This window comes from Streptomyces sp. NPDC001890, from assembly GCF_042891445.1.
Lineage (GTDB): Bacteria > Actinomycetota > Actinomycetes > Streptomycetales > Streptomycetaceae > Streptomyces.
Genome location: NZ_JBIATE010000009.1, coordinates 1 through 56,980 on the forward strand (window position 1 = coordinate 1; position 56,980 = coordinate 56,980).

The following is a 56,980-nucleotide window of genomic DNA, read 5'->3' on the forward strand; positions in this document are numbered from 1 at the left end:
GGCGGGGGGTTTTGGTCGCCGGGGGGGGGCCGTGTTTTCCTGCGGGCCGGGGGGGGGGGGGGGGGGGGGGGGGGGGGGGGGAAGGGGGGGGGGGGGGGGGGGGGGGGGGGGGGGGGGGGGGGGGGGGGGGGGGCGGCGGGGGGCCGGGGGGGGGGGGGGGGGGCCCCCCCGCCCCGCCCCCCCCACGGCCGCGGTCACGGCCGGGTCGTCACCTTGTAGGTGATCTTCGCGTCGGCGACGATCCCGCCGTTCTTCGCGGTGATGGTGAACTTGCTGGTGCCGGTGGCGGTCGGGATTCCGGTGATGCCACCGGTGTCCTGGTTGAGGGTCAGGCCGCGCGGGAGGCTGCCCTCGGTGACCTCGTAGCGGATGGTCCGCGGGATCGTCGAGGTCACCTTGAAGGCGTACAGCTTGCCGACCCGGGGGTCCGCCGGCTCCGACGTGGCGAAGCCCGGCGCCGGGGCCTTGACCGACTGCGGGTCACCGATCGGCTGACCGGACGTGTCCATCTCCTGCAGCGCCCACTCGGCGGCCGGCGTGACCTCACTCAGGTGCCAGTGCCTGCTCGCGACGCCCAGCTGCTTCTTCTGCTCGGCAGTGAAGGCACCGGCCGCGCGCGCGGACTCCCAGATCCGGACGGCGGCGAGCAGCGCGGTGGAGTTCGTCCCGGACTGAAGGCTGCTCACGGAGGTCTCGAAGTTGATGCCGGCGTCGAGGGAGGCCGCGTGCGCCAGCGTGTCCTCGATCTTCTGCAGGGTGTCGCCGCCCGACAGCCCCTGCTGGCCCATCATCCCGGGCAGGTAGTTCGCCCGGTAGAAGATGTTGCTGCGGATGATCTGGGCGTAGCTCGTGGGGCCGATCTCGCCCCAGCTCGCCCTGGACTGGGCGTCCCAGGTGTTCGACGCGAGGTTGCTGCATTCGGTGATGAAGTTCTTGGTGGTGACCTGCCGGTGGACGCCGTTGACCAGCCGTGCGAAGCCGTAGCCGCCCCAGCCGTTGTAGCCGGTGCCTTCGAGCCCGTCGTAGGACGTGGCGTGGACACCGCTGGTGTTGTAGGCGGTGGCCAGCCGGGTCGCGATCTCGTCGGTGATCGGCAGACTGGCCAGCGCGCCGCCGTAGCCGTTCTGGATGAGCCGGGCGACGGTGGTGCCGGCCGGGTAGTCCTTGGCGGCCGAGGACCACTGCGCCCGGTTCAGGCCGCTGACCTGCCACTCGGTGTTGCTGACCTTGGTGACGGAATCGTAGGTGATGAACTCGTCGCCGATGCGCAGCCGTTGGCCGTCGACACCGGAGGCCAGCAGGCCGTCGGCATCCACGTACAGCGTGGTGTCCGACCCGGCCAGCGGGCGGGTGAGCCGGGCGGAACCGCCCACCGCGAGCCGTGGATCGGCCGGCGCCTTCACGTACGGGTCGTTGGTGTCGATGAAGGTGGACAGGGTGTGCACCCCGACCTCGATGCCCTCCTTCGCCGCGGCGGCCACCAGCTGGGCGGCCGCCGCGTCCGATCCGCCGAAGGAGCCGTTGAACTGGTAGTGCCCGTGCGACGCCCACGGCCCGTTGCCGCTGATCGCGTAGATGTTCCGCACTCCGGCCTGCGCGGCAAGCTTGGCGGCCGCGGTGACGTTGCCCGTGTTGAGGTCGTGGACCCAGAAGTGGGTCTGCGAGGTGCGCTGGGCCACCTTCTGCCACTGACCGTCCAGGGTGGGGTACGCCTGGTCGTGCTCCTTGGCGATCTGGCTGAGCACGGTCAGGGCGAGATCCGGCGCACTGCCGAACAGGGCGATCTTCGACCCGACGATCCGGCCCTCGGGCCCGGGCAGCGGGCCGAGCGGGATCTCGTAACCGTTGGTGCGCTGCCGGATGCGTACCTTGCTGTAGTCGTAAGTGGTGGCGCGCAGGACGCTGCCCCACGTGGTCTTCGCGGCGACGTTGCTCGCCAGCCACTCGTCCTTCGGGCCGGTCTGGAGCCCGTACGGGTTCCAGACGAGATCGGGGCCGAACCCGTACGCCAGGTGCTCGTTCGGCCATCCGCCCACCGTCTTGTCGTTCAGCGGCCGGATCCCCATGACGAAATCGGAGTCGGCGACCACACCGGCCGTCTCGCCGATGGTGTCGTCGAGCGTCGTCGGCAGCGGACCCCACAGCAGCGTCTGCACATCCACACCCGAGGCGGCCGTCAGGCCGACGACCTCAAGTGTGGAATGTGTGGGAAACCCGACGGCCTCCACCTGGATCGTCACGCTCTCGCCGGCGAACTCCAGGACCTGCCGGTGACGCGCCCGGTCACGCGACACGACCCGCACCTTCGCGGGAACCACGCGCTTGCCGTCGGCCACCATGCTGACCAGCGGCACGGGGGTGCCCTTCGCCAGGTGGTCGGTGCCGTCACGCAGATCCACCAGGCTGTCCACGTACCCGGAGCCGCTGATGCCCACCGACAGGAAGCCCGCCCCGATCCGCAGCGACGGGGACGTCCTGGTCCTGGCCGTTCGCGCGGCGTGTGCGGGTCCGGCGGCCATGGCCACGGCCGTGGCCGAACTCAAGCCGCTGGCAACCAGAAAGCGACGCCTGTCCACATGTCCTCCTAGGTGAAGTGACTCTCGATGACGCGCGGGATCGCAGATCAACTGCCCGTGAACAGCGCAGAGGGGCGCAAGGCCGGCAAACGTCGAGCGACGAACGAGGTCACCTGGATAGTTCGTATTCTTCAACGGAGATGGTTCGCGCTGTTCCGGGGAGCGGGATCGGCGGACAGCCGTGAGCCGGAGAGCCCGTAGACCTGCCCGTGCAGGGAATTGCGCTTGCTTCTCCTGTGTAACTACCGCAGCACAAGTGCGGTCTAGCGTGCACGGCACGGAAGAGACCGTCAAGGCTTAGTTCGGATCTATTCCCGATGGTGAGGATGCTCCGTGGGACTGTCCGAGCGCCCTTGAACGGGCGGCCCGGGAGGTATCTTGGGGCCCAGCACTAGGCATTTTGTGACGGCATGCATCGGATACATGGAGCAACATGACTGGATCTTCCCGGCCCGCGTCCGCGTCCGCGGCATCGGAGACGGAGACGGAGGCGGCCCCCTACCGCCCCGGCTACGAGGTCGCGGCGGAGCGCATCCTGGAGTACGTCGCCCGGCAGGGGATGGGGCCCGGCGACCGACTGCCGACGGAGAAGGATCTGGCGGCCGAAGTGGACATGAGCAGGACGGTGGTGCGAGAGGGCGTCAAGATCCTCTCGGCCCTCGGGAGGCTCTCGGTGGAGAAGGGGCGCGGCATCTTCGTGGCGCACCCCAGGAACGACCTGTGGTCCGACACGTTCTCCCGGTTCCTGCCGACCGACCCGAGCCGCGTCGGCGAACTGTTCGAGTTCCGGCGCTTCACCGAGGCCGAGACCAGCGGGCTCGCGGCCGCGCGGGCCACACCGGTTCAGCTCAGGGCGATCCGCGAGGCGGCGCAGCGCTCGGCCGAGGCCGCCGAGCGCGACGACCACGAGTCGTTCGGCCGGGCCGATGCGGAGTTCCATCAGGCGATCGGCGCGGCGGCGGGGAACGCTTTCCTCTCCAGCCTGGTCGACGCGATCCAGCAGTTGCAGCGACAGGTCACCATCGTGGCCCTGGCCGACTCCGCACCGGGATCACTCGCCGGGGCCGCGGAGCAGCACCTGGCGATCCTGGAAGCGATCGGGGCCGGTGAGCAGGAACAGGCCGCCGCCCTCATGGCCCGCCACATCGACACGACGGAGCTCCAGGTCCAGCGAGAGATCCGCAACCGCATCTTTGCCGCTCCCACCGCTCCCGCCGGCCCGGACAGGGCGTGACCCCGGACGACGGCCCCGGTCAGTAGCGCCCCGCCCCGCCGCCCGCACCGGAAACGACCGGGCGACGGGGCGGTCGAGGCGTACCGGGGTCGTGAACCGCACCTCCGGTGCGCCCCTCTCCCGTGAAGCGAATCCGTGGGGTCCGGCGAATCTCCACCGACATGTATCAGATCTATTGCCGCCTCGGTTGAGGTAATAACTCCGTCTCATCTCTTGACATGCCGTCGTGCGCGGACTTCCATACCCCAAGGTGCCCTGAGGGGCGGACGCCGAGAAGAAGCGGTCGCCCCGAGAGCAGCAGGACTCTGGGAAGAGTCTGAACCATGTGACGGATTCGGTGGACGGTCGGCAGCGGGATTCCCTCTCTCGTCTCGGTACGAACAAGACAGCGACTCGGTACCGCCCCCGGACAACGACGGGTAGGGGAAGTTGGACATGACGCGCAATCCGATACTCACAAGAACCGCCGCCCTCGCAGGTGCTCTTCTCCTGGCCGGATGCACGGCCGGCGGTTCCGGTACGAGTGCATCCAAGGGCGACGGCGACAAGGTCACCCTGACCTTCCTCACCTTCGAAACACCCAATCTGGACTCGAAGTACTGGGACGCCGCGATCGCCCGCGCCTCGGCGAAGGTGCCCGGGGTGACGATCAAGAAGCTCGTATCGCCCAGCGCCGACCGCACCGGGTACGCGAAGCAGCTCGACAGCACGGGCCAGTTCCCGGACGTCATGATCGGCCTGAACCCCGCCGGATTCGCCGAGGCGGGCAAGCTCGCGCCGTGGACCGACAAGGAACTCGCGGCGTACGAGAATCCCCGTGCCAACACCTACGGCGGCAAGGTCTACCAGCTGCCCTACGCCGCCCAGACGACGCTCGTCTACTACAACAAGAAGGACTTCGCGGCGGCCGGCATCGACACACCGCCCCGCACGTACCGTGAACTGCTCGACGACAGCGCCAAGTTGAAGAAGAAGGGCATCAACCCCTTCGTGGTCGGCGGTGGCGGCAAGGATTCCTGGGCCGACATGTTCCCGCTGATCTGCACGGTGGCCACCGACGTCTACCAGAAGACGCCGGACTGGCTGTCCCAACGTGCCAAGGGCAAGGTCGAGTTCACCGACCCGGCGTTCGTCGCCGCCGCCCAGAAGGTCGCCGGCCTCGCGGACCAGGGATACATCGACCGCGCCGGCCTCTCCCGCTCCTACGCGGACACCGAGCAGGCCTTCCGTGACGGCAAGGGCGCGATGTATCCGATGGGCAGTTGGTTCTCCGCCTCGGCGGACACGAAGAAGCCGGACTTCGAAACGGGCGCCTTCGCGTGGCCCACGGACCAGGGGACCCCGGCCCTCCCGGGCGTCCTCGGCGGCGGGATGACGGTGAGCTCCAAGGCGTCCGACGTGCCCCTGGCCAAGAAGTGGGCCAAGGCCTTCATGGAGGACCACAAGAACCTGGACGCCGCCGTCAAGGCCGACGGGCTCATCATCGACATCAAGGGTTACAGCCCGCCCAGCACCATGGGCCCCGTCTACAAGAAGACCCTGGCGGCGTACCAGCAGGCCCAGCAGGACGACGGGATCGTCAACTCGTTCTCCCAGGAGACCGGTGACGGTTCCCTGCCGCCCGGCCTGGCCGACAAGGCCGCGGCCGGCGTCCAGAAGCTCATCGGCGGACGCATGACGGCCAAGGAGTTCGGTGCCTACATGGACGAGCAGTGGGACAAGGCCACCCGATAATGCGCCTACGTACCCTGACCCGGCCTGAGGGTTCCGCCGCCGCGCCCACGGCGAAGGACACGGCGGCGGCCCGGCCACAGCACTCCCCCGCACGGCGGTCGTCGCAACCGCCCCGACGCTCCCGCCGCAACGGCGGACCGGGCCGCTTCGCCGTCTTCGCGGCGCCCGGACTCCTTGCCTACCTGGCCCTCGTCCTGGTGCCTATCGGCATGACGACCGGCTACAGCCTCACCAACAAGAACCCCTTCAACCCGCCGACCCGGTGGGTGGGCCTGTCCAACCTCACCAACCTGTTCTCCGACGACGACTTCCTCAAAGCGCTGCAGAACACCGTCGTCATCACCGTGATCGTGACGCTGGTGACCAACGCGGGCGGGCTCGCGATCGCCCTGCTGCTCGACCGGAGCGGCTGGCTGTACAACGCGCTGCGCAGCGTGTTCTTCGTACCGGTCGTACTGAGCGCCGTGGTGGTCAGCGTCATCTGGCAGTCGATCCTCGTCGACGACGGCCTGCTCAACACCGTGCTGCGCCAGCTGGGCGTGGATCATCCGCCGGGCTGGCTCTCCGACCCGGGCCTCGCCCTCTACACGGTCTCGTGGGTCATCGCCTGGCAGGGGCTCGGCTTCTGCGTGGTGATCTACCTGGCCGGGCTGCAGGGAATTCCGCAGGAGTTGTACGAGGCGGCGGACATCGACGGCTGTGGGCCGATGAAGCGGTTCCGAAATGTCACCTGGCCGATGCTTGCCCCCGCCGTCACCATCAACACGGTCATGTCACTGATCGGCGGATTCAAGGCTTACGACCAGATCCAGGTGCTCACCAACGGCGGTCCGGGACCCAACACCACCTCCACCCTCGCCTTCCAGGTGGTCCAGACCGCGTTCAACGGCAACCACGTCGGCTACGCCTCCGCGATGGCCGTGGCGATGCTGATCCTGGTCGCGACCGTCTCCGTGATCGCGCTCGGGTGGCTGCAGAAACGCGAGGTGTCCTCATGAGCACGAACACGACCAGGGGTGGGACAAGGGCGTGGGTACGCCCGGTCGTCGCGCTCCTCGCCGGCCTGCTGTTCTTCCTGCCCATCTACCTCGTGCTGGTCAATGTGTTCAAGGACGGTTCGGCGATCGTGTCGAACCCGCTCGGCCTGCCGAGTCCGCCCACGCTGGACAACATCCAGACCGTGCTGTCGCGCCCGGACAACCTCTTCTGGTACGGCCTTGTCAACAGCACGGAGATCACCGTGATCTCCATCCTGGTCATCACCGCGATCTCCGCCATGCTCGGCCACTACCTGGCCCGGTCGACCGGCATCGTGCCCAAGGTCATCATGGTCGTCCTGCTCTGCGGCCTCATGGTGCCGCCCGCCGTGATCCTCACCCCGATCACCGAAGTCCTGCGCACGCTGGGGCTGATGAGCAGCGTGCCCGGGCTGGTCCTGGCGTACGTCGGCTACTACATGCCGTTCGGGGTGTTCGTCTTCGCGGGCTTCGCCAAGACGATCCCCCGGGAGCTCGAAGAGGCCGCGGCGATCGACGGCGCCGGAGCGTTCCGCGCCTTCTGGCAGGTGGTCTTCCCACTGATGCGGCCCGCGTCGGCCAGCGTGGTGATCTTCCTCGGCGTCTGGATCTGGAACGACTTCCTCAACCCGCTGATCGTCCTGGGCCCGGCGGCGGGCACCACGGTGACCGTCGGCATCTACCGGGCCATCGGCGAACACCAGGCGGACTACGGCTCGGTCTTCGCCTTCATGTTCCTTGCGACACTGCCCATTCTCGTCTTCTACCTGGCCTTCCAGAAGCAGTTCGTCAAGGGCCTCACCGGTGGAGCGACGAAGGGGTGACCGGCCGGCACCGGGGCGGGGAGTGCGCGATCCCCCGCCCCGGTCGCCCTCGCCGCTGGTCCCCTGCCGTTCGACCGGGCCCCGAACGAGAGGCACACCTGAACTCATGCGCACCACCACACGAGTCGGTCGGCTCACCTTGGGCGCAGCCGCGTTGGGCAACCTGTTCCACCCGGTCAGTGACGAGGACGCGGCCGCCACCGTCGAAGCGGCCTGGGCCTGCGGCATCCGCGCGTTCGACACCGCTCCGCACTACGGACTCGGCCTGTCCGAGCGCCGCCTCGGAGAGGCGCTGCGCACCCGGCCACGTACGCGGTTCACGCTGTCCACCAAGGTCGGCCGCCTGCTGCGCGCACGCGCCGGACGGCCCGGCGACGACCTGGCGAACGGCTTCGCCGTCCCGGCCACCCACGAACGGGTGTGGGACTTCAGCGCCCGCGGGGTACGCACCAGCGTCGAGGAGAGCCTCGTCCGGCTCGGCCTCGACCGCGTGGACACCGTCTACCTGCACGACCCGGACGGCCACGAGCGCGAGGCCTTGGACTGCGCCTACCCCGAGCTGGAGCGGATGCGTGCGGAGGGCACGGTCGGCACGATCGGTGTAGGCATGAACCAGACCGAGATGCCGACCCGCTTCGTCCGCGACACCGACATCGACGTGGTCCTGCTGGCCGGCCGCTACTCCCTCCTCGACCGGAGCGCACTGGCCGCATTGCTGCCGCTGGCGGTCCGACGCGGAGTTTCCGTGCTGGTCGGCGGGGTGTTCAACTCGGGCCTCCTCGCCGATCCCCGGCCGGGCGCCCCCTTCGACTACACACCGGCCCCGGCCCACCTGCTGGACCGGGCGCTGGCCCTGCGCACGCTGTGCGAGACCTTCGGGGTCCCGCTGCGGGCGGCCGCCCTGCAGTTCCCGCTGGGACATCCGGCGGTCGCCGGTGTGCTGCTCGGGGCCCGCAGCGCCGCCGAGGTGACGGACGCCACCGCGATGACCGACCACCCGGTCCCCGAGGAGATGTGGCTCGCCCTGCGTGCCCAGGGGCTGCTGCCGCCCGACGTGCCCACGCCTGTACCGACATTGCTCTGAAGCTCCACTCACTGGAACTCACACACAAGGACGGTTGCAGAATGCTGGACAGAAGAGACTGCCTTGCCCTGTTGGCGGCCGCCGGAGTCGGAGCGACGGTCGCTCTCGAACCGACGGTCTCGCAAGCCCGACCGCTCGACGCGGGAGTCGCCGGAGCCAGTGGCCGGGCCGCGGAACTCAGCCGTGCCCTGCGCGAGTTGCACGGCTCCCTCCAGGTGTCGCTTCGGGAGTACGACGGCACGACGCTGCGCCGGTCCCAGCGATTCGACGGCGACCTGCTGACCGACGGACCGCGGCAGTGGCAACTGCGGTGGGATACGCGGCGGGTGCCCGATGGTCACGGGTGGGAGGTCACCCTGACGTGCACCCTGGAGAAGGGGGCAGCGGAACAAACCGCGATCTCCGTCGATTTCCCCTTCGAGAGCTGGAAGACCGCCAACTACGTGATGATTCCCGGAATCGTCTACAACGGCAACCGCTATCGCGCCATCGGCAACGGATACAATCCGGACTATCCGGCCGACATGTACTACAATCCACAAACCCCGCTGACGATATCGAACAACCCGCGACTGGCCGTCGATGCTGCGGCGCCTTCACGGATCGAGCTGGCGACGTTCAGCACCGCCGCCCCGGCGATGAGCTTCTTCTCGCCCGAGTTCAAAAAGGGCTGGATCGTCCTCACCGAGCAGGGAACCCGCCTGGGCAACAGTGGACTCTCGATCGAGGAGAGTGCAGGCAGGGAAAGCTGTGAATTCAGCATCTCGGCACCGGTCGTGCGCCGGCAGGTGGCCGGTTTCGGCGATTTCCGGACGAGCGATGACAGGGCGTCGGACTGGGCTCCCGGTGACGCGGTGTCGATTCGCTTCCAGGTCTTCACATTCGATGCCGACGGAATTCCGGCAGTCCTGCAGAAGTTCATGGATGTGCGAAAGTCGCTCACCGGCCCCACCGCGCCTCGCAACCTGCTTCCGATGAGCAAGCTGGCCGAACTCGGCACCGACATCTGCCGAGGCAACTTCACAGAGACCGAGGCGGGCCGCTACTACCTTCCGGAGAACAACAGGGATTTCCAGCTGGGCTGGGTCAGCGGAATGATCAACACCTACCCCATGCTGGCTCTGAACGATCCGACGGAACGGGGCAGGGTCTCCGATGAGCTCGACTTCGTCTGTTCCCGTATGAAGGGGAAGAGCGGATTCTTCTACGGCACCATCACCGAAGGCGGTGAGATCCGCTCGGAGAAGGCCCACCCCGACTTCCCTGCTGTGCAGGCGATGGTGCGCAAGAACGGAGACGTGCTCTTCTGGCTGATCAAGCATGTGATGCTCCTGAAGGCGCAAGGGCACGGCGACACCGTCAAGGAATCCTGGGAACTGGCCGCAGGCGGTCTGGCCGAAGCATTCGCCCGGACCTGGCGAAAGCACGGGGAGTTCGGTCAGTACATCGTGCCCGAAACAGGCGACATCGCCGTGTACAACTCGACGGCCGGCGCCATCGCTCCGGCCGGGCTCGCCCTCGCTGCTGAGTACTTCCGCCGTCCGGACTGGTTGGCCGCGGCCGAGGAAGCAGCCGAATTCTACTATGAGCGCGACATCAAGTCCCGTGGATTCACCAGCGGAGCGTGCGCGGATATTTCACAGGATGCGGACTCCGAAACCGCGTTTGGTCTCCTGGAGTCGTTCATGGCGCTGTACCAGTACACCGGAAAGAAGAGCTGGCTGGATCGCGCGAAGGTCCAGGCCGCTCTGTGCTCGTCCTGGACTCTTGCGTACGATCCGCTGTTTCCGGCAGGCAGTGATATCGCGCGACTGAAGGGAAGGATGGCCGGCGCCGTTTGGGCAAGCAGCCAGAACAAGCATGCCGCACCCGGTGTCTGTACGTCCTCCGCCGACCACCTGTTCAAGCTGTATCGGGCTACTGGGAACAAGAAGTACGCTGAACTCATCAGCGACATCCAGCATGCCCACGCCGAGGCCGTCAACATGCCGGGGCACATAACCACCGACTATCTCATCGGTTCGAGCATGGAACGGATCCAGCCCAGCGATGCCGAGGGCAGGGGTGCGATCGGTGATTTCATCAGGACGAGAAACTCCTGGACCGAGACCAACGGTGTCCTGATGGCCCTCGAACTTCCTGGAATCTACGTCCGGCCCGGGGAAGGAATTCTTATTCCCTTTGATCACGTCGAGGCCGAGCATGTCAGCGAGAGCCGTCAGGCCACCGTGGTCCGCCTGACCAACAACACGGCCTACGCGGCACGGGTGTCGGTACTGGCGGAGACGGCCCGCCAATCGGCCCGCCCCCTCGGGTACACCGCGTTCCTCGATTGGCCACAGGTCGAAGTCCCGGCGGGTGGGGCGGCCACCGTGCGGATCACGAGGAAGGGCGAGGTCGTACGTCTGGCCTGATCCGGCCGTTCGCGCGGTGCACCCGATCCATCAGCATGCCGGGCCGCACCGCGCGCACTGCCCGGTGGCGACCGTCTCGTCGGCATCCGCCACCGAGTACAGGGCAAGCGGCAGAGGGGGCGGACGCAGCTGCGTCCGCCCCCTCTGCCGCTTGCCCTTGATGTCACTCAAGATGGAAGATCTCTTCGGCGGGTGCCCACCACTCGCCGTCGCCGACGCTCTCCAGTGGCTGCTGGCAGGGGTCGGTACGGGCCCACCAGTCCCGGGTGACCGGGCACTCGGCGATGAGCGCGGTGTCGGCCGCGTAGTCCTCTCCGGTGTACTCGAGATAGCTGAAGAGCAGCCCGTCGCGCAGGAAGATCGAGTAGTTACCGATGTGGGCGCGCTTGAGGGTCGCGAGGACCTCGGGCCAGGCCGCCGCGTGCAAGGCGCGGTATTCCGCCTCCAGTTCCCCACGCAGGCGTATGACCGAGGCGTGGCGTCGCACGGGCATGGTGTGTCTCCTTTCCACGAAGCGCCGAGGCGCTGAGACCTCGGGATGTTGAGATGCCGGGACCCGGGACATCGTCACGGGCCTGCCGGAGCCGCCCTGTTGGTTCGACCGGAAGTCGTCACCAGCCCGGCTGATCGAAGCCGATTCCGGGAGCCGTCGGTGCCCGCACCAGTCCGTCGGCGCCGACCGCCGGCTCCCGCTGTACGGGGTTGGTGTACACGAGGGACTCGTAGTAGGTGGTGTTGGGGATCGCCATGCACAGGTGGGCGTTGACCACTCCGCTGCCGTGCACCTCGGCCCGCAGGTTGTAGCTGTCGGCCAGGTGCGCGATGCGCAGGGCTCCGGTGATCCCGCCCTTGAGCTGAGCGCTGGTGCGGACCCGGCTCGCCGCGCCCGCCATGATGAAGTCACCAGCGTTGAAATGCGCGCCGTCGGAGGTCTCCGCGACCAGCAGCGGAATGTCGACCTGTTCGGCCAGCCACCGGTGGGCGGTCACGCTGAACTCGCGCATCGGCTCCTCGTACCACAGGTAGTCCGCCTCGGACAGTGCGCGGCCGAGGTACACCGAGTCTGCGAGGTCGAATCCGGCCGAGCCGTCGTACATGAGCGGGACGTCGTCACCGACGTGGGCCCGCAGCTTCTGGCACAGGTCCGCGTCGGCCCGCGGGTCTCCCCACGCGTGCAGCTTGATGGCGGAGTAGCCGAGCTCCAGACACTGGTCGGCCACATCGAGGTACTCCTCGACGCTGCCGAAGGTGACCGTGCTCGCGTAGGCGGGGATGGCCTCGCGGTAGGGGCCGAGCAGCCGGTGGACCGGCTGCCCAGCCGCGAGGCCGGCCAGGTCCCACAGCGCTACGTCGACCAGGCCGAGTGCGTAGATGGGGAGCTCCTCGATGCGGTCGAGTTCCCACAGGCGGTGCCACAGCAGCTCGCGCATCAGCGGGTCGCGGCCGAGCAGGTCCTCACGTATACGGCGGTTCACCAGATCGGCGACGATCAGCCCACGTCTCGTGTGCGCCTCGCCCACCAGGCCTTCGTCCGTATGGACCCGCAGGATCCCGCCCACGGCCGCCGGCTCCGAACCGGGCAGCCCTGCCCGCCACCGGAAGGGCGGCTGAGCGGGCAGATCGACCAGTTCCACAGTCACGTCGGTGATTCGCATGGGTGTCCTTCATGGGTGGTGGTGTGGGGTTCAGGCGTTGGGTTGGCCCGGGGAGATGCGGTGCCGGATCTCCCGTTGGAACTGGTGGGTGGTCCGGTCGATGTGGTGGGCCATGAGGGTGTGCGCGTGCGTGGGTTCGCCGGTGGCCACCGCGTGGGCGATGGCCTCGTGCTGGGCGGCGGCATCGCGCAGGGAGCCGCCCGCGAGGCCGGCCAGTCCTATGGCGGTGACCTGGTGCTGCAGGCGACGCAGCGTGTCGATGGTGGCGGCGAAGAAGGAGTTGTTGGTGGCGGTGGCGATGGCGGTGTGGAAGGTGTCGTCGGCGTGGCTGAAGGCGTCGATGTCGTCCTGCCGGGCGGCCCGGGTGGACTGCTCGGCGGCCTCGCGGACGGCTCTGACCTGGGCGGGGGTGGCGCGTTCGGCGGCCAGGCGGGCGGTGGTGGTTTCCAAGTGGCGCCGGAATTCGAAGAGTTCGTCGACCTGACGCAGATCGGCGGGCAGGAAGTGGGTCAGGGAGTGCTGCCAGGAGGACTGGTCGGGCTGGGCCACGTAGATGCCGCGGCCCTTGTGCACGGACAGCCGGCCCAGCGCGGAGAGGATCTTCACCGCCTCGCGGACCACGGTCCGGCTCATCCCCACCCGGTCGGCCAGGTCCTGCTCGGTGGGCAGCCGGGCGCCGGGCCCCAGGCCGGCCAGGACGAGGTACTCAAGGATGCGTTCGGCCGCGACCTCGTAGCCGGGACGGTAACCGGCCCCGTCGCCCGGGGGTTGCGGCGCGGGTGCGGTGCTGCGGGCTGCGCGGGTCAACGGCGCTCCCCTTTCACGTCGATCCACTTCTCCGTCGATCCATGTCACGGCGGTCCGGACGGTGTGGCGGTCCACGTCGGGCGTGAGGTCGCCGAATGACGCAGAGACACATGCGACATGTTTCTGATACATCAGCCAATCCGGGGTCAGTGAATCACATTCAAACTCTTGACGCCAGGAATCCGGTGAGCCCAGACTCGTTCCGTCCCGCACCGACCACCTCGCTCCACCTCCCACCGGGACAACATCCTTCTTCCGCCCGGCCGCAGCACCCCCGAGAGCGTGGCCGCCCCGGCGGTCGGCATCATCCCGACCCCCTCGGATTCAGGCACAAACCCACCATGCAACCGGATATGTTCCAGATCTATCATCCGGTCACCCTCGCCCTGCTGGGGTCGGAACCTTCTGAAAGGGCAAGCACCTTGGACGACATCAGGCTCGGCGTCATCGGCCTGGGCAATCGCAGCGACCTGGCCGATCTGGCCCACCAGCCCGGATCGGGCTCACTGGTGGCCGCCGCCTGCGACCGCGACCGACGGTTGCTGACGCGCGCCGAACAGCGATTCGGCACCCAGGTGCGGACCGCCGCGGACCACCACGAGCTGCTCGACGCGGGACTCGACGGCGTGCTGGTGCTGACCCCGGACCACACGCACGAGGAGATCGGCCTCGACTTCCTTCAGGCCGGTGTACCGGTCTTCCTGGACAAACCGATGGCGATCACCACCGAGGGGTGCGACCGGCTGCTCGCGGCGGCCCAGCGGCATCGGACCCCGCTGTACGTGGGCCACAACATGCGCCACATGCCGGTCGTGGTGGCCATGCGTGAACTGATCGTCAAGGGGGCGATCGGCGAGGTCAAGGCCATCTGGTGCCGTCATTTCGTCGGCCACGGCGGGGACTTCTACTTCAAGGACTGGCACGCGGACCGACGCCGCACCACCGGCCTCCTGCTGCAGAAGGGCGCGCACGACATTGATGTCATCCATTGGCTGGCCGGCGGCTACACCCGGCGGGTGAACGCCATGGGCGGGCTGACGGTCTACGGGGACATCGACTCGCACCGCGACCGCAGCGGGGAGCGGATGACCGAGTGGCTGTCGACGGAGAACTGGCCGCCGCTCAGCCAGACCGGTCTCCACCCGGTGGTGGACGTGGAGGACCTGAGCATGATGCAGATGCGGCTGGACAACGGAGTTCTCGCGAGCTACCAGCAGTGTCACTACACCCCCGACTACTGGCGCAACTACACGGTGATCGGCACCGAGGGGCGCCTGGAGAACTTCGGCGACTCGGAGGGAGCGGAGGTCCACGTGTGGAACCGCCGCTCCGACGGCCGAGCCGAGGCCGATCTGGTGGTGCCGGTGCACACACCGACCGGCACGCACGGGGGCGCCGATCCCGTGCTGATGGCGGAGTTCCTGCGGTTCGTACGGGACGGCGGAGCCACCGTCACCTCGCCCGTCGCGGCCCGCGAAGCGGTGGCTGCTGGCTACGCGGCCACCATGTCGTTGCGGGACGGCGGCCGGGCCGTCGAGGTCGCGGCCCCGGACCGGGACCTGGCCGCGTACTTCGGGCGCGGCCAGAGCTGATTCGGGCGGGCGGAGGCCGGCGGAATCCCGTCGGCCCCCGGGACTCGCTCCAGGTGGCTCCGGTCCGGAAGGAATGCGGACCGGAGCCACCTGGCGGTGCGAAGGTCAGCCGGTCGGGCCCAGATCCGGGGCGTCGCAGAGTTCGATCCGCTCGCCCGGCCGGTGCAGTTCCAGGATCACGAGTTCGTTTCGGCCGGCCCGCCACACCGGGGCGGGGGCGTACAGGGTGCGCTGGGGTCCGCGGTCCCAGTATCGGCCGAGGGCGAAGCCGTTCAGCCATGCCTGGCCCTTGGTCCAGCCCGGCAGGGCCAGGAAACCGTCGGCCGGTTCCGGTACCTCCAGCGTCGCACGGTGAAAGGCCGGGCCCTCGATCTGTTCGGCGGCCCCGAACCGCAGGCCTGCCGGATCGGTCAGCGGGAGGGGCCGGATCTCCCAGTCGAACTGGTACTGGCCGTCGATCCGGACGCCGCCGCTGATGCCCTTGCGATCCTCCAGCAAGGGGCCGTAGTTGATCCGTCCCATGTTCTCCACCAGCAGGTCGAGTTCGCCTCCGGTGTCGGGGACGCTGATCGGCAGCGCGTCGAGCGACCCGGTCCGCTCCAGGACGCCCAGCGGCATTCCGTCGAGGAACACCTGGGCCCGGTCCGCGAGACCGTGCACGCGCAGGGTCGAGTCGGGGAAGGAGCCACGGAGCCATGTGCGGTAGTGGATCAGCCCCAGTGACTGGCCCAGCGCCTCCATCGGTTCCGGTGAGAGCCGCTGGTGAGGAGTGGAGAGCGCGTCGAGGCAGTCCGTCAGCGCCACCGCACCGTTCGGCCGTACCGTCTGCGGGGCGAGCCGGTTCGGCGTCGCGGGTATCGCGTACGGGATCGGGCCGCGGTGCCGCTCGATCACCGCGCGGAACGCGTGGAACTTCTCGGTCAGCTCTCCGGCCTCACCGACCGGAGCGTCGTAGTCGTAACTGGTGCAGGTGGGCTGGTAGTCGGTCTCGCTGTGGTTGGCTCCGTTCCACCATCCGAAGTTCGTGCCGCCGTGGCCCATGTAGAGGTTGACCGAGGCGCCCTGAGTCAGCATCCGGTCCAGTTCCCCGGCGGCCTCGTCCGCGTTCCGTACGTGGTGGTGCTCGCCCCAGTGGTCGAACCAGCCGTGCCAGTACTCGGAACACATCAGCGGGCCGGTCGGCCGGTGGCGGCGCAAGGTCGCCAGCGACTCCTCGGGTCGTGAGCCGAAGGTCACGGTCGCCAGGGTGCCGGGCAGCATGCCCCCGCGCAGTACGCCGTCCGTGGCTCCGTCGGCGGTGAACAGCGGGCAGTCCACGCCTCGTCGGATCAGGCCCTGGCGCAGATGGTCGAGGTAGGGGGTGTCATGGCCGTAACTGCCGTACTCGTTCTCTACCTGGACGGCGATCACCGGCCCGCCCCGACTGGCGAGCAGCGGGCGCAGAACGGGGATCAGCTGGTCGAACCAGGCGTCCACGGCGGCCAGATAGCGGTCGTCGGTGCGGCGCAACCGCAGCCCGGGGTCGGCCAGCAGCCATGCGGGAAGGCCGCCGAACTCCCACTCGGCGCAGATGTAGGGGCCCGGTCGCACGATGACGTCCAGGTCGAGCCGGGCAGCGGTGCGCAGGAAGCGGGCGACGTCGGCCTGTCCGGAGAAGTCGGTCTGCCCGGGAGCCGGCTGGTGCAGATTCCAGGCGATGTAGGTCTCGACGGTGTTGACGCCCATGGCACGCAGCCGCAGCAGCCGGTCCTCCCACAGTCCGGGGTGGACACGGAAGTAGTGGATGGCTGCGGAGACGATCTGGTGGGGTCGTCCGGCGCGCAGGAAGCCGTGCTCGGTCACGGTCAGTTCGGCGGTGGAACGGGGAGAGGTCACAGTTGTTCCCAGGGGGTCGAGGGCGTCGAGGGGGTACGGCGGAGGTCTCATCGGGGATCCGCTCCGCGCCGTCCACCGGATGAAGGCGGACCGACCGGGCCGGTGTCAGCGGGAGTCCCGGAGCGGAGCGGAGCGGTCGCCCGGCCGGCCGCACGCCCCGGCCAGGTAGGCCGCGCCGAGCAGCGAGGCCTCGTCCGGCCGGAGCGCCGGGGTGATGACGAAGCGTCGGTTGCGGACCGGATCGGCCTCGGTGAGCCCTGAGCGCAGCGGTTCGGCCAGGAGGTCCCAGGCCCCCGCGATGGCGCCCCCGACCACCAGAACCGTCGGTTCGAAGGCGGCGAGCAGTGGCCCGAGCACCCTTCCCAGGGCACGGAACGTCTCGGTGAACACGTCCGCCGCGTCCCGGTCCCCGTGCCGTGCCCGCCGGGCGATCTCCCGGACGTCGGGCGGCGCCGCGCCGGTCGCCCGTGCGTAGGCCCGCCGCAGGGCACGCCGGGACACCGTCTCCTCCAGGGGGCCGCCCGCGTACCGCAGGGTGTGTACCCAGCCCTCGGGAGGGATCCCGGGGCCGTGCCGCAGGATCCGGCCGTCGCGCAGGAAGCAGGAGCCCACACCGGTTCCGAGGGTGATGCCGGCGACGGTGCGGTGCCCGCGCGCCGCCCCGGCCCACCACTCGCCGAGCACGAACGCGTCCGCGTCGTTGCAGAAGCTGAGCGCGGTGGCGCCGGGCAATGACGACGTCAGGGCGGCCCGCAGATCGACCCCTCGCAGGGCGTCGAACTTGCCGACCCCTTCGAACCGCCCGATGCCGCGCTCGTAGTCGAACGGACCGGGCAGTGCCACGGCCCATGGGCCCGCGCCGGGGCCGGACAGCCGGCCGGCGCAGCGGACGAGGGCCGACAGGATCTCCTCGGCACTGCCGTTGCTGTCCACCGCTTCACGGAACGAGCGGCCGGACCGGAGGCTGCGGGCGTGGATGTCCACCCCGGCCGCGGTGACATGGGTGCCGCCGACCTCAAGCACCGAGACGGTGACCCCGCCGGCGGGGCTCACCGCACCAGCGCCTTCACGTAGCGCACCGGTCCCCCGCCGAGGGCCCGCACCCGGTAGGCGCCGACCGCGGCGGGCACGGTCAGTGTCTCGGCGTACGCCAGCACATGGCGGTGGCCGCCGCTGGTCTCCACGAGGATTCCGTCGCCCTCCACGACGTTGAGGATGTGGAAGCGGTGGTCCGTGTCGTCGTCCGCGACGGTGCCCGGCGCCAGTGCGATCCGCCGGACCTCGAAGAACATCTCCGGGAGGCGGCCGATGACGTCCTCGTGCCAGCCGTCGCCCGAGCGCAGGGTGCGCGGCGTCGGGACCAGGTCCCTGGCCACGGCTTCCCCCGACCGGTCCGGGTCCAGGTTCTCGAACGCGTGACCTACGTGGACCGGCCGCTGCCTGCCTTCGCTGTCCTTGCGCAGCCAGTCGTAGAGACGGAGGCTGTACAGGTACGGCGTCGCGCTGATTTCGAGTACGACATTGCCCTCACCACTGCCGTGCGGGGTGCCGCCCGGGATGAGGAAGATCTGGTGCGGATCGGCCGGGAAGGTCTGGACGTACTGTTCGATGTCGAACGGCACGCCGTCATGGAACGCCCGGTCCGCCTCGTGCCGGAAGGCCGCGAGGTCGGCGTCCTGGCGCAGCCCCAGGAACACCTGCCGGTCGGGCCCGCCGACCATCATGTAGTAGGTCTCGTGCTGGGTGTACGGCCATCCGAATACGCGGCGCATGTAGTCCGACTGCGGGTGGCAGTGGACGGAGAGGCTGCCGCCGCCGACGGTGTCGAGGTAGTCGAAGCGGATCGGGAACGAGGTGCCGAACCTCTCGTGCACGTCGTCGCCGAGGATCGCCTCGGGGTGCGAGGCGACCAGTGCCTGCAGGGGCACCTCGACCCGTGGGCCGTCCGGCGTACCCACCAGGATCCCGCTCTCGGGAGCGATGAGCTCGTAGCCCAGCGCGGTGTTGGCCGCCTCCTGGTTGAAGCCGAGCTGCTCCTGGGCCCAATGTCCGCCCCAGGAGGTGGTGTTGAAGGTGGGTCGGGTACGGAAGGGCCGCCCGGCCAGGTCCGCGAGGGCAGCGCGCAGGGCGGCGCCCTCCAGCCAGGACGGAGCCTGCGCGTCCTGGGTGTCGAGCCACAGGTCGACGCCGGGGACGAGGGTGTCGCGGTGCCGGTCGAGGACGGGCCAGTCGATGTAGAAGAGCTGGCGGGTCGTGCCCGCCCCGGTACCGGGGGGCTGCCCCAGGTTGCGGCCGGTCCCGCCGGTGATCTGGGCCTCGGCGTACCGTTTCGGCAGGTCCGCGTACCAGAGCCGGTCGTGCGGCACCAGGGCCGCGCCCGGTCCGAAGACGACCGTGACGGTGCCGTCGGCGGCCTCGGGCTCCGGCAGCCCGGTGAAGAAGTCGGCGAGCCCGGCCCGGGACAGCGGGGCGAAGTCCGGGTCGTCCTCCAGTACCGCTGACGCGGTCAGGGAGAGGACGTCGGGCCAGGGAGCGAAGTGCTCGCGCAGGTCGGTCTGTTCGGTCGCGACGGTGCGAGCGGCCAGCGCCTCACGGATCCCGGCGGCAAGCGCCTCCCAGTCCACGGCCATCGGGCCGTCGACGGCGAGGACGAGACCCGGGGCGAGTCCGGCGACCGCCTCCCGGTACCCGGCGCCCAACTCCGCGGAGGTGCTGTAACACGGTTCGGCTTCATAGCCGCGAACTTCCGGCATGACGGTGTCAGCCTTTCTGTCTTTCGGTAGGGCTTGCTGATCGTGGGGCTCAGGCCGTTCCTGCGACCGGGCCGGGACGCGTGGGCGAACCGGCGCCGTCGACGCGAACGGTCGCGGGCAGGGGCGGGCGTCGCACCGGCCGTGGAGGTCGGGCCGACGCCGCAGAGGGCCGGGAGTACCGCCGCGGCACAGGCGCCGACAGCAGGTTCGATGTCCATCCGATATTTCTGAGCTACGGATCTCTACAGACGGAATGTATCGGATCTATGGTCTTGACGTCACGGAGTGTCCCGCAAATACTGAGCTTCGCCTCGCGGTGGATACAAGTACCCGACTTCAGCGCCTCGGGAGACCACAGCCCCATCCCTCGGCCTTCGAGGGCAGCACCAGGCTCCTCACGTTCAACGTGCCCAAGAATCTGAGTAATTGCCAGTTCTTCGCAACGGGAAGGTGCACATAAATGCTTGCTAAGTTGGCCGCGCGCTCCAGAAGGCGGGCCGTACTAGGGAGTCTGTCCGCGGCCGCCCTGGTCCTGACAGCGGCGGCGTGCGGAGGGAGCGGCGACGACAAGGCCGCCGGCGGCACCGTCCACCTGGAGTTCTGGGGCTGGGCCCCCGGCTACGACAAGTCGGCCGAGCTGTTCAACGCCACCCACAAGAACATCGAGGTCACCTTCAAGAAGCTGCCGTCCGGTGGCCAGGGCGGCTACGACAAGATGCTCTCGGCGGTGAAGGCGGGCAACGCCCCCTGCCTGGCGCAGATCGGCTTCGAGTCCATCCCCACGTTCCTGCTGGAGGGCGCCCTGGAGGACGTCTCCCAGGCGGCCGGTGCCGCGAAGGACCAGTTCGTTCCATGGACGTGGAACCAGGTGACCGTCGCGGGCAGGACCTACGGCATCCCGGTCGACACGGGCCCGATGGCCATGTACTACCGCAAGGACGTCTTCAAGAAGTACGGCATCGCGGTGCCGACGACCTGGGACGAGTACGCCGAGGCGGCCGAGAAGCTGCACAGGGCCGACCCCGGGACCCACATCGTGAACCTGCGGGCGATCACCCTGTCCGGCCTGGCCTGGCAGAAGGGCGCCAAGTGGTTCGGTACCGAGGGTGACGCGTGGCACGTCGGCGTCAACGACGACCGGTCCCGGCAACTCGCCGACTACTGGCAGCAGTTGGTGGACAAGAAGCTGGTGGCCACGGACCAGGGCTACAGCCCCGCGTGGTGGAGCGGCCTGCAGTCCGGCAAGGTGGCCACGGCGATCGGCGCGGGCTGGCTGAGCCCGCTGATCGCCCAGAACGCGCCCGGGGCCAAGGGCAAGTTCGCCGTCGCCCCGATGCCGCAGTGGACCGCCGGGGAGAAGAAGTTCGGCAACGACGGCGGCGGCAGCACCGCCGTGCTCAAGGGCTGCCGGCACAAGGACGAGGCGGTCGAGTTCGCCACCTGGATGAGCACCGACCCCGGCAGCCTCAAGAACCTGATCACGAAGACCGGCATCTACCCGGCCGCCACCGCCGGACTCAAGCTGCCCGAAGTGAACAAGGGCGTGGACTACTACGGCGGCCAGAACATCTACGAGGTGTTCGGCGAAGCCGCCCAGCACACGGACACGAGCTGGCAGTGGGGTCCCACGCAGTCGCAGTTCGGTGTCGATCTGGACGAGGCGACCGCCAAGGCCTACGCCGGTTCCGGCACGCTGTTCGACGCGTTCAACGACGTACAGGAGAAGACGCTCACGGCGATCAAGTCGAAGGGCGTGAAGGTCGGATGACCCGCGATGCGGACTCCCCGACGGTGCCGGTCGCGGACCGGCCGGCGCCGTCGGGCGCGCCCGGCCCGGCCCGGCTCGCCGGTGCACCGGGCCGGGCGCGGCAGCCGCCGCGCGGCCGCTCCGGCAGCAGGCTCGCCGCCCGGCGCAACCGCTCCGCCGCCGTGCTGCTCGCCCCGTTCGGCATCCTGTTCCTGGCCGTGTTCGTCGTCCCGATCGGGTACGCCGTCCAGCAGAGCCTGTTCCGGGTGGAGCGCTCCGGGCTCGGCTTCGGGGCGCCGCGCACCGTCTTCGCCGGCCTGGACAACTACACGCGGGTGCTCACCGACAGCACGTTCCTGACGGGCGTGGGCAGGGTCCTGGTCTTCGGGCTCGTCCAGGTGCCGGTGATGCTGGGTCTCGCCCTGCTCCTCGCCCTGCTCCTCGACTCCCAAGTGGCCCGGTTCAAGCGCTTCTTCCGCGTGGCGTACTTCCTGCCGTTCGCGATCCCCGGTGTGATCGCGGCGGTGTTGTGGGCCTTCCTCTACCTGCCCGGCATCAGTCCGTTGAACGATGTCGGCAGGAGCATCGGCGCAGACGTCGACTTCCTCTCCCACGACATGATCCTCTTCTCGATCGGCAACATCGTCACCTGGTCCTGGACCGGCTACAACATGCTGATCATCTACACCTCGTTGCAGTCCGTCCCCAAGGAGCTGTACGAGGCCGCCGAGCTGGACGGATGCTCCGGATTCCGGATCGCCTGGCACATCAAGGTGCCGCTGGTGCGCCCGGCCCTCACCCTGACCGGTGTCTTCTCCATCATCGGCACGCTGCAGCTGTTCGGCGAACCGATGGTGCTGCGCCCCATGACCGCCGCGATCAGCAGCAACTACACCCCGGTGATGCTCTCCTACCAGGCCGCCTTCGGCCTCAACGACTACAACTTCGCCGCGGCTGTCGCGGTGGTCCTGGCCCTTGCCACGTTCGCCCTGTCCTACGGCTTCCTGCGCCTGAGCACACGAGGATCGCGATGAGCACGCAGCCCACAGCCCGATACCCCAGGTCCGGCCCCGGGCGGGCGGCGCCGCCCGCCCGCCGTCGCGGCACCTCGGCCGCCCGACTGAGCACCACCGTGCTGCTGTTCGCGATCGCGGGCTACTTCCTGCTGCCGATCTGGTGGCTGATCGTCTCGGCGACGAAGTCCAACGGCGACCTGTTCGGCAGCAGCGGCTTCTGGTTCGGCTCGCACTTCCACCTCGCCGACAACCTCGGAGAGGTCTTCCGGCACAGCGACGGCGTCTTCGGCCGCTGGCTCCTCAACAGCCTTCTGTACTGCGTGGCCGGGGCCCTGATGGCCACCCTGTTCGCCGCGATGGCCGGGTACGCCCTGGCCAAGTATCCCTTCAAGGGCCGGGAGGGCGTCTTTGCCGTGATCCTCGGCGCGGTGCTCATCCCCCCGCCGCTGCTCGCCCTCCCGCTGTATCTGCTCGCCTCGTCGACCGGCCTCGTCAACACGTACTGGTCGGTGCTGATCCCGAGCGCCGTCACCCCCTTCGGGGTCTATCTCGCCCGCGTCTACGCAGAAGCCTCCGTGCCCGACGAACTCACCGACGCCGCCCGGGTCGACGGCGCGGGAGAACTCAGGATCTTCTTCACCATCGCCCTGCGGCTGATGTCGCCCGCGCTCGTCACCATCTGCCTGTTCCAGTTCGTGGGGATCTGGAACAACTTCTTCCTGCCCCTGATGATGCTCGCCGACGACTCACGCTGGCCGCTCACCCTGGGCCTCTACTTCTGGAACAGCCAGCTCCGGGACCAGCCCTGGTACGACATCGTCGTCACGGGCTCCCTGGTGTCGGTGGTCCCCCTCTGTATCGCCTTCCTCGCCCTCCAGCGGTTCTGGCGCTCGGGGCTGTCCGCCGGAAGCCTCAAGAGCTGACGTGCGGACAGTTCCGTGCCGATCGGACGATCGCGGGCTGCAGCAAGTGCCGGCCATGCCCCGCTCGTGCCCGCCCGCCACGAATGCCCGTCACACGGTGGCTCACCGCCGTACGCGCGGCATCCCCAGGCCGATCCACGAGATGATCTCCCGCTGGATCTCGTTGTTGCCGCCGCCGAAGGTGAAGATGACGGCGGAGCGGTATCCGCGTTCGAGTTCGCCGTGCAGCACGGCGCCCGCCGAGCCCTCCTTGAGCGGTCCCGCCGAGCCGACGATCTCCATCAGCCAGGCGTAGGCGTCGCGGCGTGCCTCGGAGCCGTAGACCTTGACGGCGGAGGCGTCCTGCGGGGTGAGGGTGGCGTTCTGCACGGCGGAGACCATCTGCCAGTTGAGGAGCTTCATGGCGTCGAGCCTGGTGTGGGTGCGGGCCAGCAGGGCGCGGACCCAGCCGAGGTCGATCACGCGGCGGCCGTCGGTGAGCCGGGTGTCCGCGGCCCAGCGCTGGACGTTGTGGAGGGCGCGGATGGCCATGGTGCCGTGGGCCGCGAGGGTGACGCGTTCATGGTTGAGCTGGTTGGTGATGAGCCGCCAGCCCTGGTTCTCCTCGCCGACGCGGCGGGAGACGGGGACGCGGATGTTCTCGTAGTAGCTGGCGGTCGTGTCGTGCGAGGCGAGGGTGTTGATCAGGGTGCAGGAGTAGCCGGGGTCCGTGGTCGGGACGAGCAGCATGGTGATGCCCTTGTGCGGTGCCGCGTCCGGGTCGGTGCGGACGGCGAGCCAGACCCAGTCCGCGGTGTCGCCGTTGGTCGTCCAGATCTTCTGCCCGTTGACGACATACTCGTCGCCCTCCCGCACGGCCCTGGTCCTGAGGGCGGCGAGGTCGGTGCCCGCGTCGGGCTCGCTGTACCCGATCGCGAAGTCGATCTCGCCGGACAGGATCTTCGACAGGAAGTACGCCTTCTGCTCATCGGTGCCATACCGCATGATCGTCGGGCCGACGGTGTTGAGGGCCATCAGCGGCAGCGGTACGCCCGCCTGCGCGGCCTCGTCGAAGAAGATGAACTGCTCCATCGGGGACAGTCCGCGTCCGCCGTACTCCACCGGCCAGCCGACGCCGAGCCAGCCGTCGGTGCCGAGGCGGCGGATCGTCTTCCGGTAGAAGGCCTTCTGGGCCTCTGGGGCGGCGTAGCGCGTGTACGCGTCGTCAGGGACCAGTGCGGCGAAGTAGGCGCGCAGCTCGGCGCGCAACTGCTGCTGTTCAGGCGTGTATTCGAGGTGCACGGCCCCTCCGGGAGTCTCGCGGTCGCGTCGTCCGTGTGCGGCGGCGCACACAGTAGAACGTGTTGCAAGAATCCGGAAGGGCCGGGACGGCTCCGGCCGGGTCAGCGCTTGACGGCTCGCAGGACGACGAACTTCGGGTCGCCCGCGACGGTGACGCAGTTGCCGAAGATGCGGCGGAGCCGGGTGTGGTAGCCGAGGTGCCTGTTTCCGACGACCCACAGTTCGCCGCCGGGCCGCAGCGCGTCCCGTGCCCCGTGGAACATGGTGCGGGCCGTCGCGTCGGTGGTGGCCTGGTGGGAGTGGAACGGCGGGTTGTTGAGCACCAGGTCCACACTGGCGGGCGGCAGTTCCGCCGGCCCGTCGCCGACGAGGAACTCGGCCTTGGCGTCCGGTCCGGTGTTGGCCCGGAACGTTTCCTCGGCGGAGGCGACCGCCTGGTACGACTCGTCGATGAAGGTGACTGTCGCCTCGGGGTTGGCGAGTGCCGCGGACAGCCCGACGACGCCGTTCCCGCAGCCGAGGTCGACGACCCGGTCGGGGCCGCTGCGCGCGGGGAGGTGGCCGAGGAAGAACCGGGTGCCGATGTCGAGGCGCTCGGCGCAGAAGATCCCGGCGTGGTTGGTGACGGTCCGGCCGGAGACCGGCCCGATCCCCTGGGGCAGCTCGTAGCGGTACGGCCAGGGGCTGGGGGTGCGGGCCGTTCCCGGGGCCGGGGTGGAGAAGATCAGCCGGGCCTTCTTGACCGCGAGGGACGTGCGGGTGGGGCCGATGATCCGCTCGAAGAGCTTGAGGGTGGAGGTGTGGATCTCCTTGACCATCCCGGTGCCGATGACGACCGTGCCGGGGTGGACGGCCGGCGCGAGCCGGTGCAGCTGGTCCTCCAGGAGCGCGAGGCTCTTCGGGACGCGTACCAGCAGGACATCGACGCGGTCCGGCGGAGTGTCCCTGACCGACAGCAGGCGCACCGCGTCCGCGGCCACACCGTTGCGGTCCAGGTTCGCCAGGGTCGCGCGCTGCGCCAGGTAGGAGTCGGTGATCTGTACGGGCCGGTGCCCGGCCAGTACGGTGCTCAGCGCGCCCCAGCGGTCGCCCACCACGACCACGGCGCCCGACAGATCGACCGGGTCCGTGCCGTCGGCCCCTTCCAGTCGCCGCAGCAGGTACTCGTCGGCAGCGTCCCAGGCGCGGAACGGGTCGCGCGGGTCCTCGGGGTAGCGGGCGAGGTCGAACCCGGCCCCTGACGTCGTCAAACGGTTCATTGTGCACCCAGGCTAGCCGAGCCGCGGGGAGCGCCCGCACACTCCCCGCGCGCCGGCCGCCGGGTCGCCGCGTACCGCTACGGCAGCGCCTTGTCGATCGCCGACCGGCCTTCCCGGGCCAGCCTGCGCTCCGCCCACTGGAGATTCTTCGGGGTCAGGTCACGCCCGGAGGCGAGCACCAGGTCCTCCGCCGACGGATTGTCGCTGCCGCCGGTGTGCAAGAGGCTGTCGGGAGTCACTCCCCGGGATACGGATACGGATACGGATTCGGGCTCGTCGCTCATGCCGCCTCCTCGTCCTTTCGGTCATTCTCGCCCCGCGCCCGGCCCGCCGCATCCGAGGCCTCCCGGGCCTCTCCCGGGGGCACGATCAAGCCATCACTTGACCTGCACATGATAGGTACACAGCGTTCACACCATGGTCACGGTGCGTGTGGAAGGCTCCCGCGTACCACGTACCACACGATCGCCGCGGCGCCGCCACCCACCTTGTGACGGTGTCGTGGCGCACTCATTTTCGGAGAGGACACCCCACATGTCCCGTCGTCACCTTCGCTACCGGCGCCCGCTGCTGGCGACCCTTGCCGCCTTCGCGGTGCTCGGCGGCACCGCCGCCGCCGCGCCGGCCGCCACGCCCGGGGCCTCGCCCACCACCGCGACACCGCTCCGGGTACTCGACGACACGTACTACCAGGACGCGCTCGGCAAGACCGGCACCCAGCTCAAGAGCGCTCTGCACGGGATCATCAAGAACCAGACCAAGATCTCCTACAGCCAGGTCTGGGAAGCCCTCAAGGACACCGACCAGGACCCCGCCAACAGCTCGAACGTGATCCTCCTCTACACCGGACGTTCCCAGTCCAAGAACTCCAACGGCGGCTCGGTCGGGGACTGGAACCGTGAGCACGTCTGGGCCAAGTCGCACGGCGACTTCGGCACCGCCACCGGCCCCGGCACCGACATCCACCACCTGCGCCCGGAGGACGTCACCGTCAACTCGATCCGCGGCAACAAGGACTTCGACAACGGCGGCAGCGCGGTCAGCGGTGCACCGGGCAACTACACCGACAGCGACTCCTTCGAGCCGCGCGACGCGGTCAAGGGCGACGTGGCCCGCATGATCCTCTACATGGCGGTGCGCTACGAGGGCGACGACTCCTTCGCCGACCTGGAGCCCAACGAGAAGGTGTCCAACGGTTCCGCACCGTACATCGGCCGGCTGTCGGTGCTGAAGGCGTGGAGCCAGGAGGACCCGCCGGACACCTTCGAGAAGCGGCGCAACGACGTCATATTCGACAAGTACCAGCACAACCGGAACCCGTTCATCGATCACCCCGAGTGGGTCGAGTCCATCTGGTAGGACCGACCGCTCCGGAGGTCCGGCGGGCATCCGCCGGACCGGCCGGGGTACTCAGTCGGCGGCGCCTCCGGTGCACCAGGCCACGGCCTGTTCGCGGGTGGCGAAGCTTCTGAGGGCCGTCGGTGCGTCCGGCTGTCCGGTGCCGGGCGGGGCGAGCCGGCCGGCCGGGTCGGCGACCGCGGCGCGCGCACCGTCCGCCGCGATCCGGCCGAGCCCGCCGCGCAGCATCGCGCGGGCCACCCGGTCCACGCCGGTGACCTGCCGCAGGTCCAGCACGACCGGTCCCGTCCCCCGGGGGCGCGACTCGTCCAACGCGTACAGCACCCGCTCGGCCGCGGTGAAGTCGATGGCGCCCTGGGCGGCCACGACCGCGACCCGTTCACGCGGGACGCCGTCCCCGGGGGCGGCCCCGGCGGCCGGCAGATCGCCCGCGGTGGCGACGAGCGTGACGGTGGAGGCGGCCAGTGCCGGATTGTGCATCAGATGCAGCCCGAGCCTCTCCGACAGGGCCCCGAGCGCGGCGCGCCCGCGCACCGAGGTGCCGCTCCGGTCCAGCCGGGGGCTGTACGTCGCCAGCCCGAACCGTGCGGGGCCCGCGGCGATCAGCCCGCCGGACACACCGCTCTTCGCCGGCATGCCCACGCGCAGCAGCCAGTCGCCGGAGGCGTCGTACATGCCGCAGGTCGCCATCACCGCCAGCACCTGCGCCGCGACCGGCTCGGGGACCACCGCCTCGCCGGTGAGCGGATTCACGCCGCCGTGCGCGAGGGTGGCGGCCATCGCGGCCAGGTCGAGCGCGGTGACCCGCACCGCGCACTGTCTGAAGTACGTCTCGACCGCCGCGACCGGGTCGACGGGCAGCGGGCCGGTGCTCCGGATCAGGTAGGCCAGGGCGCGGTTGCGGTCGCCGGTGGCGGCCTCGGAGGCGTACACCCGCTCGTCCACGTCCAGCCGCCGGCCGGCGAACCGGCTCAGGCAGTCGAGGATGCGCTCGAACCTCGGGGCGTCGGGGGTGTCCGGGATCAGCGCGGTGGTGATGATGGCCCCCGCGTTGACCATGGCGTTGTCGGGCCGGCCGGTGTCCGGTTCCAGGCTGATGGCGTTGTACGCCTCCCCGCTGGGCTCGGCGTTGACCCAGCGGCACACCTCGTCGAGCCCGAGGACGGACAGGGCGAGCGCGTAGACGAACGGTTTCGACACGGACTGCATGGTGAACGGGGCACCGGCGTCACCCGCGCTGTAGCGGTGACCGTCCATGCTGATCAGTGCCAGCCCGAAGGCGTCCGGGTCGGTCCGCGCCAACTGCGGGATGTAGTCGGCCGGTCGGCCGTCCCGCAGCCCGGTGAACCGCGTGTGCAGTTCGCCCAGGGCTTCGGTGACGGCGTCGGCGGCGTTCACCCGGCCCGGCCGTCAGCCGCGCTGGGCCTGGGCGATCCGGGGGAACGTCTTGACGCCGGCCGCCTTCCGGCTGTTGGCGTTCTGGGTGACCGTCCGTCCGGGCGGGGCGTCCGGGAAGCCGAGCACCACGGAGTCGAGCACCTTCCCCGACGCGTCGACGAATTCCACCTTGACGGCGTAGAAGGCGGCCTTGTCCGTGGGGTTCGTGACGCGGACGACGGCGCTGCGGAACTGCTCCGTCTTGGCGAGGGGCAGCCCGGTCACCGACACGTCTCCGACCGCGTTGCCCCGGCCCTCCGCACCCGCGAGCAGCTTCACCGCCTGCTGCCGGTTGCGCTCGGCGGCGGCGGAGACGGAGGCGGCGAACTCCTGCTGGGTGCGCGCCGTGGGACTCGCGGACCGGGTCAGGGCCGGTTCGGGGGAGACCGTCCGGGTGCTCCTGGCCGTGCCCGTCGAGTTGGTGTCGGAGCCGCCGCAGGCGGCGGTACCGGTGATGATCAGCACGGCCAGCACGGCCGGGGCCAGATTGCGGGCTGCGCGGCCGCCGAGGGCGTTTCGCGAAGAACTGGTCGGGTTCACGGAAGCTCCGTCTGCCCGGAAGGGCGTAAGTGGAAGTCGGGGGAACCGCTGTTCGGCACCGCCCGGGAAGGCAATGGAGAACTCGCCCATATTAGGAACAAAAGATATGAATTGACTCGTCGAATTCGCCCGCTTCACCGGGAGCGGACTCCAGCCGAAACCCTGGGAGAGAACGATGGACGCGGACGCCCTGACCGCCGGCCTGTTGCAGGAACTGCGGATGGTCAAGCCCTATCCGGCCCTGTCCCTGACCATGCCGACGCACCGCCGCGCTCCGGACAACGCCCAGGACGCCGTTCGGCTGCGCAATCTGGTGGCCGAGGCCGGCGCCCGGCTGGAGGCGGACCCCGCGGTCACCCGCGAGGTGCGGACCGCGATCAAGGAGCAGCTCGACCGGGCGGTCACCGAGGTGGACCCCCGCCGGGCCCTGGACGCCCTGGTCCTCCTCGTCACCCCCGACGAGCACCGGATCTGGCAGCTTCCGCGCACCGCGCCCGAACGGGTGGTGCTCAGTGACACCTATCTGACCCGCAACCTGGTCGCCGCGAAGGCGCAGTCCCAGCCGTTCTGGGTGCTCACCGTGTCGGGCGACCGGGCCGTCCTGTGGAGCGGCACGGCGGACGCCCTGCGGGAGGAGCGGACCGGTGGGTTCCCGCTGACGGCTCCGCAGGAGCCGCCCAATCCGCAGCGCGAGGAGCGGATCGGCGACACCCCGAGCACCTTCAGCGACGAGGAGACGCGCACCTTCCTGCGCACGGTCGACGAGAAGCTGCGCACGGTGCTCGCCGAGGAGCCGCGCCCGCTCTACCTCATGGGCCTCGCCCCCGCGCTCGCCCTGCTGGAAGAGGTCGGGGAGAGCGCCAAGTCGGCCGTCGGCCGGGTCACCAAGGGTGCGCCCGCCGACATGTCGGCAAGCGAGCTGCTCAAGGAAATGCGGCCGGCGCTCGACGAGCGGCAGCGGCGGTTCGCGGCGGAGATCGACGGCAGACTGGACGAGGCCCGCGGCCGTCGTGCCTTCGCCGGGGGTCTCGACGAGGTGTGGGCCGCCGTTCGGGAGGGTCGTGCCGGGCTGGTCGCGGTGGAGGAGCACTTCCAGCAGACGGTACGGGTGACGGACGAGCACCTGGAGCCGGTGAGCGGCGCAGCCGTGGATCTCACGGACGCCGCGGTCCGCGAGGACATCGTGGACGAGCTCGTCGAGGCGGCCCTGGACAGCGGCGCCGACGTGGTCTTCCTCCCGGACGACTCGCTCACGGAGCACGGGCGGATCGCGGCGACCCTGCGCTACTGAACGGGACCGGCGCGAAGCCGTACCCCTCCCCCGGGCCCGCATGCCGTCAGGCGTGCGGGCCCGGGGGCACGCTGGGAGACTGAGGAGGGGTCGCCGGGCCCCGGGGCAGGTCCCGGAGAAAGGGGTGACCGCACCATGCCACGCGGATCCAACGCCAGGCGGGAACGGCAGTACGAGCACATCAAGGAGAGCGCGCAGGAGCGCGGGGTCAGCGAGGAACGGGCCGAGGAGATCGCGGCCCGTACGGTCAACAAGGCACGCGCCCGCGCAGGTGAGTCCAGGACGGCGAGCCGTACCTCCATCGAGGACATGTCGTCCTCGCGGCGCGGCGGTCTGCGTTCCCACAGCGGAGCGGAAGGGCCGACCCGCGACCAGCTCTACGAAGAGGCGAAGAAGAAGAACATCCACGGGCGGTCGAGCATGACGAAGGCCGAGCTGGCACGGGCCGTCGGCCGCTGAGCCGCTGCCGTGGCAGCCGGGGCGGTACCGGCGAGCCGGTGCGGTGTGCCGTGGGAGCCGGGACGGTGTCAGCCGCTCCAGGTCCAGTCGGCCACCTCCGGCAGGTCCGTGCCGTGTTCACGGATCCAGGCGTGGTGGCGGGTGCGGACATCCGCCATCGCCTGGCGCACCGCCACGGCGCGGACGCCGAGGCCGGGCACCCGGTCGATGACGTCCATGACCAGCCGGTAGCGGTCCAGGTCGTTGCGGACCACCATGTCGAAGGGCGTCGTGGTGGTGCCCTCCTCCTTGTAGCCCCGCACATGCAGCTGCGCGTGGCCCGCGCGCCGGTAGGCGAGCCGGTGGATCAGCCACGGGTAGCCGTGGTAGGCGAAGATCACGGGGGTGTCCCTGGTGAACACCGCGTCGTACTCGGAGTCCGGCATCCCGTGCGGGTGTTCCTCGCGGGGCAGCAGCCGCGCCATGTCGACCACGTTGACCACCCGCACCGCGAGTTCCGGCAGATGCCTGCGCAGCAGGTCGGCGGCGGCCAGGGTCTCCAGCGTGGGTACGTCGCCGGCGCAGGCGAGCACCACGTCGGGTGCGCGGCTGCCGTCCTCCGTGCCCGCCCAGTCCCACACCCCCGCGCCGCGGGCGCAGTGCGCGCGGGCCTGGTCGAGGGTGAGCCAGTCGAAGGAGGGCTGTTTCCCGGCCACGATCACATTGACGTAGTCGCGGCTGCGCAGCGCGTGGTCGGCGACCGAGAGCAGGGTGTTGGCGTCCGGCGGCAGATAGACCCGTACGACCTCGGGGCTCTTGTTGAGGATGTGGTCGACGAAGCCCGGGTCCTGGTGGGAGAAGCCGTTGTGGTCCTGGCGCCAGACGTGCGAGGTGAGCAGGTAGTTGAGCGAGGCGATGGGGCGGCGCCAGGCCAGCCGGCGGGAGGTGCGGAGCCATTTGATGTGCTGGTTGACCATCGAGTCGACGATGTGGGCGAACGCCTCGTAGCAGGAGAAGAGGCCGTGCCGGCCGGTGAGGAGGTAGCCCTCCAGCCAGCCCTGGCACAGGTGCTCGGAGAGCACCTCCATGACGCGTCCGTCGTGCGCGAGGTGCTCGTCGGTCGGCAGTATCCGTTCCTGCCAGGTCTTGGCGGTGGCGCCGTAGAGGGCGTCGAGCCGGTTCGAGGCGGTCTCGTCGGGGCCCACGACGCGGAAGTCGCGGCGTTCGGCGGTGGCGGCCATGACGGCCTCCAGCAGGCCGCCGAGCACCCGGGTCGGCTCGTGCAGCACGGTGCCGGGCTTGTCGACCTCGACGGCGTGGTCGTCCAGCGGCGGGATCGGCAGGTCGCGCAGGAGCAGACCGCCGTTGGCGTACGGGGTCGAGCCGAGCCTGGCGTCGCCCTCGGGCACACAGGCGAGCACCTGGGGGGCGGGCCGTCCCGACGCGTCGAAGAGTTCCTCGGGCCGGTAGGAGCGCATCCACTCCTCCAGCTGACGCAGGTGCTCCTCGTTGTCCCGGACGCCGGGCAGCGGGACCTGGTGGGCGCGCCAGGTGCCTTCGACGGGCACCCCGTCGACCGCCACCGGTCCGGTCCAGCCCTTGGGGGTGCGCAGCACGATCATCGGCCAGTGCGGGCGTGCGGTGTCGCCGCCGGTGCGGGCGGCGGCCTGGAGTTCGCGGATCCGGTCGACGGCCCGGTCCATCGCGGCGGCCATCGCCCGGTGCACGCCGATCGGGTCGTCGCCGCCGACGTACAGGGGGTCGTGCCCGTAGCCGCGCAGCAGGGCGTCGAGCTCGGTCTCGGGGAGGCGGGCGAGCACGGTGGGGTTGGCGATCTTGTAGCCGTTGAGGTGGAGGACCGGGAGGACGGCGCCGTCGTGCACCGGGTCGAGGAACTTGTTGGAGTGCCAGGACGCGGCGAGCGGTCCGGTCTCGGCCTCGCCGTCACCGACGACGCAGGTGACGAGCAGACCGGGGTGGTCGAGGGCGGCCCCGTAGGCGTGGGTGAGGGCGTAGCCGAGTTCGCCGCCCTCGTGGATGGAGCCGGGTGTCTCCGGTGCCACGTGGCTGGGCACCCCGCCGGGGAAGGAGAACTGCTTGAACAGCGCCCCCATGCCTTCGGCGTCCCGGGTGACGTCGGGGTAGGTCTCGGTGTAGCTGCCCTCCAGCCAGGAGTTGGCGAGGACGGCGGGTCCGCCGTGGCCGGGGCCCCAGACGCAGAGTCCCTGGACGCCACGGGATCTGATGACGCGGTTGAGGTGGGTGTGGACCAGGTTCAGTCCGGGTGAGGTGCCCCAGTGGCCGAGCAGCCGCGGTTTGATGTCCTCCCGGGTGAGCGGCCGGGTCAGGAGCGGGTTGTCCATCAGGTAGATCTGGCCGACGGTGAGGTAGTTGGCGGCGCGCCAGTGGGCGTCGAGTGCCGCGATCTCCTCGTCGGACGGACCGGTCGGGCCGGATGTGGTCGCCGGGCCGGGGGCGTTGCTCATGATGTCTCCAACCGGGAGGCCCTACGGGCCGACGGGCTCGGGGCCGTACCAGACCGTGGTCGCGTTGCAGAATGCGCGGATGCCCTGCCCGGCGAGCTCTCGTCCGTAGCCGGAGCGCTTCACACCGCCGAAGGGCAGCGCGGGGTGGGACGCCGTCATGCCGTTGAAGAAGACACCTCCGGCCTCCAGGTCGCGTACACAGCGGCGCGCCTCGTCCGCGTCGCGGGTCCATACGTTGGAGCTGAGGCCGAAGGGGCTGTCGTTGGCGAGCGCCACTGCTTCGTCCAGCTCGTCGACGCGGTAGAGGGAGGCGACGGGGCCGAAGGTCTCCTCGCGGTGGATGCGCATGGCGGGGGTGATCCCGGTGAGGACCGTGGGGGCGTAGAACCAGCCCCGCTCCAGTTCCGGGGCCAGGCCCTCGGGCCTGCCGCCGCCGCACAACGCTCTCGCGCCCTGCCGTACGGCGTCGTCCACCAGCTCCTCCAGGTCGGTGCGGCCCTGTTCGCTGGCGAGCGGTCCGATGTCGGTGGATTCCTGCAGCGGGTCGCCGACCGTCAGGTTGCTCATGCCCACGGCGAACCGTTCGGCGAACTCCTCGTACACCTCGGTGTGCACGATGAACCGTTTGGCGGCGATGCAGGACTGCCCGTTGTTCTGCGCCCGTGCGGTCACGGCGGTACGGGCGGCCCTGGCCACGTCGGCGGACGGCATGACGAGATACGGGTCGCTGCCGCCGAGCTCCAGGACGGTGTGCTTCACCTCGTCGCCGGCGATCGACGCGACCGAGCGGCCGGCCGGTTCGCTGCCGGTGAGGGTGGCGGCGACGACCCGGCGGTCGCGCAGGATCGCCTCGACCGCCCCCGATCCCACCAGCAGGCTCTGGAAACATCCCGCCGGGAATCCGGCCCGGCGGAACAGGCCCTCCAGGTACATGGCCGTCTGCGGGACGTTGGAGGCGTGCTTGAGCAGGCCGACGTTGCCCGCCATGAGGGCCGGGGCGGCGAATCGGATGACCTGCCAGAGCGGGAAGTTCCACGGCATCACGGCGAGCACGGGACCGAGCGGCCGGTAGTGGACGTAGGCGCGGGAGGCGCCGGAGTCCCGCACATCGGCCGGGGAGGGGTGCTGGTCCGCGAGGAGTTCCTCGGCGTGGGCCGCGTACCAGCGCATCGCCTTGGCGCACTTGGCGGCCTCGGCGCGGGCCGCCACGACGGGCTTGCCCATCTCGATGGTCATGGTGCGCGCGATGTCCCGCTGGTCCTCGTCCAGCAGGACGGCGGCCTGGTTCAGCAGACGGGCCCGCTCGGCGAACCCGGTGGTCCGGTACTGCCCGTACGCGGTGGCGGCGGCGTCGAGCCGCTGCTCGATGCCCGCCTCGTCGAGGGCGTCGAATGTTCTGAGGGTCTCGCCGTTCGCGGGATTGACCGTCGCGATGGGCATGGCCGTGTCCTCCTTGCCTCGTTCCTTCGACCGTGCCGTGCCGTGCGCCGCGCCGCAACGCGGGCCCCGCCGGGCGGACACCCCGGCCGGCGCGGTCCGGGCGTGCGGTGTGCACGCCGTCCGCGCCGGGAGGGGGAACGTCCAGCGGGTACGGATGTCGGCGGTGCCGGTCCCGGTGGCCCGGCTCAGACGAGAGCGGGGTCGGATGCCGTCACGGGCTCGGCGACGGGGGCGGCGGCCGCTGCGGGCTGGCGCCGGAACTCGCGTACGCCGGGCAGCGGCGGGAACCTCAGCAGGTCGACGCTGTACGGCTCCTTGGCGTACCGGGTGAACCAGACGACCTTGCCCTCGGCCGTCCGGCAGGTGCCCCAGCTGTCGCTCAGGGCCATGACCCGGCTCAGGCCACCGCCGCCGTTGCTGAGCAGTCGCGGCATCTCGGAGCCGTTGTCGGCGACGGAGACCGTGAGGTGCCGCCCGGACCAGCGGAGTTCGACGACGCAGTTGTTGTCGTCACCGACATGCCGGTGGACATTGGTCAGCAGCTCCTCCACACCCCGGCACACCGGCCGGATGTGGAGTTCGAGACTCCAGTGGCGGAGGTGCGCCGCGATTATTCGTCGCAGCTGGGACACACGCTCTGCCGAAACCTGGAATTCGACCAGGTAGTGCCGGTCGAGTGGAACGGTCATCGTCGAGGCTCCTCACATCGAGGCCCACTGGCTTCGCCCCGTTGAACCAACGACCCCCGAATACGAAGAGTGAGCAGATGCCACTTCTGGGTCACTCAACAGGGTGGCCCGGCCGCACCGCGTGTGCAACACGTGGACGCGTCCGTCCGGGTCACAGGAGGTACGGCAGCAGTGTGTCCGGGGTGAGCGGGAGACTGCGCAGTCTGATGCCGGTGGCGTGCCGGACGGCGTTGCCGACGGCCGCCGCGGCGCCGACGATGCCGATCTCGCCGATGCCCTTGCTGCCCATCGGGTTGAGGTGCGGGTCCTCCTCGTCGATCCAGTGCGCCTCGATCTCCGGCACGTCGGCGCAGGCCGGCACGTGGTAGGAGGCGAGATCGCTCTCGGTGTGGTCGCCGAAGACGGGGTCCATGGTGGAGGCCTCGGTCAGCGCCATGCCGACTCCCATGGTCATGCCGCCGATGAACTGGGAGCGCGCGGTACGGGAGTTGAGGATGCGTCCGGCGGCGAACACGCCGAGCATCCGGCGCAGCCGCACCTCTCCCGTCCTTGCGTGCACGGCGACTTCGGCGAAGTGGGCGCCGAACGCGTGGCGGGCGTACGGGGATTGCCCGGCGGTCTCCTGCTGGGTGTCGGCGGTGACGGTGAGCCCGTCGGCGGGGACCGGTCCGGTGCGCTCGCTCAACTGGCGCAGCAGCAGGGTGGCCGCCTTGTGCACGGACCAGCCCCAGGAGGCGGTGCCCGTCGATCCGCCCGCCAGGGGGGCGTCGGGCAGTTCGCTGCTGCCGATCTCGACCCGGACGTTCTCCACGGGGGTGGCCAGGACGTGGGCGGCGATCTGCGCGAGTACGGTGCGGGCGCCGGTGCCGATGTCGGTGGCGTTGATCCGGATGCGGTACGAGCCGTCGGCGGCCGCGTGCGCCGAGGCGCTGGAGGCGGAGATGTACACGGGGTAGGTGGCGGCTGCGACGCCCGTGCCGAGCAGCAGGGGACCCTCCTCGCGGCTCGCTGGGCGCGGATCGCGGTCGTACCAGCCGAAGCGTGCGGCACCCTTCTCCAGGCAGGCGGCCAGGCCGCGGCTGCTGAACGGGCGTCCGGAGTCCGGTTCGTTCGCCGGGTCGTTGCGGATGCGCAGTTCGACGGGGTCCATGCCGAGCGCCGAGGCGAGTTCGTCCATGGCGGATTCGAGGGCGTACATCCCGGGGGCCTCGCCCGGTGCGCGCATCCAGGAGGGGCTCGGCACGTCCAGGGCGACGACCCGGTGAGTGGTGCGGCTGGTGGCGGAGCCGTACATGATCCGGCTCGGTACGGCCGCCTGCTCCACGAACTCCTTGATGGTGGAGGTGTGGGTGATGCACTCGTGATCGACCGCGGTGAGGGTGCCGTCGAGTTCGGCGCCGAGCCTGATGTGCTGGATGGTGGGGGCGCGATGGCCGACCAGGGCGGCCAGCTGGCGGCGCGGCAGCGCGATCTTGACGGGGCGGCCGGTGTGGCGTGCGGCCATGGCGGCCAGGACGGCCTGCGGGCGCGGTGTGCCCTTGGATCCGAAGCCGCCGCCGACGTGCTCGGAGACGGCGGTGATCTGCTGCGGCCTCAGCCCCAGGGCGGTGGCGAGGCTGTCGCGGACCGTGGTGGAGCCCTGGCTGGAGTCGTGGACGGTCAGATGTCCGGCGTCGTCCCACTGCGCCGTCGTGGCGTGCGGTTCCATGGGGTGGTTGTGCAGGGCACCGATGGTGTAGGTGGCGTCGACCTGTACGGGTGCCGCGTCGAAGGCCCGGCCGGTGTCGCCGCGCTCCCGGACGGCTGGGTAGCCGCCATTGACGATCTCGGGGGTGTACAGGCCGGGGTGCTCCTCGGTCAGCAGGACGTCGTGCCCGTCGGTCTCGTAGGTGATCCGCAACGCCTCGGCCCCGGCACGGGCGCCCTCGGGGGTGTCGGCCACCACGAGCGCGACGGGCCAGCCCCGGTGCGGGACCCGGTCGTTCTGGAGGACGGCGAGGATCGGGTCGTCTGGCTCCTTCAGCCGGGGCGCGTCGTGGTGGGTGAGCACGGCGTGCACACCCGGCAGGGCCAGTGCCTCGTCCACGTGGATCGCGTCGACCCGGCCGCGGGCGATCGTGGCGGGGACGGGCCATCCGTACAGACACCCCGGCGGGGTGTGCTCGGCGGCGTAGCGGGCGGTGCCCGTGACCTTGTCCCGGCCCTCACGGCGGACGACGGGGGTGCCCAGTGGTGACGGGGCCTGGCTCATGACGGGGTCCTCACGGCGGGGGCGGCGTTGGGTGCGGTTGCTCGGCTGCAGGCGGGGCGGCCGAGAGGCGGTTGCCCGGTTTGTCGGCGGGGCGGTGCCGGGGCCGGTGCGGTTGCTCAGGTTTCGGCGGCGAGTTCGGCGAGTGCGTCGACGGCCAGGTTGCGGGCGAGGCCCACCTTGAACGCGTTCTCGCGCAGCGGCCGGGCCGCGGCGAGTTCGGCGTCGACCGCACGCTCGAACGTCTCGTCGGTGGCCGGTGCTCCCCGCAGCAGCTCCTCGGCGGCGTGTGCGCGCCAGGGCCGGTGGGCGAGCCCGCCGAAGGCGAGCGCGGCATGCTCGATCCGGCCGCCGCGGACGCTCAGTACGGCGGCGACGGACGCGAGGGCGAAGGCGAAGGAGGCGCGGTCGCGGGCCTTGCGGTAGAGGGAGGCGGCGCCTTCCGGGCGCGGTGGCAGGACCAGCTCGGTGATGAGTTCGCCCGGCCGGAGCTCGGTGTCCCGTTCGGGGGTGTCGCCCGGCAGGCGATGGAATCCGGTGACGGGCAGGGTCCGTCCGCCGTCCGGTCCGTGCAGCTGGACGGTGGCGTCGAGGGCGGACAGCGCCACGGCCATGTCGGACGGGTGGGTGGCGACGCAGTGCGCGGAGTGGCCGAGTACGGCGAGGTCGCGCTGGGCGCTGTCGTGGGCGGGGCAGCCGGTGCCGGGTTCCCGTTTGTTGCACGGCTTGGAGGTGTCCTGGAAGTACGGGCACCGGGTGCGCTGGAGCAGGTTGCCGCCGGTCGTGGCGGTGTTGCGGAGCTGCCCGGAGGCGCCGGACAGCAGCGCCTGGGACAGGGCGGGGTAGCGGGTGCGTACCGCGGGATGGGCGGCCAGGTCGCTGTTGCGCACGGTCGCGCCGATCCGCAGGCCGCCGTCCTCGGTGTCGGCCACGTGGTCCAGCGGCAGCCCGCTGATGTCGATGAGCCGGTCCGGGGCCACGACGCCGAGCTTCATCAGGTCGACGAGGTTGGTGCCGCCGCCGAGGAACACGGCGCCGGGGTGGGCGGCGCGTTCACGGACCGCTTCCTCGGCGGACCGGGCACGGAGATAGGCGAAGGGTTTCACAGCGCCACGTCCTCGATCGCCTCGACGATGCGGGGGTAGGCGCCGCAGCGGCACAGGTTGCCGCTCATCCGCTCGCGGATCTCGTCGGCGTCGAGCCGCGCCGGGGCCGATACGGGTGCGCTGCGGGTGGTGGCATGGGACGGGAAGCCGTCGGCCGCCTCGCCGAGCATGCCGACCGCCGAGCAGATCTGGCCGGGTGTGCAGTAGCCGCACTGCAGGGCGTCGCGGTCCAGGAAGGCTTCCTGGAGGGGGTGGAGCCGGTCGCCGTCGGCGAGGCCCTCGACGGTGGTGACGGTGGCGCCGTCGTGGGCGACGGCGAGGAGCAGGCAACTGTTGGCCCGTCGGCCGTCGACGATGACGGTGCACGCCCCGCACTGTCCGTGGTCGCAGCCCTTCTTCGCACCGGTGAGGCCGAGGTGCTCGCGCAGGGCGTCCAGGACGGTGGTGCGGTGATCGAGCGTGAGCGTCCGCTCGGTTCCGTTGATCTGCAGTGTCAGGGTGGAACGGTGACCGGTTGCTCCCGGCTGTCGCGCACCGTCGTCCCGCCCGCGAGAGGGGTCCACGCACTCGCACCTTTCAGGGGTGGCTTTTGACCGTTTTCTACCAGACGTGCTACGGCTTCCCGCTCCATTGCTCCACCACCGGGCCGTGACCCGCCGGCCGGTCGTCCCATCGGTCTACCGGCTCGACAGACGCAGCCGCACCTCCTCCTCCTGGTCGCCGGAGACGGCCCCGACGACGGTCACGTCGAAGGCGTGCGCCAGGCTCTGCCGCAGCCGCTCCACCGCCCAGTAGCCGCCCTGCACGTCGACGCTCACGGGCGCACCGAGCGCGACCGGACCGGAGACCACCCGGGCCTCCGTGACGTCGACGGTCACCACCCATGCGGTGGGGCGTTTGCCCGCGAGGTCCTGCGGTACGTCGGCCGAGGCCCGGTCGGTGGTGAACGCGGCCCGCAGCACATCGAAGACCATGCGCGCGTCGGCCTTCTCGCACCCACTGATGACGACCGACACCTCCTCGGCGTACCCGCTGTCCTGCGCCTGCTTCTCCTTGATGGTGTTCACCGCGCTTCCTTCCGCTCCGTGCCCCTGGGGCGATTGGGGGATGTCTCCAGGCTCACCCCGTGGCAGGGCGACGGCGACACGGAGGCCACCGGGATTCGCACGGATCACGCCCCTCCGGAGCGAAACACCTTTCAGGTCATATCCACTTAAAACATGAATTCATGTGAATTATTGAGTGAGGGCTCCGCCTCGGGGTATCCGGCAAGCATGGACGTTTCGAACGCAGACCTGAGTTCGCTGGCCCTCACCCTCGCCGACGGACGGGGCGCCACCGGGTCGGTGATGGGCATTGTCGGAGTGGCACTGGTGGCCGTGCTGATCGGCGCCTTCTGGCTCGGACAGCGGCGCCGCGACCAGGAACTGCCACCGCCCACCCCCGACGAGCAGCCACCGAGGCCGGACCACCGCAGCCACATCGAGGAACACGATGTGCACGGCGACGACCACTTCCCGCCCGACCGCCGGGGTCTTTCACCGTACGAACTCGGTGACCACGGCAACGAGCCCATCCCCCGCGAGACCGACGAGCGGCGCGACTGACCCCGCGGACCTCCCGGCACCGGTCCGCAGTGGCGGCGTCGCGTGTTGCGCGGGCGACTGCCTCCGGTGAGGCTGGTGTGGGCCCGCCGGCCACGGGCGCGCCCAGACCTCGGAACCGATGAAGGCAGTAGGACCATGACCGGAAGCCACCCGGGGAAGGCGCCGACACCGGCGCCGCTGACCGGATCCGCAGCGCCCTGCTGGGTCAACCTCATGACCCGCGACCTGGGAGCGGCGCAGGAGTTCTACGGCAGGGTGCTGGGGTGGACCTTCCGTCCGGCCAAGCTGGGGCAGGAGTTCTCGGTCGCACGCCGGGGCGACGTACCGGTCGCCGGTATCGGCGCGGTGGCGACCGCCTACCGGGTGGCCGTGGCCTGGACGCCGTACTTCTCCGTCCCCGACGCCGACGCGGCGGCCTCGCGCATCCGCGAGCGCAGTGGCACGGTCGCCGTGGGGCCGATGGCTCTCGGCAAGGGGCGCGGGGCGCTCGCCGCGGACCGGGACGGTGCGGTGTTCGGGATCTGGGAGCGGACCGAGCCCGCGACCTCGCCGCCCGCACCGGACGGCCATTCGCACGCCTGGCTCCGTCTGCACACCAGGAACGCCTTCGACGCCGCGATCTTCTACGGGCAGGTGCTCGACTGGGCGAGCGGGCGCCCGGGAGGCTGCGAGGTGTCGTACGAGGGGGACGAGGTCATCGTCGATTGCGACGGGCGCCGGCTGTTCCGGATCAGCTCCGGCGCGGTCGAGGCGGCTCCCGATCCCCTGGTGCGCCCGCACTGGCAGGTGCACTTCCCGGTCACCGATGTAGCGGCCACGGTCGCGACGGCGCGGGAGCACGGCGGCAGCCTGGTCGAGCAGCGGGCGCTGGCGCAGGGCACGGAGGCGACCCTGCTGGACCCGGACGGCGGCCTCTTCACGGTCACGGACGTCCCGGGGCTCGCGGCGGACGGTCCTGACTGACCCGGCCGGCTCCTCCTCGGCCGCCGGTCATTTCCCGCGTACGGACGAGGAGCGGGCCAGTGCCCAGGCCGGGAAGACGAACCAGCAGATCAGGAACCACAGCGCCATCGCGCCGACCAGCCACAGCGCGACGGAGTTGTGCAGGGCGACCCGCAGGATGAGCAGCAGGGTGGAGCACATGGTGCAGAACAGCAGGGCGAGCCCGAGCACGGTCATCCGTGACGCCCAGGTGACCGTCTGCGGTTTGAGCCGCCGCCCGGTGAGCAGCCGGTGGTAGGAAACGGGCCCGATCAGGGCGGCGGCGGTGGCCGATCCCAGCATCACGGTGACCACGTAGATGGTGCGGTCGGTGTGCGAGAGGTCGGCGAAGCGGGGCTGGAAGACGACGGCGAGCAGGAAGCCGAACAGGATCTGGACGCCGGTCTGGGCCACGCGCAGTTCCTGGAGCAGATCGGTCCACCGCCGGTCCGCCCGTTCCTCGGGCGTCTCGTCGCGGCCGTCGCCGCGGCCCTGGCTGCCGGGAAGGCGTGCTGTCGAGGTCACCGGGAGCCTCCGTCCGAATACCCGGAGTACTTCACGTTCTCCCCTCCCCCACCGTAACCGGTCAACAGGGCCACGAGGGTGGCCGGATCCATTCGCCCGACCTCGACGATCAGTTCGACTTCACCTAGGATCTTGGTACGGCATCGCGCGTCGGTCACCGGCTGGGTGAGGCGTGGAGGTGCCCGTGAGATGCCCGTTGGAGGCATTCCACAGTGTCAGTCGAGTTGAATCACACCATCATCCATTCCCGGGACAACCGGAAGTCCGCCGAGTTCCTGGCGGACATACTGGGACTCGAAATCGGTAAGGAATGGGGCCCGTTCATCCCGGTCACCACCGGGAACGGGGTCACGCTGGACTTCGCGACCATTCCCGAAGCATCGATCACCGCGCAGCACTACGCCTTCCTCGTCTCAGAGGCGGAGTTCGACAGCGCGTACGCCCGCATCAAGGAGCTCGGGGCCGAGTACTTCGCGGATCCGCACAAGAAGCAGCCGGGCGAGATCAACCACAACGACGGCGGCCGGGGCGTGTACTTCCTCGATCCCTCCGGTCACGCCATGGAGATCATCACGCGCCCGTACGGCGGCTTCCCCTCGTAACACGGCGTCCTGAGAAGGGAGTTCGGCCGGGGCTCGTGCACGCGTCCCGGCCGGGCCCCTCGTCGCCCCGGATCAGCCGACCGGCAGCAGCAGCTCGGGCCGGTCCCACATCACCGCGGGCGGGGCGGCCGCCAGGGTGCCGGTCCGCCGGGCGCCCACACTCCGGTAGAAGCCTTCGGCGGGCGGGTGCGAGACGACGCGGACCCCGGTGAGGCCGGCGCCTTCCGCCTCAACACGCAGATGCCCGACGAGGAGCCGCCCGATGCCGCGCCCCTGCGCGTCGTCGGCGACGAACATGAGGTCGAGTTCCGGCGGTTCGAGAACGAGCGCGTAGAAACCCAGCACCCGCTCGGAGCCGGACTCCACCGCCACGAAGACCCGATGGGTCTCGATGTAGTCGGGACCCACCCGGTATCCGGCGACCATGGCGGCGTAGTGCCCCTCGTAGGCGCGGGAAGTCCTGACCAGCCGGGTGAGCCGCTTCGCGTCCCGGGCGGTGGCACGTCTGATGCGTACGGTCTCCCGCAGCGCCTCGCCACCCCGGCGCGTAATGCTCGATGTCATGAATGGAGTATTACGCATCCGGCTGCCGGCCACCCACTCGCGAGCCCGCCACCGGCCCGTCGGACCCTACGGCCGCTCGCGCGCCGCGCGCCATTCGTCGACCACGGCGTCGATGTCGAAGGGCTTGAGGTTCAGCGGCGGGCCCGGCGGCGGACGCCTGACGGCCGCCGCGATCCTCTCGTTGACCTCGGACAGCATGCGCCGTACCTCGGCCTCCGTCCGCGCCTCGGCCACGGATTCGGCCACGTCCTCCGCCTGCTTGCGCAGGGCCAGGGCCGGCGGGAGCACCGAGACCCCTTCACGCTGGAGTTTCTGCTTGATCCACCAGTTCTCGTCATAGGGAGCCTTGATGGCGTCGAGCGGCTTGCCGAACCCCGGCAACTGCGAGATGTCGCCGCGCTGCTCGGACTCCCGGATCTGTTTGTCGACCCATGATTCGAAGCTGACGCCCGCAGGCTTGCGCTCGGTCAACGTACGCCCCTCTCGCAGGATTCATCATCCGGTCCCTCCACGATACCCAGGGCCCGCGGGACGCCCGGCGCCCGCACGGCCCCGCTTCGCAACCCCCTTCGGCGCAAAGCCACTTCGGGGTCCGGAGACCCGCCTCAGTGCGCGTGTCCGGCGGCGGGCGCCCCGGTTCCGCTCCCCTGGTGTCCGTCGCCGCCGTTCCCCGCTTCCGCCACCCGCACGGTGAAGGCCGCGGTGCGCACCTCGCCCTCGTGCTTGAAGTCGAGGAAGAGCCGGTACGTCCCGGCGCTGGGAGCCGTCGCGGTGAAGGACACCATCGGACCGGGGCCGCCCTCGTTCGGGTGGACGTGCAGATAGGCCAGGTCGCCCGAGCGCAGGGCGACGAGGTGTCCGTACGCACCGAGGTAGGGCTGGAGATCGGTGACGGGACGGCCGTTCCTGCTGACGGTCAGCTTCAGTTCGCCGCTCCGGCCGGCCCGGAGGTCGCCGCCGAGCGCGACGCGGTAGCCGTCCACCTCGGCGGTGGCGACCGGGGCCGGGAGAGCGGCGGGGCGGTAGGCCCCGGAGACGGCCAGATCCGCGCCCAGCGTGAGGTTCTCGGCACCCGCGGCCGCCGGGGTGAAGTCGGCGAACACCCGGTAGCCGCCTGCTTCCGGAAGGTCGACGGGGGTCGACCAGGTGCCGTCGGCCGCCCGGACGGGGTGCAGGTGCCGGTACTGGGTGAGGTCGGTGGAGGCGAGGATGAAGTGCAACTCCTTGCCGTGCTCACGCTGGTAGGCGGTGACCTTGCGGCCGCTGTCGTCCTTGACCGCGAACCGGATCTCGCCCCGGTCACCGGCCCGGACCACCGGTGTCTCCAGGTCCAGCGTGTAGCCGCCCTCGGAGATCTGCAGCCCGCCGGGCGCGTGGTCCGCCGCCGCGGCCTTCGCCCCGCCCTCCTCTCCCCCGGCGTGGCCGCCGTGCTGTTGCGCGGGGCGGTCCTCCGCGGCCACCAGCGGGTCGACGCCCTTGCCCACTCCGTACGCGGTCCCGAAGGTCGCGGCGAGCGCGGTGGCGAAGGCGGTGATCTTCAGTGCGTTGTTCATGACAGGTTCCTCCATCGGGTCGACCGGGAGGCAGCGCTTCCCGACGCCTCACAACATACCCCCTGGGGGTATGAAGTCAACCCCGGAGCCCACCGATCGCTCCGGCTCAGGCAGGCACCACCAGCCCGGCGCGCAACCGCTCCAGTGCAGCATCGGGAATGCGCAGGCCGTCGTGCACATACCCCTCCAGCCCGCCCCATCGCTCGTCCATCGCGTCCAGTGCCGTGTCGAGATAGCGGGGGCGCACCTCGGTGATCGCGGAGGCGATCCCCGGGTCGCCGCCCGCGTCCAGGAAGTCCTGCACGTACGGCGCGAAGGCGACCCGTACCACCGGATTCACCGCGAGGAACTCGGCACGCACGACCTCGCGGGACGCCCCGAGCATCATCAGGAGCAGGGCGGCGGCCCAGCCGGTACGGTCCTTGCCCGCCGTGCAGTGGAACAGCACCGGGCGGGCCCGGTCGTCGGCGACCGTCTCGACGAAGGCCCGGTAGGCGGCGGACGCACTCGGCGAGAGCACCATCTGCCGGTAGGTGTCCGCGAAGAGCCCCTCCGCCTTTCCGCCGCCCAGCAACTGCTCCGCGGCGACCGGGTCGGCGAGCAGTGCGCGCAGCCGGGCGGGCGCCACGCCCGGGTTCTCCCCGAGCACATCGGCGACGAACAGCCGCGCGCCCGGCGGCAGCCGGTCGGGGGCCGCGGCGCGCTCGTCGGCGGTCCGCAGATCGACGACGGTACGGATGCCGAGCGCGGCCACCTGCGAGTCCTGCGCCGCGTCGAGCCCGCTGAGCTGCCCGGACCGCAGCACGACGCCGGACCGGACCCGGTGGCCCGGGCCCAGGGCGATGCCACCCAGGTCGCGCAGATTGAGGACGGTGGATGCCGGGACGGCCCTGGCGGTCTGCACGATGAACTTCCCCTTTTTTCCTGACGCGTATCCGAATTCATTCGGCTTTGCCGGATCAAACGTCGCACGCAGCCGGGAGATCGACAAAGGAAAACGCCGGAAGACAATCGATCGGTAGCGCTTGCGGAGATAAAGGAAATGTGAAATCACAACCGCAGCCACCCAGGTCAGGGGGCACACCACACGAATAGCGGTGTGTTCTGCGAATCCCGGCCCGAAGGGCGGCGGCGATCGGTGCGCGGACCACCACGACAGCCCTTGAATTCCCGCCCCCGCGATTACGTCCGGGGAACGCGACGGAACAGAACCGGCCGGGGCCGCACCGCGCCGCTTCGCGCCGGGGAATCCGGTAAGGGCTGTCCCGTAATCCCTGGCGGGCGTGCGACGACGGCCACGGCACCTCGCCGCGTTGTCGGAACGCCCGAATACATCCAGTATTCGGGCGTCCCTCCGCCTTGCGATGCACCGCGTCCGACGCCGCACGCTGATCCACCAGGGATTACGGGACAGCCCTTACTCAGAGCACGACGACACCCACCTCGGTCGCCTTGACGCTCGTCCATACGGCGCTCCCCTCGACGAGCCCCAGCTCGGCCGCCGCTTCGGGGGTGATCTCGGCGACCAGATCCGGCGCCTCGCCGGAGGCGATCACCACCCGGAGCCTGCTGCCGACCGCGGTGAGCTCGCGCACCGTGCCGGGCCAGACGTTGCGCGGGCTCCCGGCGGGCCTGTCGTGGTGCACGGAGACCGCTTCGGGCGCGATGATCGCGAGGACGGCCGTCCCCTCGGCGGGCGTGTCCGCGACCACCAGCCGGCCGCCGCCCGCCAGGGCGAGGGTGCCGTCGGGTGCGGCGGTGCCGGGCCAGGCGTTGCGGCCGAGCATCCTGGCGACCCAGGGCGAGCGGGGATTCCGGGTGACCTCGGCCGGTGGCGCGTCCTGGAGGGTGCGGCCCTCGTCGAGCACGAGCACCCGGTCGGCCAGTGAGACCGCTTCGACCGGGTCGTGGGTGACGATCAGACAGACACCGCCGAACCCGGCGAGGTGGGTGCGCAGCGTGTGCCGTACATGGGCGCGGGTGGTCTGGTCGAGGGCGGCGAGCGGCTCGTCGAGCAGCAGCAGCCAGGGGCGGGCGGCGAGCGCCCTGGCCAGGGCCACACGCTGGGCCTGGCCGCCGGAGAGCTGCGCGGGTCTGCGGTGGGCGAGGTGGCCGACGCCCAGCCGGTCGAGCCATTGCCGCGCCTCGCGCCGGGCCTCGGCGCGGGGGACGCCGTGGGCGCGGAGCCCGTACGCCGTGTTCGTCAGCGCACTCAGGTGCGAGAAGAGCGCGCCGTCCTGCGGCACCCAGGCGACCTGGCGGCGGTGCGGGGGCAGTTCGGTGACGTCGGTGTCGCCGAGGCGCAGCCGGGCCCGGGCGCGCGGGGTCAGGCCCAGGAGCGCGCGCAGCAGGGTCGTCTTGCCCGCGCCGTTGGGGCCGACGACGGCGATCGTGGTGCCGGGCGCCGCGTCGAGGGTCAGCTCGTCGAAGCCGGTGACCTCGGCGTGCAGCGACCGCTGTTCGCCCGGCACCGGGGGCGTCTCGTGATCCGTTCGGGCCGCCCGGTCCGTATCGGCCGCTTCGTACGCCTCGTCGGTCACGGCTCGCGCGCCGCGTGCGCGGTCACGGGGCGTTCCGGTCCAGCGCCCGCGCAGGGTGATCAGCACGGCCATGGCGATGGCGAGCAGCAGCAACGACACGGAGGTGGCGGCCTCCGGTGAGTCCTGGAGCAGCAGGTAGACCTGGAGGGGCAGCGTCTGGGTGGTGCCCGGCAGATTGCCCGCGAAGGTGATGGTGGCCCCGAACTCGCCGAGTGCCCGCGCCCAGGTGAGGGCGGCCCCGGCCGCGAGGCCGGGGGCGACCATCGGAAGGGTGACGGTGAAGAACACCCGCAGCGGCGAGGCCCCGAGGGACGCCGCGGTCTCCTCGTACGCGGGGCGCAGTCCCGCCAGCGCGCCTTCGAGGCTGATGACGAGGAACGGCATCGCGACAAAGGTCGCCGCGACCACCGCGCCCGAGGTGTGGAAGGGCAGCGTGATCCCGAAGGTCTCCTCCAACCAGGGCCCCAGCAGTCCCCGGCGGCCGAAGCCGAGCAGGAGTGCCACGCCGCCGACGGTGGGCGGCAGCACCATCGGGAGCAGGACCAGGGAGCGCACGAACGCCTTGCCGGGGAAGTCGGTCCGGGCCAGCAGCCAGGCCAGCGGCACCCCGAGCAGCAGTGAGAGGCCCAGCGCCCAGAAGGAGACCAGCAGGGACAGCCTGAGCGCCTGGGTGACTCCCGGGCTGGTCAGATGGGTGCCGAGGTCGGCCCAGGACGTACGGACCAGAATGCCGATCAGTGGAATCAGCAGGAACGCGACGGCGAGCAGTGCGGGGATCGCCAGGGCGACGGGTGTGCGCACGCCGGGCACCCGGCTGCGGAGGGCTCTCATCGGAGGTTCCCGGAATCGGTCGGTTCGGGCGGGGGCGCGCTCGCGCTCCCCGGTCGGCCGGCCCGCCTGATCACGGCCGACCGGGTCGCGGGACTACGGCTGCTGGAAGCCCGCCGACCGCAGGATCTTCTGCGCCTGCGGGGTGCTCAGCCACTTCACGAACGCCGTGGCGGCCTCGGTGTTCTTGGACTGTCGCAGGGTAGCCGCCGGGTAGGAGGCCACGGCGTTCTGCGCGTCCGGGATGTCGACGGCGTCGACCTTGTCGGTGACCGTGGCGGCGTCCGTCCGGTAGACGATGCCCGCGTCGGCCTCGCCGAGTTCGACCTTGCTGAGGACCGCGCGGACGTTGGGCTCCTGGGAGACCGGCTCGACGTCGAGCTTCTGGGCGTCGAGGACCTGCTCGCTGTAGCGGCCGACCGGCACCTCGGGTGCGGCCAGGACGACCTTCAGCCCGGGGTCCGTCAGGTCCTTCAGGCTCGCGATCTTCTCCGGGTTGCCCTCACGGGTGGCGATGACGAGGCGGTTCTTGGCGATGACGGTGGGCGTCGCCGTGTCGGACTTCAGCCCGTCCATCGTCCTGGTGTCGGCGGTGACGAGGGCGTCGGCGGGTGCGCCCTGCTTCACCTGGGCGGCGAGCTCCTGGGAGCCGGCGAAGGAGAACGTCACCTTCGTGCCCGGGTGCTCCTTCTCGTACGCGGCGCCGGCGGTCTTGAACACGTCGGTGAGCGAGGCGGCGGCCAGCACCGTCAGCCGGGTCCCGGACGATGCCGACTTCCCGGTGGATTCCTTCTTGCCGTCGTCATCGCTGCCGCACGCGGCGAGCGGGAGCAGCAGTGCGGCGGTGACGGCCGCGGCGGCGGCGCGCCGCCCGGTGAGGGTGGTCGGCATGGTCCGGTGACTCCTTGAAGTTGATGCGTGCCGTGGGTGACGCGCGGTCAGACGCGGTCGATGTGCACGCTGGTGGACTTCACGCGGGCGGTGGCCTGCATGCCGACCTCCAGCCCCAGTTCCTCGACGGCCTCGCGGGTGAGCAGTGACACCAGCCGGTGCGGGCCCGCCTGGATCTCCACCTGGGCCGCGACGTCGCCGAGCTTCACGGCGGTGACGATGCCCGGGAAGGCGTTGCGGGCCGAGGTGTACGAGGCGTCGTCCTCGCCGCCCGCGCCCTGGCCGACCTCGATGGAGAAGGCGGCCAGGTCACGGCCGTCGATGAGCCTGCGGCCGCTTTCGTCGCGGTGGGTGGCGACCTTCCCGGCGTCCGCCCAGCGGCGGGCCGTGTCGGGGCTGACCCCCAGCAGGCGGGCCGCCTGGCCGATTGTGTAGGACTGCATGTGCGACAAGATATTCGAGTCGTCCTGGCAGCTGCAATCCATCCGAGTGATCTGTGGAGCAAATGCCAGGCGCATTGGAGGAATCACCAAGTGCCGGGGCGGGGTCGGGCAGGGGCCGGCTACGCGACGGTGGGTGAAGGATCAAGTGCGCTCCGGAGAGGGCAAGGTCACAAGCGGAACCCATGCTGCCCTCAAGCCCCCTGACCTAGCATCTGGGCATGACGGTCCTGCCTGCCGACGGGTTTTCGTTGGCCGCCGAATTCCCCGCCCCCGCCCATGAGCAGTGGCAACACCTCGTCGAAGGTGTGCTGCGCAAGTCGGGCAAGGAGGCCGCGGGTCCGGCCGCCGAGGAAGCGCTGTCCACCACGGTGGAGGACGGGCTCATCACCCGTCCCCTCTACACCTCGCGCGACAGCGCGCCCGATGCCGGCCATCCGGGCTTCGCCCCCTTCACCCGCGGCAGCAAGGCCGAGGGCAACGCGGCGGGCGGCTGGGACGTACGGCAGCGGCACACCCTGCCGGATCCCGCGCGTCTCAACGAGGCGTTGCTCGCCGATCTGGAGAACGGTGTCACCTCGTTGTGGCTGACCGTGGGCGGTGCCGCCGGAGTGCCGGTGTCCGCGCTGGCGGGGGCCCTGGACGGGGTCTACCTGGATCTGGCTCCGGTGGTGCTCGACGCCGGGGACGAGACCGACGCCGCGGCGAGGGAGTTGCTGCGGATCTGCGCCGAGCGGGGCATCGACCTGGGGAGCGTGCGCGGCAACCTCGGCGCGGACCCGTTCGGGCAGGCCGCCCGCAGTGGCGCCGAGCCCGACCCCTCGGAAGCGGTGCACTGGGCGCAGCGGTGCGCACGGGAGTTTCCCGGGCTGCGGGCGCTGACCGTCGACGCGCTGCCGTACCACGAGGCCGGCGGTTCGGCGGCCGAGGAGCTGGGCGCTTCGCTGGCGACCGGTGTCGCCCTGCTGCGGGCGCTGACCGACGCCGGGCTGTCGGTCGAGGACGCCTGCGGGCAGCTGGAGTTCCGGTACGCGGCGACCGCCGACCAGTTCCTGACCATCGCCAAGCTGCGGGCCGCGCGCCGGCTGTGGTCCCGGGTGGCCGAGGTGTGCGGGGCCGCCGGTGCCGGTGCTCAGCGTCAGCACGCGGTGACGTCGTCGGTGATGATGACGCGGCGCGATCCGTGGGTGAACATGCTGCGCACGACGCTGGCGTGCCTGGGGGCGGGGGTCGGCGGCGCCGACTCCGTCACCGTGCTGCCGTTCGATCACGCGCTGGGCCTGCCGGACGCGTTCGCCCGGCGCATCGCCCGTAACACCTCGACGATCCTGCTGGAGGAGTCGCACCTGGCCCGGGTGATCGACCCGGCGGGCGGTTCCTGGTACGTGGAGCGGCTCACGGCCGAACTCGCCGATGCCGCCTGGTCGTTCTTCCAGGAGATCGAGCGCTCCGGCGGTCAGGCCGCCGCGCTCCGCTCGGGGATGATCGGCGAGCGGCTGGCGGCCACCTGGGCGGCGCGCAGCAAGGATCTGGCGCGTCGCAAGGAGCCGATCACCGGGGTCAGCGAGTTCCCGCAGCTCACGGAGCGGCCGGTGGAGCGTGAGCCGTCCCCCGCCGGACCGGCCGCGCCGGGCGGTCTGCCCCGGGTCCGCCGGGACGAGGCGTTCGAGGCGCTGCGCGCCCGGTCGGACGCGCATCTCGCGGCGACCGGGCAGCGGCCGAAGGTCTTCCTCGCCGCGCTCGGCCCCGCCGCGGCGCACACCGCGCGGGCCTCGTTCGCCGCCAATCTGTTCCAGGCGGGCGGCATCGAACCGGTCCACGACCCGGTCTCGGTCGACGCGACCACGGCCGCCGACGCCTTCAGGGCCGGCGGGGCCACCGTGGCGTGCCTCTGCTCCAGCGACGCGCTCTACGCCGAGCAGGCCGAGGCGGTCGCCGGGGCACTGCGGTCGGCGGGCGCCGAGCGGGTGTTCCTGGCCGGGCGGCCCGGCGAGTACGCCGGCGTCGACGAGTACGTCTTCGCGGGCTCCGATGTGGTGGCCGTGCTCTCCTCCCTTCTCGACCGTATGGATGTGGCGTAATGCGTATCCCCGACTTCTCCGGCATCGAGCTCGGTCCGGGCGGCGCCGCCGAGGTGTCCGAGGACCAGTGGCGTGCCTCGGTGAAGGAGTCCTCCGGCAGTTCCGACGGCGATCTGCTGTGGGAGACCCCGGAAGGCATCGCGGTCAAGCCGCTGTACACCGGGCGCGACCTCGAAGGGCTCGACTTCCTCGGTACGTACCCGGGCATCGCCCCGTATCTGCGGGGCCCGTACCCGACGATGTACGTCAACCAGCCCTGGACGATCCGGCAGTACGCCGGGTTCTCCACGGCCGAGGAGTCCAACGCCTTCTACCGCCGCAACCTCGCGGCCGGGCAGAAGGGGCTCTCCGTCGCCTTCGATCTGCCGACCCACCGCGGCTACGACAGCGATCACCCGCGGGTGACCGGCGACGTCGGCATGGCGGGCGTGGCGATCGACTCGATCTACGACATGCGCCAGCTCTTCGACGGCATTCCGCTGGACAGGATGACCGTGTCGATGACGATGAACGGCGCGGTGCTCCCCGTCCTCGCCCTGTACATCGTGGCCGCGGAGGAACAGGGCGTACCGCCCGAGAAGCTGGCCGGGACCATTCAGAACGACATTCTGAAGGAGTTCATGGTCCGCAACACCTACATCTATCCGCCGAAGCCCTCGATGCGGATCATCTCCGACATCTTCGCGTACACCTCGCAGAAGATGCCGCGCTACAACTCGATCTCCATCTCCGGCTATCACATCCAGGAGGCGGGTGCGACGGCCGATCTGGAGCTGGCGTACACCCTCGCGGACGGAGTGGAGTATCTGCGGGCCGGCCGGGACGCCGGTCTCGACGTGGACGCGTTCGCGCCGCGGCTGTCGTTCTTCTGGGCGATCGGCATGAACTTCTTCATGGAGATCGCGAAGCTGCGGGCGGCCCGGCTGCTCTGGGCCAAGCTGGTCAAGGAGTTCGAGCCGAAGAACGCCAAGTCGCTTTCGCTGCGCACCCATTCGCAGACCTCGGGGTGGTCGCTGACCGCGCAGGACGTGTTCAACAACGTCACCCGGACCTGTGTGGAGGCGATGGCCGCCACCCAGGGGCACACCCAGTCGCTGCATACCAACGCGCTCGACGAGGCGCTCGCCCTGCCGACCGACTTCTCCGCCCGGATCGCCCGCAACACCCAGCTGCTGCTCCAGCAGGAGTCGGGCACCGGCCGGGTGATCGACCCTTGGGGCGGCAGCGCGTACGTGGAGAAGCTGACGTACGACCTGGCGCGCCGGGCCTGGCAGCACATCGAGGAGGTCGAGGCGGCGGGCGGCATGGCCAAGGCCATCGACGCGGGCATCCCGAAGCTGCGCATCGAGGAGGCCGCGGCCCGCACCCAGGCACGGATCGACTCCGGGCGCCAGCCGGTGATCGGGGTCAACAAGTACCGGGTGGACAGCGACGAGCAGATCGATGTGCTGAAGGTCGACAACTCCTCGGTGCGCGCCCAGCAGATCGAGAAGCTGCGCCGGCTGCGCGAGGAGCGCGACGAGGCCGCCTGCCAGGCGGCGCTGCAGGCACTGACGGCCGCCGCCGAACGTGATCCCGGCCCCGGCCTCGAAGGAAATCTGCTGGCACTGGCCGTCGAAGCGGCACGCGCGATGGCGACCGTGGGCGAGATCTCGGACGCCCTGGAGAAGGTGTACGGGAGGCACGCGGGCCAGATCCGTACGATCTCCGGTGTGTACCGCAACGAGGCAGGTGAATCCCCTTCCGTGGACCGTACCCGGGCGCTGGTGGACAGGTTCGAGGAGGCCGAGGGGCGCCGTCCGCGCATCCTGGTCGCCAAGATGGGACAGGACGGCCACGACCGCGGCCAGAAGGTGATCTCGACCGCCTTCGCCGACCTGGGCTTCGACGTGGACGTCGGCCCGCTGTTCCAGACACCGGCCGAGGTGGCGCGGCAGGCGGTGGAGGCGGACGTGCACATCGTGGGCGTCTCCTCGCTGGCCGCCGGGCACCTCACGCTGGTGCCGGCGCTCCGCGAGGAGCTGGCGGCCGAGGGGCGCGAGGACATCATGATCGTGGTGGGCGGGGTGATTCCGCCGCAGGACGTCGAGGCGCTGCACGAGGCGGGCGCGACGGCCGTGTTCCCGCCCGGCACGGTGATCCCGGATGCCGCGTACGACCTGGTGACGCGGCTCGGCGCCGCGCTCGGCCACGAGCTGTGAGCCGCTGACCCGATGGCTCCCAGGATCGACATCGACAGCTATGCGAAGGGGGTGCTCGACGGAAAGAGGGCGCACATCGCGCGCGCCATCACTCTCGTCGAGTCCACCCGCCCCGATCACCGGGCGCTGGCCCAGCGGTTGCTGCGCGAACTGCTGCCGCACTCCGGCGCCGCACGGCGGATCGGTATCAGCGGCGTGCCCGGGGTCGGGAAGTCCACCTTCATCGACGCGCTGGGCACGATGCTCACCGGGCTCGGGCACCGGGTCGCGGTGCTGGCCGTCGACCCCTCCTCCAGCCGTACGGGCGGCTCCATCCTGGGCGACAAGACCAGGATGGAGCGGCTCGCGGTGGACCCGGCGGCGTTCGTGCGCCCGTCCCCGACCGCCGGGACGCTCGGCGGGGTGGCCAAGGCGACCCGGGAATCCATCGTGGTGATGGAGGCCGCGGGGTACGACGTGGTGCTGGTGGAGACGGTCGGCGTCGGGCAGTCGGAGACGGCGGTGGCCAATATGGTCGACACGTTTCTGCTGCTGACGCTGGCCCGGACCGGCGATCAGCTCCAGGGCATCAAGAAGGGTGTGCTGGAGCTGGCGGACGCGATCGCCGTCAACAAGGCGGACGGCCCGCACGAGCGCGACGCCCGCGCGGCCGCGCGGGAACTGGCGGGCGCGCTGCGGCTGATGCACCCGGTGGACGCGGCGTGGACACCGCCGGTGCTCACCTGCAGCGCCCGTGAGTCGGCCGGTCTCGACACCCTTTGGGAACGTCTCGAACAGCATCGCGCGCTGCTGGAGTCGACCGGGCGGCTCGCCGCGAAGCGGCGTGACCAGCAGGTCGACTGGACGTGGACGATGGTGCGGGACGAGCTGCTGGAGAGTCTGCGCGGCCATCCCGAGGTGCGTGCCCTCACGCCGGGACTGGAACAGCGGGTACGGGACGGGGAGTTGACGGCCACACTGGCGGCCGAGCAGATCCTGTCCGCGTTCCGGGGCGCGGCGGGGGTCGCGGAGGCCGGTGACCCGGTGGCCTGACGGCCCGGGTACGCGACGTCCGCGTCCGGCGGTCCGGAATCCCGGACCGCCGGACGCCCGGAGCCGCTACAGATCGAGCTGGTACTCGACCGAGCCGTGCGTCGGCTCGTAGCCGAGAGCGTCGTTGATGCGCCGCATGTGCGTATTGCTGTCGGCGGTGTCCGTCAGCAGCCCCGCCAGGCCGGGGTGGGTCTCGCGGGCGTGGAGGATGGAGCCTGCCTTCATCCACGCTCCGAGGCCGTGCCCCCGGTGCTCGGGAAGGACTCCGGTGCCGTAGTGCTGGGCGTCGCCTTTTCCGTCGCCCGGGACGACGAGTTCCGTGAAGCCCACGATCGTGGCGGTGGGTTCGTCGAACGCCGCGACGGTGTGGAGCAGGTCGCCACGTGCGGCGACGGCCGCCGCCGCGGACCGGACCCGGTCCACGTCCCAGACGACCGTGCCGAAGTCGGTGTCGTCCATGGGCATGTCGTCCATCGCCCGGCGGGAGGCGGCGAACGTCACCGCGAGTTCGTCGGGGACGGTGCCGTCCCAGGAGATCAGCCGGTAGCCGGGGTGCGGCCGCCCGACGGCCCGGTGCAGGGCCTCGGTGTCGGCCTTCGCCAGCGGGAGCCGTACGTACGTCAGGGTCAGGACCTTGCGCAGTCCCTTGGCCCGCAGGAAGTGGTCTCCCGCCGATCCGGTCCCGGCCTGCGCGACGACGCTGCGCCGGTCCTCCTCGCGGGCGGCGGCGACCGCGGCCTCGAACAGCAGTGAGCCGACGCCGTTGCGGCGCTCCGCGGGGTGGACGTGCAGTTCCAGTTCGGCGAGGTGGTCCTGGCCCTCGCGGGTGAAGACGCGCAGGAACGCGGAGCCGAGGGGGCTGCCGTCGGGGCCGGAGGCGAGCCAGGCCAGGCGGTGGCTCCCGGCGGGCCGGCCGGGGTCGGCCAGCGCGGTGATGCGTATCGACAAAGTGACTCCTGTGCGCCCGGGGCGCCGGTCGGAACGGGTGAGCGGGCCGGTGGCCCGGAGAACCACATCACTCCACGAGTGCCTCGGCAACCGGATTTCGGAACCCCGGCACGGCCTTGTCGTCCCTCGGTACGATCCCCTTCCCGCAGGGCCGTGCTACCGTGCTTGAGGTACCAGTGCTCGCCTCGCTCCGAGGCGCCGGTGCCGATTCACCGCTCCGAAGCTGCCGCGCCCGTCCTTCTCCGACCGGCGATCCAGCTCTCGGCGTCACCTCATCCAGTCCGGACCGGGCTTTGCCCGTTCGGACTTTCCCGCCCGTCGTCGGGGGCGTGTTCTCTGCCGCCCCGTGCCGTCCGGCCCCGTATTCGCCATGTCCGCGAAAGGACCCGTCCGCGATGACCATCTCTCTCGAACACCCGCTCAATCAACGGCAGTTGACAGCCGAGTCCCCGAACACCACCGAGGTCACCGGCGTACTCGACCTCACGCACCAGGGGAACGGCGTGCTGCGCGTACGGAACGGCCTCCCCTCCCCCGGCGACGTGGTGGTCCCGGCCGCCCTGATCCGCCGCCACGGACTGCGCCGGGGCGATGCCGTGACCGGGCTCTGCGACCGGCCGCTCACCCTGTCCGCCGTGGAGCGGGTCGACGGCCGCTCCCCGCAGGCGCTCCGGAACCGGCCCCACTTCCGTGACCTCACCCCGCTCCACCCCCGGCAGCGGCTGCGGCTGGAGACACCGTCCGGCGGAGCCGCGATGCGGCTCGTGGACCTGGTCGCGCCGATCGGCAAGGGGCAGCGCGGGCTCGTCGTCGCCCCGCCCAGGACCGGCAAGACGGTGCTGCTCCAGCAGATCGCCGCGGCCGTCGCCGCCAACCACCCCGAGTGCCACCTGATGGTGGTGCTGGTGGACGAACGTCCCGAAGAGGTCACCGACATGCGCCGGTCCGTCCGGGGCGAAGTGCTCGCCTCCACCTTCGACCGGCCCGCGAAGGAGCACATCGCACTCGCCGCACTCGCGGTGGAACGTGCCAAGCGGCTGGTCGAGCGGGGTCAGGACGTCGTCGTCCTGCTCGACTCCCTCACCCGTCTGTGCCGCGCCCACAACAACGCCTCCGCCGCCGGCGGACGCACCCTCAGCGGCGGCGTCGACGCGGCCGCCCTGCTCGGCCCGAAGCAGCTCTTCGGCGCCGCTCGGCTCGCCGAGGAAGGCGGCTCCCTCACCATCCTGGCCACCGCACTCGTGGAGACGGGCTCCCGCGCCGACGACTACTTCTTCGAGGAGCTGAAGAGCACCGGCAACATGGAACTCCGGCTCGACCGCGCACTGGCACAGCGACGCGTCCACCCGGCCGTGGACATCCC

The 56,980-nt window shown here is 70.6% G+C and carries 48 protein-coding genes (1 of these 48 cut by a window edge); 20 read left to right on the forward strand and 28 right to left on the reverse strand.

Annotation, left to right across the window (positions count from 1 at the left end; translation table 11 throughout):
* Positions 1-194: 194 nt before the first annotated feature.
* On the reverse strand, positions 195-2,519 hold the full coding sequence (locus ACFYY1_RS22360; RefSeq protein WP_388588125.1) for an Ig domain-containing protein: 2,325 nt from the start codon (positions 2,517-2,519) through the stop codon (positions 195-197).
* A gap of 490 nt (positions 2,520-3,009) precedes the next feature.
* On the opposite strand from ACFYY1_RS22360, the gene ACFYY1_RS22365 reads away from it, so the two are divergent.
* The 6 genes from ACFYY1_RS22365 (at position 3,010) to ACFYY1_RS22390 (ending at position 10,882) form a co-directional block, all read left to right on the forward strand.
* Entirely contained in the window at positions 3,010-3,810 is an 801-nt protein-coding gene (locus ACFYY1_RS22365) for a FadR/GntR family transcriptional regulator (protein ID WP_388588127.1), read from the forward strand.
* Between the two features lie 435 nt (positions 3,811-4,245).
* Positions 4,246-5,544 (forward strand): ABC transporter substrate-binding protein, encoded by a 1,299-nt coding sequence (locus ACFYY1_RS22370; protein ID WP_388588130.1) that lies wholly within the window; start codon positions 4,246-4,248, stop codon positions 5,542-5,544.
* Entirely contained in the window at positions 5,544-6,542 is a 999-nt protein-coding gene (locus ACFYY1_RS22375; protein ID WP_388588133.1) for a carbohydrate ABC transporter permease, read from the forward strand. Before ACFYY1_RS22370 ends, ACFYY1_RS22375 begins: the two co-directional genes overlap by 1 nt.
* Positions 6,539-7,384 carry a carbohydrate ABC transporter permease gene (locus ACFYY1_RS22380; RefSeq protein WP_388588135.1) on the forward strand — a complete coding sequence of 282 codons (846 nt, stop codon included), beginning with the start codon at positions 6,539-6,541 and terminating at the stop codon, positions 7,382-7,384. Before ACFYY1_RS22375 ends, ACFYY1_RS22380 begins: the two co-directional genes overlap by 4 nt.
* A 106-nt stretch (positions 7,385-7,490) precedes the next feature.
* Positions 7,491-8,468 carry an aldo/keto reductase gene (locus ACFYY1_RS22385; protein ID WP_388588138.1) on the forward strand — a complete coding sequence of 326 codons (978 nt, stop codon included), beginning with the start codon at positions 7,491-7,493 and terminating at the stop codon, positions 8,466-8,468.
* Between the two features lie 41 nt (positions 8,469-8,509).
* Positions 8,510-10,882: a hypothetical protein gene (locus ACFYY1_RS22390; RefSeq protein WP_388588140.1), complete on the forward strand. Its 2,373-nt coding sequence runs from the start codon at positions 8,510-8,512 to the stop codon at positions 10,880-10,882.
* 163 nt (positions 10,883-11,045) lie between these two features.
* Here ACFYY1_RS22390 and ACFYY1_RS22395 read toward each other — a convergent pair whose 3' ends face one another.
* The 3 genes from ACFYY1_RS22395 to ACFYY1_RS22405 all read right to left on the reverse strand — a co-directional run bounded on the left by ACFYY1_RS22395 (position 11,046) and on the right by ACFYY1_RS22405 (position 13,344).
* Complete coding sequence (locus ACFYY1_RS22395; protein ID WP_388588142.1) at positions 11,046-11,375, reverse strand: L-rhamnose mutarotase; 330 nt, start codon at positions 11,373-11,375, stop codon at positions 11,046-11,048.
* 118 nt (positions 11,376-11,493) lie between these two features.
* Positions 11,494-12,537 (reverse strand): enolase C-terminal domain-like protein, encoded by a 1,044-nt coding sequence (locus ACFYY1_RS22400; protein WP_388588145.1) that lies wholly within the window; start codon positions 12,535-12,537, stop codon positions 11,494-11,496.
* A gap of 30 nt (positions 12,538-12,567) precedes the next feature.
* The gene (locus ACFYY1_RS22405) at positions 12,568-13,344 is read right to left on the reverse strand and encodes a FadR/GntR family transcriptional regulator (protein WP_388588148.1); all 777 of its coding nucleotides are present in this window, start codon (positions 13,342-13,344) and stop codon (positions 12,568-12,570) included.
* Positions 13,345-13,766: 422 nt separating this feature from the next.
* Between ACFYY1_RS22405 and ACFYY1_RS22410 the strand changes: the two genes are divergently transcribed.
* Positions 13,767-14,936 (forward strand): Gfo/Idh/MocA family protein, encoded by a 1,170-nt coding sequence (locus ACFYY1_RS22410; protein WP_388588150.1) that lies wholly within the window; start codon positions 13,767-13,769, stop codon positions 14,934-14,936.
* A gap of 105 nt (positions 14,937-15,041) precedes the next feature.
* On the opposite strand, the gene ACFYY1_RS22415 is transcribed toward ACFYY1_RS22410, so the two are convergent.
* Genes ACFYY1_RS22415 through ACFYY1_RS22425 form a run of 3 tightly spaced genes read right to left on the reverse strand, consistent with a single transcriptional unit; the run spans position 15,042 to position 19,564 of the window.
* Complete coding sequence (locus ACFYY1_RS22415; RefSeq protein ID WP_388588153.1) at positions 15,042-16,862, reverse strand: beta-galactosidase family protein; 1,821 nt, start codon at positions 16,860-16,862, stop codon at positions 15,042-15,044.
* A gap of 54 nt (positions 16,863-16,916) precedes the next feature.
* Positions 16,917-17,864 (reverse strand): ROK family protein, encoded by a 948-nt coding sequence (locus ACFYY1_RS22420; protein WP_388588155.1) that lies wholly within the window; start codon positions 17,862-17,864, stop codon positions 16,917-16,919.
* Entirely contained in the window at positions 17,861-19,564 is a 1,704-nt protein-coding gene (locus ACFYY1_RS22425; RefSeq protein ID WP_388588157.1) for a class I mannose-6-phosphate isomerase, read from the reverse strand. The genes ACFYY1_RS22420 and ACFYY1_RS22425 overlap by 4 nt, the downstream gene beginning before the upstream one ends.
* Positions 19,565-20,024: 460 nt before the next feature.
* Here ACFYY1_RS22425 and ACFYY1_RS22430 point away from each other — a divergent pair, with 460 nt between their 5' ends.
* From ACFYY1_RS22430 to ACFYY1_RS22440, 3 genes are read left to right on the forward strand one after another with little or no spacing between them, the layout of a single operon-like run.
* A complete protein-coding gene (locus ACFYY1_RS22430) occupies positions 20,025-21,332 on the forward strand; it encodes an ABC transporter substrate-binding protein (RefSeq protein WP_388588160.1) in 1,308 nt (435 codons plus the stop codon).
* The gene (locus tag ACFYY1_RS22435) at positions 21,329-22,345 is read left to right on the forward strand and encodes a carbohydrate ABC transporter permease (RefSeq protein WP_388588163.1); all 1,017 of its coding nucleotides are present in this window, start codon (positions 21,329-21,331) and stop codon (positions 22,343-22,345) included. Before ACFYY1_RS22430 ends, ACFYY1_RS22435 begins: the two co-directional genes overlap by 4 nt.
* Positions 22,342-23,250, forward strand: a complete 909-nt coding sequence (locus ACFYY1_RS22440; protein ID WP_388588165.1) for a carbohydrate ABC transporter permease — start codon at positions 22,342-22,344, stop codon at positions 23,248-23,250. Before ACFYY1_RS22435 ends, ACFYY1_RS22440 begins: the two co-directional genes overlap by 4 nt.
* A 102-nt stretch (positions 23,251-23,352) precedes the next feature.
* On the opposite strand, the gene ACFYY1_RS22445 is transcribed toward ACFYY1_RS22440, so the two are convergent.
* The 3 genes from ACFYY1_RS22445 to ACFYY1_RS22455 form a co-directional block, all read right to left on the reverse strand.
* Complete coding sequence (locus tag ACFYY1_RS22445; RefSeq protein WP_388588167.1) at positions 23,353-24,531, reverse strand: acyl-CoA dehydrogenase family protein; 1,179 nt, start codon at positions 24,529-24,531, stop codon at positions 23,353-23,355.
* Between the two features lie 101 nt (positions 24,532-24,632).
* Positions 24,633-25,790 carry a methyltransferase gene (locus ACFYY1_RS22450; protein WP_388588170.1) on the reverse strand — a complete coding sequence of 386 codons (1,158 nt, stop codon included), beginning with the start codon at positions 25,788-25,790 and terminating at the stop codon, positions 24,633-24,635.
* A gap of 77 nt (positions 25,791-25,867) precedes the next feature.
* Complete coding sequence (locus ACFYY1_RS22455; RefSeq protein ID WP_388588172.1) at positions 25,868-26,074, reverse strand: hypothetical protein; 207 nt, start codon at positions 26,072-26,074, stop codon at positions 25,868-25,870.
* Positions 26,075-26,324: 250 nt separating this feature from the next.
* Here ACFYY1_RS22455 and ACFYY1_RS22460 point away from each other — a divergent pair, with 250 nt between their 5' ends.
* The gene (locus ACFYY1_RS22460) at positions 26,325-27,149 is read left to right on the forward strand and encodes an endonuclease I family protein (protein WP_388588175.1); all 825 of its coding nucleotides are present in this window, start codon (positions 26,325-26,327) and stop codon (positions 27,147-27,149) included.
* A 51-nt stretch (positions 27,150-27,200) separates the two neighbouring features.
* Here the strand turns inward: ACFYY1_RS22460 and glsA are convergent, their stop codons facing one another.
* Entirely contained in the window at positions 27,201-28,547 is a 1,347-nt protein-coding gene (glsA, locus tag ACFYY1_RS22465) for a glutaminase A (RefSeq protein WP_388588177.1), read from the reverse strand.
* Between the two features lie 12 nt (positions 28,548-28,559).
* Positions 28,560-29,126 (reverse strand): hypothetical protein, encoded by a 567-nt coding sequence (locus ACFYY1_RS22470; RefSeq protein WP_388588180.1) that lies wholly within the window; start codon positions 29,124-29,126, stop codon positions 28,560-28,562.
* Between the two features lie 175 nt (positions 29,127-29,301).
* Here ACFYY1_RS22470 and ACFYY1_RS22475 point away from each other — a divergent pair, with 175 nt between their 5' ends.
* Together ACFYY1_RS22475 and ACFYY1_RS22480 are read left to right on the forward strand one after the other, a co-directional pair.
* Positions 29,302-30,417 (forward strand): chemotaxis protein, encoded by a 1,116-nt coding sequence (locus tag ACFYY1_RS22475; RefSeq protein WP_388588182.1) that lies wholly within the window; start codon positions 29,302-29,304, stop codon positions 30,415-30,417.
* A 135-nt stretch (positions 30,418-30,552) separates the two neighbouring features.
* The gene (locus ACFYY1_RS22480; protein ID WP_388588185.1) at positions 30,553-30,876 is read left to right on the forward strand and encodes a plasmid stabilization protein; all 324 of its coding nucleotides are present in this window, start codon (positions 30,553-30,555) and stop codon (positions 30,874-30,876) included.
* A gap of 68 nt (positions 30,877-30,944) precedes the next feature.
* Here the strand turns inward: ACFYY1_RS22480 and ACFYY1_RS22485 are convergent, their stop codons facing one another.
* The 7 genes from ACFYY1_RS22485 to ACFYY1_RS22515 all read right to left on the reverse strand — a co-directional run bounded on the left by ACFYY1_RS22485 (position 30,945) and on the right by ACFYY1_RS22515 (position 39,891).
* Entirely contained in the window at positions 30,945-33,341 is a 2,397-nt protein-coding gene (locus ACFYY1_RS22485; RefSeq protein ID WP_388588188.1) for a phosphoketolase, read from the reverse strand.
* A 21-nt stretch (positions 33,342-33,362) separates the two neighbouring features.
* Positions 33,363-34,781: an NADP-dependent succinic semialdehyde dehydrogenase gene (locus ACFYY1_RS22490; RefSeq protein ID WP_388588190.1), complete on the reverse strand. Its 1,419-nt coding sequence runs from the start codon at positions 34,779-34,781 to the stop codon at positions 33,363-33,365.
* Positions 34,782-34,966: 185 nt separating this feature from the next.
* On the reverse strand, positions 34,967-35,470 hold the full coding sequence (locus tag ACFYY1_RS22495; RefSeq protein ID WP_388588193.1) for an ATP-binding protein: 504 nt from the start codon (positions 35,468-35,470) through the stop codon (positions 34,967-34,969).
* A gap of 151 nt (positions 35,471-35,621) precedes the next feature.
* Entirely contained in the window at positions 35,622-37,721 is a 2,100-nt protein-coding gene (locus tag ACFYY1_RS22500; protein WP_388588194.1) for a xanthine dehydrogenase family protein molybdopterin-binding subunit, read from the reverse strand.
* A 116-nt stretch (positions 37,722-37,837) separates the two neighbouring features.
* A complete protein-coding gene (locus ACFYY1_RS22505; RefSeq protein WP_388588197.1) occupies positions 37,838-38,824 on the reverse strand; it encodes an FAD binding domain-containing protein in 987 nt (328 codons plus the stop codon).
* Complete coding sequence (locus tag ACFYY1_RS22510) at positions 38,821-39,387, reverse strand: 2Fe-2S iron-sulfur cluster-binding protein (RefSeq protein ID WP_388588199.1); 567 nt, start codon at positions 39,385-39,387, stop codon at positions 38,821-38,823. Before ACFYY1_RS22510 ends, ACFYY1_RS22505 begins: the two co-directional genes overlap by 4 nt.
* A 114-nt stretch (positions 39,388-39,501) precedes the next feature.
* Positions 39,502-39,891, reverse strand: coding sequence for a hypothetical protein (locus ACFYY1_RS22515; RefSeq protein ID WP_388588201.1), 390 nt, complete (start codon positions 39,889-39,891; stop codon positions 39,502-39,504).
* Between the two features lie 207 nt (positions 39,892-40,098).
* Here ACFYY1_RS22515 and ACFYY1_RS22520 point away from each other — a divergent pair, with 207 nt between their 5' ends.
* Both ACFYY1_RS22520 and ACFYY1_RS22525 read left to right on the forward strand, forming a co-directional pair.
* Positions 40,099-40,431 (forward strand): DUF6479 family protein, encoded by a 333-nt coding sequence (locus tag ACFYY1_RS22520; RefSeq protein ID WP_388588205.1) that lies wholly within the window; start codon positions 40,099-40,101, stop codon positions 40,429-40,431.
* Between the two features lie 135 nt (positions 40,432-40,566).
* Positions 40,567-41,394 (forward strand): VOC family protein, encoded by an 828-nt coding sequence (locus ACFYY1_RS22525; protein WP_388588208.1) that lies wholly within the window; start codon positions 40,567-40,569, stop codon positions 41,392-41,394.
* A 27-nt stretch (positions 41,395-41,421) separates the two neighbouring features.
* Here the strand turns inward: ACFYY1_RS22525 and ACFYY1_RS22530 are convergent, their stop codons facing one another.
* Positions 41,422-41,937, reverse strand: a complete 516-nt coding sequence (locus ACFYY1_RS22530) for a DUF6328 family protein (protein ID WP_388588211.1) — start codon at positions 41,935-41,937, stop codon at positions 41,422-41,424.
* Between the two features lie 212 nt (positions 41,938-42,149).
* On the opposite strand from ACFYY1_RS22530, the gene ACFYY1_RS22535 reads away from it, so the two are divergent.
* On the forward strand, positions 42,150-42,539 hold the full coding sequence (locus tag ACFYY1_RS22535) for a VOC family protein (RefSeq protein ID WP_388588213.1): 390 nt from the start codon (positions 42,150-42,152) through the stop codon (positions 42,537-42,539).
* 72 nt (positions 42,540-42,611) lie between these two features.
* On the opposite strand, the gene ACFYY1_RS22540 is transcribed toward ACFYY1_RS22535, so the two are convergent.
* The 7 genes from ACFYY1_RS22540 to ACFYY1_RS22570 all read right to left on the reverse strand — a co-directional run bounded on the left by ACFYY1_RS22540 (position 42,612) and on the right by ACFYY1_RS22570 (position 49,358).
* Entirely contained in the window at positions 42,612-43,103 is a 492-nt protein-coding gene (locus tag ACFYY1_RS22540) for a GNAT family N-acetyltransferase (RefSeq protein WP_388588215.1), read from the reverse strand.
* Positions 43,104-43,169: 66 nt separating this feature from the next.
* Positions 43,170-43,574, reverse strand: coding sequence for a DUF1992 domain-containing protein (locus ACFYY1_RS22545; protein ID WP_388588218.1), 405 nt, complete (start codon positions 43,572-43,574; stop codon positions 43,170-43,172).
* 134 nt (positions 43,575-43,708) lie between these two features.
* Entirely contained in the window at positions 43,709-44,656 is a 948-nt protein-coding gene (locus tag ACFYY1_RS22550) for a hypothetical protein (RefSeq protein ID WP_388588220.1), read from the reverse strand.
* A 106-nt stretch (positions 44,657-44,762) separates the two neighbouring features.
* Positions 44,763-45,560: a tyrosine-protein phosphatase gene (locus ACFYY1_RS22555; protein WP_388588222.1), complete on the reverse strand. Its 798-nt coding sequence runs from the start codon at positions 45,558-45,560 to the stop codon at positions 44,763-44,765.
* 517 nt (positions 45,561-46,077) lie between these two features.
* A complete protein-coding gene (locus tag ACFYY1_RS22560; protein WP_388588224.1) occupies positions 46,078-48,027 on the reverse strand; it encodes an ABC transporter permease in 1,950 nt (649 codons plus the stop codon).
* A gap of 93 nt (positions 48,028-48,120) precedes the next feature.
* The gene (gene modA / locus ACFYY1_RS22565; protein ID WP_388588226.1) at positions 48,121-48,915 is read right to left on the reverse strand and encodes a molybdate ABC transporter substrate-binding protein; all 795 of its coding nucleotides are present in this window, start codon (positions 48,913-48,915) and stop codon (positions 48,121-48,123) included.
* Between the two features lie 47 nt (positions 48,916-48,962).
* Positions 48,963-49,358: a molybdopterin-binding protein gene (locus ACFYY1_RS22570; protein ID WP_388588228.1), complete on the reverse strand. Its 396-nt coding sequence runs from the start codon at positions 49,356-49,358 to the stop codon at positions 48,963-48,965.
* 218 nt (positions 49,359-49,576) lie between these two features.
* Between ACFYY1_RS22570 and mutA the strand changes: the two genes are divergently transcribed.
* From mutA to meaB, 3 genes are read left to right on the forward strand one after another with little or no spacing between them, the layout of a single operon-like run.
* The gene (gene mutA, locus ACFYY1_RS22575; protein WP_388588230.1) at positions 49,577-51,436 is read left to right on the forward strand and encodes a methylmalonyl-CoA mutase small subunit; all 1,860 of its coding nucleotides are present in this window, start codon (positions 49,577-49,579) and stop codon (positions 51,434-51,436) included.
* Positions 51,436-53,637, forward strand: a complete 2,202-nt coding sequence (gene scpA, locus ACFYY1_RS22580; RefSeq protein ID WP_388588232.1) for a methylmalonyl-CoA mutase — start codon at positions 51,436-51,438, stop codon at positions 53,635-53,637. The genes mutA and scpA overlap by 1 nt, the downstream gene beginning before the upstream one ends.
* 12 nt (positions 53,638-53,649) lie before the next feature.
* Positions 53,650-54,669 carry a methylmalonyl Co-A mutase-associated GTPase MeaB gene (meaB, locus tag ACFYY1_RS22585; protein ID WP_388588235.1) on the forward strand — a complete coding sequence of 340 codons (1,020 nt, stop codon included), beginning with the start codon at positions 53,650-53,652 and terminating at the stop codon, positions 54,667-54,669.
* A gap of 66 nt (positions 54,670-54,735) precedes the next feature.
* On the opposite strand, the gene ACFYY1_RS22590 is transcribed toward meaB, so the two are convergent.
* Positions 54,736-55,617 (reverse strand): GNAT family N-acetyltransferase, encoded by an 882-nt coding sequence (locus tag ACFYY1_RS22590; RefSeq protein WP_388588237.1) that lies wholly within the window; start codon positions 55,615-55,617, stop codon positions 54,736-54,738.
* A gap of 395 nt (positions 55,618-56,012) precedes the next feature.
* Between ACFYY1_RS22590 and rho the strand changes: the two genes are divergently transcribed.
* Positions 56,013-56,980 carry the 5' portion of a transcription termination factor Rho gene (gene rho / locus ACFYY1_RS22595; RefSeq protein WP_388588240.1) on the forward strand. 223 nt of this gene lie beyond the right edge of the window, so 968 of the gene's 1,191 nt are visible here — the first part of the coding sequence; its start codon is at positions 56,013-56,015; its stop codon lies off the right edge, out of view.

What these genes read in the sequence shown, in the direction of transcription:
- ACFYY1_RS22360 (WP_388588125.1), bottom strand. Translation starts at nt 2,519, where the DNA reads ATGGCCGCCGGACCCGCACACGCCGCGCGAACGGCCAGGACCAGGACG.
- ACFYY1_RS22365 (WP_388588127.1), top strand. Translation starts at nt 3,010, where the DNA reads ATGACTGGATCTTCCCGGCCCGCGTCCGCGTCCGCGGCATCGGAGACG.
- ACFYY1_RS22370 (WP_388588130.1), top strand. Translation starts at nt 4,246, where the DNA reads ATGACGCGCAATCCGATACTCACAAGAACCGCCGCCCTCGCAGGTGCT.
- ACFYY1_RS22375 (WP_388588133.1), top strand. Translation starts at nt 5,544, where the DNA reads ATGCGCCTACGTACCCTGACCCGGCCTGAGGGTTCCGCCGCCGCGCCC.
- ACFYY1_RS22380 (WP_388588135.1), top strand. Translation starts at nt 6,539, where the DNA reads ATGAGCACGAACACGACCAGGGGTGGGACAAGGGCGTGGGTACGCCCG.
- ACFYY1_RS22385 (WP_388588138.1), top strand. Translation starts at nt 7,491, where the DNA reads ATGCGCACCACCACACGAGTCGGTCGGCTCACCTTGGGCGCAGCCGCG.
- ACFYY1_RS22390 (WP_388588140.1), top strand. Translation starts at nt 8,510, where the DNA reads ATGCTGGACAGAAGAGACTGCCTTGCCCTGTTGGCGGCCGCCGGAGTC.
- ACFYY1_RS22395 (WP_388588142.1), bottom strand. Translation starts at nt 11,375, where the DNA reads ATGCCCGTGCGACGCCACGCCTCGGTCATACGCCTGCGTGGGGAACTG.
- ACFYY1_RS22400 (WP_388588145.1), bottom strand. Translation starts at nt 12,537, where the DNA reads ATGCGAATCACCGACGTGACTGTGGAACTGGTCGATCTGCCCGCTCAG.
- ACFYY1_RS22415 (WP_388588153.1), bottom strand. Translation starts at nt 16,862, where the DNA reads ATGAGACCTCCGCCGTACCCCCTCGACGCCCTCGACCCCCTGGGAACA.
- ACFYY1_RS22425 (WP_388588157.1), bottom strand. Translation starts at nt 19,564, where the DNA reads ATGCCGGAAGTTCGCGGCTATGAAGCCGAACCGTGTTACAGCACCTCC.
- ACFYY1_RS22430 (WP_388588160.1), top strand. Translation starts at nt 20,025, where the DNA reads ATGCTTGCTAAGTTGGCCGCGCGCTCCAGAAGGCGGGCCGTACTAGGG.
- ACFYY1_RS22435 (WP_388588163.1), top strand. Translation starts at nt 21,329, where the DNA reads ATGACCCGCGATGCGGACTCCCCGACGGTGCCGGTCGCGGACCGGCCG.
- ACFYY1_RS22440 (WP_388588165.1), top strand. Translation starts at nt 22,342, where the DNA reads ATGAGCACGCAGCCCACAGCCCGATACCCCAGGTCCGGCCCCGGGCGG.
- ACFYY1_RS22450 (WP_388588170.1), bottom strand. Translation starts at nt 25,790, where the DNA reads ATGAACCGTTTGACGACGTCAGGGGCCGGGTTCGACCTCGCCCGCTAC.
- ACFYY1_RS22455 (WP_388588172.1), bottom strand. Translation starts at nt 26,074, where the DNA reads ATGAGCGACGAGCCCGAATCCGTATCCGTATCCGTATCCCGGGGAGTG.
- ACFYY1_RS22460 (WP_388588175.1), top strand. Translation starts at nt 26,325, where the DNA reads ATGTCCCGTCGTCACCTTCGCTACCGGCGCCCGCTGCTGGCGACCCTT.
- ACFYY1_RS22475 (WP_388588182.1), top strand. Translation starts at nt 29,302, where the DNA reads ATGGACGCGGACGCCCTGACCGCCGGCCTGTTGCAGGAACTGCGGATG.
- ACFYY1_RS22480 (WP_388588185.1), top strand. Translation starts at nt 30,553, where the DNA reads ATGCCACGCGGATCCAACGCCAGGCGGGAACGGCAGTACGAGCACATC.
- ACFYY1_RS22485 (WP_388588188.1), bottom strand. Translation starts at nt 33,341, where the DNA reads ATGAGCAACGCCCCCGGCCCGGCGACCACATCCGGCCCGACCGGTCCG.
- ACFYY1_RS22490 (WP_388588190.1), bottom strand. Translation starts at nt 34,781, where the DNA reads ATGCCCATCGCGACGGTCAATCCCGCGAACGGCGAGACCCTCAGAACA.
- ACFYY1_RS22495 (WP_388588193.1), bottom strand. Translation starts at nt 35,470, where the DNA reads ATGACCGTTCCACTCGACCGGCACTACCTGGTCGAATTCCAGGTTTCG.
- ACFYY1_RS22500 (WP_388588194.1), bottom strand. Translation starts at nt 37,721, where the DNA reads ATGAGCCAGGCCCCGTCACCACTGGGCACCCCCGTCGTCCGCCGTGAG.
- ACFYY1_RS22520 (WP_388588205.1), top strand. Translation starts at nt 40,099, where the DNA reads ATGGACGTTTCGAACGCAGACCTGAGTTCGCTGGCCCTCACCCTCGCC.
- ACFYY1_RS22525 (WP_388588208.1), top strand. Translation starts at nt 40,567, where the DNA reads ATGACCGGAAGCCACCCGGGGAAGGCGCCGACACCGGCGCCGCTGACC.
- ACFYY1_RS22540 (WP_388588215.1), bottom strand. Translation starts at nt 43,103, where the DNA reads ATGACATCGAGCATTACGCGCCGGGGTGGCGAGGCGCTGCGGGAGACC.
- ACFYY1_RS22550 (WP_388588220.1), bottom strand. Translation starts at nt 44,656, where the DNA reads ATGAACAACGCACTGAAGATCACCGCCTTCGCCACCGCGCTCGCCGCG.
- ACFYY1_RS22560 (WP_388588224.1), bottom strand. Translation starts at nt 48,027, where the DNA reads ATGAGAGCCCTCCGCAGCCGGGTGCCCGGCGTGCGCACACCCGTCGCC.
- modA (WP_388588226.1), bottom strand. Translation starts at nt 48,915, where the DNA reads ATGCCGACCACCCTCACCGGGCGGCGCGCCGCCGCCGCGGCCGTCACC.
- ACFYY1_RS22570 (WP_388588228.1), bottom strand. Translation starts at nt 49,358, where the DNA reads ATGCAGTCCTACACAATCGGCCAGGCGGCCCGCCTGCTGGGGGTCAGC.
- mutA (WP_388588230.1), top strand. Translation starts at nt 49,577, where the DNA reads ATGACGGTCCTGCCTGCCGACGGGTTTTCGTTGGCCGCCGAATTCCCC.
- scpA (WP_388588232.1), top strand. Translation starts at nt 51,436, where the DNA reads ATGCGTATCCCCGACTTCTCCGGCATCGAGCTCGGTCCGGGCGGCGCC.
- meaB (WP_388588235.1), top strand. Translation starts at nt 53,650, where the DNA reads ATGGCTCCCAGGATCGACATCGACAGCTATGCGAAGGGGGTGCTCGAC.